Source organism: Novosphingobium sp. BL-52-GroH, assembly GCF_044813085.1.
GTDB lineage: Bacteria > Pseudomonadota > Alphaproteobacteria > Sphingomonadales > Sphingomonadaceae > Novosphingobium.
This window is the reverse complement of sequence record NZ_CP171149.1, coordinates 56,619-112,450: the sequence shown is the minus strand read 5'-3', so window position 1 is coordinate 112,450 and position 55,832 is coordinate 56,619. Positions and strand designations below refer to the sequence as shown.

The following is a 55,832-nucleotide window of genomic DNA, read 5'->3' as shown; positions in this document are numbered from 1 at the left end:
AGAAAATCAACCCATAGGCGTTCCACGCGCACACGAGCGTGCCGATGGCGGTCAGGCCGAAAATGGCCTTCCGGCGCCAGCCGGGAGGTTCCATCAGTAGGACCGCGACCGGCATCAGCAGGGGCAGTATCGCCTGAGCATAAAGCATGAACAGGAAGGCGACGTGACCCAGCGCAAGCTTGCCGATATGTCCGTCAACTCCGAGCCACACGAAACCTTCCACGAATTGGTGCAGCGCGAACAGCATGGGCACGGAAGCGAACAGCAGGGCGCGCGGCTCGCGAACATGGCGCAGCGTTGCCACGCCGATCGATCCGATCACCGCACTGGCGATAAAACTGGAAGTGGCCGAAAAGCACATGGGGTCAGTCCCCGAAGAGGGGTACAGACCCCTGGCAAGCGCTCCCTGCGCCATGCGCAGGCTGACGCGGTGATCGTTGCCAGCACTGTCGCATCGGGTATCCCAGGCATATCGACAGCGACAGAAATAGCTGTGCGGAGGCCGGCGGTTCGCTTCCGTTCACGCGGCTACTGCGGGAGCCGGCGCCGTCCCTGCATGAGGAGACTGCTCGGCCTGGCTGATATGAGCGATCGTCCGCACGAAGCTGTCCGGATTGAGCGAGATCGAATCGATGCCCTCGTTCACCAGGAATGCGGCGAAGTCGGGATAGTTGCTGGGCGCCTGCCCACAGATGCCGATCTTGATGCCGGCGGCATGGGCCTTGTGGATCGCTTCGGACACCATCCGCTTCACGGCCTCGTCCCGTTCGTCGAACAGCGTCGCGAGCAGGTCGGAATCGCGATCGACGCCGAGCACGAGCTGGGTGAGGTCGTTTGAACCAATCGAGAAGCCGTCGAAATGCTTGGCGAATTCCTCGGCCAGGATCACGTTGGAGGGGATTTCGCACATCATATAGACCTGCAGCCCGTTGTCGCCGCGCCGCAGGCCGTTCTGCGCCATCACTTCGAGCACGCGGTCGGCCTCCGCCGGAGTGCGACAGAAAGGCACCATGACGATCACATTGGTGAAGCCGAGCGTTTCCCGGACGCGCTTGAGCGCCCGGCATTCAAGCGCGAAGCCCTCGCGATAGCGCTCGTCATAGTAGCGCGAGGCGCCGCGAAAGCCGAGCATCGGATTTTCCTCTTCCGGCTCGAAGGCCCGACCACCGAGCAAATGCGAATATTCGTTGGTCTTGAAGTCGCTTAGCCGCACGATCGCGGGGTGCGGATGATAGGGCGCCGCGAGCTTGGCGATCCCGCGCGAGAGGAGATCGACGAAATAGTCCGCCGGGCTGGCGTGGCCGCGGGTGAGTTCGCCGATCAGGCGATTGTCTTCCGCGCTCACCCGCTCGGGATGGAGCAGCGCCATGGGGTGCGCCTTGATCAGCGCGTTGACGATGAACTCCATCCGGGCAAGACCGACACCCTTGGCCGGCAGGCGCCACCATTGGAAGGCGGCAGCGGGGTTGGCAATGTTGACCATCACGTCCGTCCGGGTTTTGGGAATGGCACCCAGGTCGATCTCTTCGCGGTCGAAGGCGAGAAGACCTTCATAGACGCTGCCGACGTCGCCCTCCGCGCAGCAGAGGGTGATTTCCTGCTCATGGCCAAGGACCGTTGTAGCGTTGCCAGTACCCACGACTGCAGGAACGCCCAGTTCGCGGCTGACGATCGCGGCGTGGCTAGTGGCGCCGCCATGATCGGTGATGATGCCGGCCGCGCGCTTCATGATCGGCACCCAATCCGGATCGGTCGTGCCGGTGACGAGGATCGCGCCATCGCGAAACTGGCCGATGTCGGCGGCGTTGCGGATCACGCAGGCCTGCCCCGAGGCGATCGCGCTGCCGATGGCGGCGCCGGTCACCAGCGGCGTGCCGCCTTTGGACTTGAGCTGATAGCGCAGGAAGGAGGAGCGGCTGAGTCCGGCCTGAACGGTTTCCGGCCGCGCCTGGACAAGGTAGAGCAGGCCGGTCTCGCCGTCCTTCGCCCATTCCATGTCCATCGGCCGCCCATAATGCGCCTCGACGATAACGGCCCACCGACCGAGCTCGAGGATGTCGTCATCGCCGAGCACAAAGGCTTCGCGGTCGGCGGGGCTGGTCTCGACGATCCGGGTCCGCTTGCTTCCACCCTCGGCATAGCGCATTTTCAGCGCCTTCTTGCCGAGGCTCTTCTCGATGATGGGGCGCGTGCCGGCCTTTTCGAGCAGCGGCTTGAAGACCAGATATTTGTCCGGATCGACGCTGCCCTGCACGACCGTTTCGCCCAGACCCCAGGCGGCGCTGATCACCGCAACATCAGGAAAGCCGCTCTCGGTGTCGATCGAAAACATCACGCCCGATCCGGCGAGGTCGGACCGCACCATCTGCTGCACGCCAATGGAGAGCGCGACGTCGAAATGATCGAAGCCCTTGGTCTGGCGGTAGCTGATCGCCCTGTCGGTAAAGAGCGAGGCAAAGCAGCGGCGGCAGGCGTCGAGCAGGGCGCGATGGCCCCGCACGTTGAGGAAGGTCTCCTGCTGACCGGCGAAGCTGGCGTCCGGCAGATCCTCCGCCGTCGCGCTGCTGCGGACCGCCACGGTCAGATTGGACGCGCCCGTCCTGATCTTGAGTTCGTCATAGGCCGCGCGGACAGCATCGGCGAAGGTGGGGGGGATCTCGCCGTCCAGCAACAGGGACCGGATTGAATGGCCGGTGTCCTGGAGCGTCGCCTTACCTTCTTCGTAGGCGGCAAGCTGCGCCCGGATCGCGGCTTCTACCCCGTTGGCCGCAATGAAGCTTCGATAGGCACCGGCGCTCGTGGCGAAGCCGTTGGGGACACGCACGCCCTTGGCCGAAAGCGTCCGCACCATTTCGCCAAGCGAGGCGTTCTTGCCGCCTACCGAGGCGACATCGCCGATTCCGATCTTGTCGAACCAAAGTATCGGGTTGTCGGTCATTGTCCTGTCCGTCGCCGCGAAATTGAGAGGCGAGAATGGTTTGCCCGCCGCCGCCTGTCTGTCGGGGATGATACGTAGTGACTACCTCTCCGAAGTCTGGCATTATTCCGGCTCGGGTGCTTGCGTTCGTCAGGGTGTGACGCAATGCGGATCACCGTCTTCAGTACCAAGGTCTATGATCGGGAGTTCCTTGAGGCCGGCAACGCGTCAGCCGGCCTCCCGCACGAACTCGTTTTCCTGGAACCGCGGCTCAGCGTCGAGACCGCCCCGCTAGCTGCCAATTCGGGCGCCATCTGCGCGTTCGTGAACGACTGCCCGGATCGACAAGTGCGGGAGCGTCTAGCGGCGCGCGGCATCAAGCTCATCGTGCTGCACAGCGCGGGATTCAACAATTTCGATCTTCCCGCCGCAGAGGCGCTGAAGTTCGCGGTCGCGAGAGTGCCGGCCTATTCGCCCCAGGCGATCGCGGAACATACGCTCGCCCTCACCCTGTCACTCGACCGCAAGATCGACAAAGCCTACGCCCGGGTGCGCGAGGGCAACTTCTCGCTCGAAGGGCTTTTGGGCTTCGATCTTAACGGGCAAACCGTCGGCATCGTCGGAACCAGCAAGATCGGAACGGCGGTCGCGTGCATCCTCCAAGGCTTTGGCAGCCATATTCTCGCCTGCGATCCCGCCTTGAACGCCGAGTTGTCGTGCTTGGCGGCGTCTATGTCGAGCTGGACGCGTCACTGGCAGTCTCAGACATCGTCACGCTGCACTGTCCGCTGATGCCGGAAACGCGGCATATATTGATCGCCGCGCCGTCACCCGGATTAAACGCGGAGTCAGGCTGAGCAACACGAGCCGGGGCGGGGTGATCGATACCCAGGCGATGATCGAAGGGCTCAAAACAGGTGCGATCGGCTATCTCGGGCTGCATGTCTATGACGAGGAGGAACGTCTTTTCTTCGAGAACCTGTCGCAGGACGTGATCCAGGAGGATGTCTTTGCCCGCCTTCTGACATTCCCCAACGTGCTCGTTACCGGTCACCAGGGCTTTTTCACAAGCGAGGCACTGACCGCGATTGCGGCGGCCACGAACGAGAATCTGTCCAGCTTCGTAGCGACGGTCGTCGCCACACACCAGATTGTTCCGGCCCGCGACTGAAAACGGGTCCGCCGCACGACACTTGCCGAACCGTGGCCACGCGCGATGCTCGATACGGTCATCTACGCATAGGCGCGCACCCGGAAAACCTTCATCCTGCGTTCAGCCAGCGCTCACCGTTCCAAGTCATTGATACTACTAGATGAAGTCGTGCGAATTTATCCGGCACGAGTTGATGGCCATCGGCGGTCCCGGACGTGATGCGGGCTTCTGGGAACAGGTTAAAAAAAGGAGAAACAGCATGGCAACCCAGCCCGAATTCCCGGCGCCCGACACCATCGAACCCCAGTCGCCACCGGAAACCCCGCCCGCCCCGGCTCCGACGGAAACGCCCTTTTCCGAACCGCCTGAGATCATTCCAGACGTTCCCGACCGGGACTATCCGGGCCGAGAGAACGATCGCGCGTAAGGACGTTTCGTGCCGATCGGATTCCGACCGCTTGTGAGGACATCGGGATAATCAGCCATTGGGCTTGTCTGACGGAAGACCGAACGCCGGGTTACGATCACCAGCGCTCGGAGATGCAGCCGAGGGGAACTCGCAAGCCGCAGGCTGCACCTATTCGATCGCGGCGCGCAGCACGTCGGCACGACTGATCAAGCCGACGACCCTGCCGTCTGTGATCACAGGGAACCGTTTGACAGCATGGTGTTCCATGAGTTCGATTGCTTGCTGGAGGGATGCATCGGATCCGATCGCCACCGGGTCGCGCGACATGATCTCCTCGACGGATCGGGATTCGAGCGCTTTCGCGCGCGCGTCGGCATCAGCGCCGACCAGCGCGCTCAGAGCCGCCTTCTCCTCCCGCCGGAAGCAATCCACTTCGGAAATGATGCCCTCGAGATGCCCATGCTGATCGACCACGGGAAGGGCGCTGATGCGGTGGTTGCTTATGGTTCGTATCGCCCCTGCGGCAACGAGGCGTCATGCGTGATCGTCGCCGCCGCAGGTTCATGATATCGCTTGCTTTCATTTTACCTCTCCGTCCGCTCTCACATCTGCCAAACCGACCGCGAAAGACGGTCCGGCGAGGCCGAGAAATTGCACCTCATGCCTGACCTGTGACCGCCTCGTGCGGGCCAGGCCCTGACGCGTTGATTGAAGCCTCCGCTGGCATTCCGCCCGCCCCGGCAAGAGCGTACAGCCGCTCTACCTCTTTCGGATGGCAAAGATCGGTGCCAGGCGTCAGGACGGCGGCTGCACCTGCCGCGATCCCATAGCGAAGGGCGTCCGTCGGATCCCGGCCGCACGCCAGCGCGAAGGTCATTGCCGCCAGGAAGCTGTCTCCCGCGCCGACCGTGCTCTTCGCTTCAACGGGTATGGCGGGCAGCCACAGGACGCCGGAACCCTGCGCGAGAAGGGCGCCTTCACGACCCATCGTCACCGCAACATATTTGGCCTGGTCCTTTTTGACGATGTCTGTCGCCGCCGTGGCGATCTCGCGCCGATCGGCAAGTGAACGGCCCACAAGCTGCTGCAACTCGCCAAGACTTGGCTTGACCAGCAATATGCCGCCACCTGCAAGGCCTTGCTGAAGCGCAGCACCCGAACTGTCGAGAATGAGCTCCATCCCGCGAAGCCGCGCCTTGGCCTGAAGGCGGCCGTAGAAATCGTCCGGGACGCCCGGCGGTAGCGATCCGCTGGCGACCAAATAATCACATTCGATGTCGTCGAGACGATCGAGCGATGCCTGCCATTCTCGTTGGGTCACGGCAGGACCGTGCGGCACGAACCGGAATTCCTTGCCCGTTTCACGCTCATAAACCGCCGTGCATATCCGGGTATTGCCCCCGATTGGGATGCGGGAGCGAACCATTTGGTGCAGATCGAGCAGGCTATCGAGCGTGGCGCCGGTGGCGCCGCCCGCTAGATAGTGCGCACGCGCGGTGCCGCCCAGCCGGGCGATGACCCGCGCCACGTTGATACCGCCGCCGCCCGGATCATAATGCTCCTGACGGGCCCGGATCTTGTGCGTGTGAAAGACGCGGTCCGCCTCATAGGACACGTCTATGGCCGGGTTCATGGTGAGGGTCGCAATTCTCTTCATGCCCGCAGGCTATCATTGCGGCTCAATGCGCCGGAATAAGTAAATATCCCGAGATTTGCTGCTATTTCACTCGCGCGACGACCGCGGCCTCCGTCCCGGTCCGTCGCCCCCGATCTGTGCAGCAGTCGAGGGGGTTTTAATGCGCAGGATAGTACCACACTCCCGCTTTTGGCAGGCTCAAAGGATTAGGACGACCTGGCCTGACGGGAGTACCCGTTGCCGCGATCGGCAAATGTCCCGGGACGTATCGCATTGGCGTTTCGTGATACGTGGCTTGGCTCGTGCCTTTTTCAAGCCGGACCCTGCGGCCGTCTCAAGGCTATCTACTTATCCCCGCAGCATGCGCCATGGCATGGCTCATCAGGCGGCTGACGCGGCCGTTGCCGTCGGGGAAGGGGTGGATTCAGTTGAAGCGGTGGTGCGAGGTCGCCATCGCCAGGATGCGCTTGCCGCGGCCCGGCCCCACCGCCGTCAGGCGCATGCCCCCCGGTGGATCGAAGGCGAAGCGGTAATGGAAGTCGGCCATGAAATCGGGCACCCGGTCAGACGAAGGCGGCAGATGCCGACCGACCTGGGCGTCCTGCCCGCGGCCGGTGCGCCATTCACCCGGCGTTATCACGAAGCGGTGGCCGGCCCCTTCGATCGTCAGCATGGCTTCCGACGCGTCGGCGTAGAAATCGCGGTGTAGTGCGCGGATGAAGGGGTCAGCCGGGTCGGGAAGGGTGTCTTCGTGCGAGGCCCTAGACCCCTCATTTCCGCGCAAATCCGAGGTCATAGCAGCCTGTTCCTCATACGACCCTCCTGCGAAGAATATTCTTCCGGTATCGGGACTTACGCTACCTCGAAGAGGTTATCGCCTTGCGGCTACGCGCCCCACGCTAGCTCAGTTTACACAACCAGCGCGGGATGGAGATGTCACCGTGCGAGACATAGCTCTTATCTACGAACGTCTCTCTTTGAAATCGCAGCGTGCGGTCAATCCCTTGCCCCACCAACCAAAGAGCCCATTTGAACTTGCTCGCCTCGAGGCTTCGGTTGAGCGCAAGCGAAGCAATGCGACGAAGCGCAAAATTCTGGAGATCGTCGGAACCTAGCCGTTTTTGTTCGATCTCCAGCCGCAGTCCTGGAAACACAGGCACCGTTTCGTACCAGCGATAATGCGCGAGATCGATGACCCGGGTGCGAAACTCGGCACTGAAGCTGCGATTGCTGGGTCTGCCGCGCTTCCAGGAAACCAGCGCCTCGGGACCATCGTTTCGCAATCGGCCGAGAAAACGATAAACCTGCCGGCGCGATACACCGAGCAACATTGCTGTGTTTTCTATCGGCCATTCGCCGCGCTCAAAGCGCCGCAGGGTATTGTATCTTGAAAGCTCGCCATGGCTCATAGCCACCACCGTCATAAGTGCATCTCCTGACTGGCAGGAGATCATGCCACCAGGATCGCGAGCCGTCCTGGCTAGTGACGTCTCTAAATTGCGGGCGGTGACATCTCTAAGTTGCGCTTACATGGATTAGAATTGATAATATATATTATGTTAAATAGGGCTGCGCTACGCCGTTCCTAGTTCTAACGGTACCTGCCCAACGCCAGTCTTACATCCGGCGCTATGGTGTATACAACCTTTCGTTGCGCGGCCCGATTGCAATGATGATCGACGCGGAAGCCTTGGTAGTAGCGGTGCACCAGACTCGCGCGAACGAGAACCGAAACTGCTCGGCTGACACCGTCCGACCCGAGCGCAAGATGCGTGCCGCGATCTCTTCATCCTGGCGTCGGACAAGGTCCGCAATGCTTTCCGAAGAATCAGTCTTGGCGGTACGTTTCGACCGGACGGCAGCCATCGCGATTGGCAAGGCGTGACCCTGTCAAAAAATGCATCCAGCTCGGGTGCGTTAAATCCGGCAAGATCGAAGCAACGTGGAACTTGAGATTTTGCATGAAGAAGCCGAATGCAAGCGCCCGCTGTGCGGACGTTGCAGTCTTACAAAAGCTGCCGCTTTCTGCGCGTAAACCTGTTTTTAGGCAACGAGATGCTCGCTTCGTTTCCGGTCGCGCGGATGGTGTAGCTCTTGGTCGACATGTTTGCTCCAAACACAAACGTTTTCTGTAAGTTGCGCGTCCGTTCCGCCGTTCTGGCCGCAAACATCAGGTCGGCGAGGCCCGTGATCTGGACCAGTCCGGCGATGGTGGCGTTGATCGTGATGCTGCCGGTCAAAGTAGCGCCGTGTTGGCCCTAGTTGCGGCGTTGGCCGAGACGGCGGGCAGTACCGCATAAGTCATATCCATTACTGCGGCGCCCCGACTTCGGTGTATCGCATTGAAAAAATTGTCTTGCAGTCCAACGAGACAGATCAGCATTACGCCCCACTTACTGATGAAGTAAGCTATAGGCCTAATATTGACAGACAACCCCTAATAATGAATTATTTGTTCATATAAAAATCGATCGATTGGGTGTCATACTGATACTAATTCGAAACCAATCCAGTTCTATTGCGGAACTTAGAGGCTGTTTGGAAAATCGTTGCCGGGGGTTGTCGCGAGGCTCTGCGTCTGATTCAGGCTCTGGATGTGGACCCAGCAGAGCCGAGGGCGAATGGCCCAAATTGCCAAGAAGACGAAGCGCTATCCCAGTGATCTGACCGATGAAGAATGGGATCGCCTGGCGCCCCTGATGCCCAAGCCGGGGCGCCGGGGCCGTCCACGCGAGGTGGATTTTCGCGAGGTGATCAACGCCGTGCGCTACCTTGTTCGTTCGGGCTGTGGCTGGCGGATGCGGCCGATCCATTTCGGGGCATGGCAGACAGTCTATGGCTGGTTCCGGGAACTGGCTCGCAGGTTCCTGTTCCAGACAATCCACGACATCGAACTGATGCTCGATCGCGAGCGCCAAGGGCGAGAGGCCAGTCCGAGCGCAGCAGTTCTTCGCCGATGGCGCCTATGACCGCCTCAAGCTCATGGACAAGGCAAGCTATCTGGATTTCGTCGTCGAGGTCATTCGACGCAGCGATCAGCAGCAGGGCTTCAAGGTGCTGCCCCGACGATGGGTCGTCGAGCGGACCTTTGGCTGGATGATCCGATGGCGCCGATTGGTCCGTGACTACGAGAAGCGCATCGACGTCTCGCAGGCCATGATCCTCGTCGCTATGGGCGGCAATCTCCTACGCCGAAACCCTCACCCCTGATTTTCCAAACAAACTCTTAAAGCGGCCCGAACGGCACCTGAAACGCGGTTGCCACGACATTGGATACACCTTAGCAACACCTGATGCCCCCACCCTCCACCAGCCCGGACACGCCCCCAAAGAAGTCCGCCCGGCGCAACACTCCCCGCCTGTCGCAGGACCGCCGGGTGGCCGACATCATCCTCGCCGCCCGCGCGGTCATTCGTGAAAAAGGCTACGAACAGGCCTCGATGGCCGAGATCGCCGAGCGCGCGGGCGTCGTCGAAGGGACGCTGTACCGCTATTTCGAGAACCGCCGCGCGCTACTGATCCGCGTCGCCGACGAATGGTTCTCGGAAAAGCTGGCCGAGGACACCGGAATTGCGGGGATCCGCGATACCCGCGATAAATTGAGGCACATCATATGGAGGGCCCTCCAGATCACCCGGAGCGAGCCCGCGCTCAGCCGCTTCGTGCTGACCGAGGTGCGGCCGACCGTCGATTACCGCGAATCCCGCTTCTATGCGCTGATCCGCCGCTTCACCTCCGAAGTGCGCACGCTTTGCCGCGAGGCGGTGGCCACGGGCGAGTTCCGCGCCGACGTACCCGATACGCTGATGCGCGACCTGGTGTTCGGCGGCATGGAGCACCAGACCTGGGCGTTCCTGCGCGGCGACGGCGATTTCGACACCGCTTCGGCCGCCGACGGCATCGCCGACGTGGTCTATCGCGGCATGAGCGTGCGACCCGCCACGCAGGATGCGCTGGACGCCGCCATCGAGCGCATCGAGGCGGAGGCCGATCGGCTGGCAGGCTTGCCCTCCGCCCGTTAGGCAGAGGGCAAGACCGCGTCAGATGCGGATGCGGAAGCCGGCAGTGAGATAGCGGCCGGTCACGTCGTAGGTCTGCTTCACCGTGGGATAGCTCAGGTCCGGCACCGCCGAGGCGTTGAGCAGCGGCGGCTTGACGTTGAAGGCGTTGAGCGCGTTGATGAAGAACTCGCCCTTCCTCTCCATGGTGTAGAACGTGAGCGTTACGTCGGTGTAGCCCTGGTTGGGGGCCTTGCCATGATCGGCATAGACGCTGGCGCCTTCGAAGGCGGGCATTTTGTAGCTGCCGGTGAAGCGCTCCTGCACGTTGAGGCTGAAGGCGTCGCTCGAATAGGTCGCCGAGATCGATCCGCGCAGCTTGGCGTTGTACAGATAGCCGGCATAGTGGCGCACCGGCTGGGTGGGCGACTGCTGCTGGTCGAGCGTGGGGACGTAGTTGGCGAAGCCGCGCACGTCGAACTTGCCGCCCAGCCCGTCGAAGCGATAGCCCACCTCGATGTCGAGCCCGCGCTGGTGGATGTCTGCCAGGTTGAGCGGCTGCGAGAGCACCAACGTCGGGAAGTTCGCGGCGCTCCGATCGCTGAACGGCAGCGGGCGCAGGACCAGCGCGCATTCCGGCCCGGTGCCGCCGCTCGCTTCGCACAGTTGCACGTTGGTGACGGCGGTAGAAGCGACGATGGCATCGGTGATCTTGATGTCGTAGGCATCGATCGAAAGGCCGAACCCGGGCAGCCAGCTCGGCTGGTAGACCAGGCCGACGATCTTGGTGAGGCCCCGCTCGGGCTCCAGCGCCGAGTTGGAGACCACGCTGGTCGTGGCGATGGCGGTGACGCCGGTGTGCGGATCGGCCAGCGTCGCGACCGAGTTCGACGGCCCCGCGAACAGCTCATAGAGGCTGGGCGCGCGGATATCGCGCGAGATCGTGCCGCGCAGGCGCAAGTCGGCGAAGGGCTTGTAGTTGAGCCCCAGCTTCCAGGTCTTCACCGAGCCGCTGGTCGAATAGTCGGTATAGCGGCCCGCCGCGTTCAGTTCGAGCAGGTCGGCGAACGGCAGGCGCGCCAGCAGCGGGGCGACGAACTCGACGTAGCCTTCCTTGACGCTGACGCTGCCCGAAGCGCTGGCCGCGTTGGTGAGCTGGAAACGGGTGATCGAGGCCGGGGCGCCCGGCAGCCCGGTGCGGTCGATCGCGATGGCCGGGTCGGCGTTGCTGGTCTGCTCGAGCGTCTGCTTGCGATATTCGCCACCGACCGAGATGCTCAACGGGCCGTAGGGCAGGTTGAACAGCGTGCCCGAAAGGTTGACGCTGCCCATGTCCATCAGGTTCTTGGTGCGGAAGCGCGAGACCCCGTAGACGTAGTCCACCGCCTCGCGGCTGGCCGAAGCCGGGCCGAACAGGTTGATCGGCACGCATCCAAGATAGAGCCCGGGATTGGTCAGAGTGACGCGGCACACGACGTTGCCGTTGCCGTCGAACACCGCGTCGGCGGCGGCGGCGAGCTTGGGCAGTTCGGTCTCGCGGCTGCGGGCGGTGAGCTGCGAGCCGCCGTGGACGTAGTTGACGTTCCAGCTCCAGCCGTCGCCGAACTTGCCTTCGACGCCGGCGATGAAGTTGATCGAACGGGTACGCTGGCGCGCGTCCTGCAGGTCGAGCGTGTTGCCGCCCAGTTCCTCGGCCACTTGCGGATTGCCGATGTAGGAATACTGGAACGATGGGGCCGTGCCCATCAGCGCGCGGGCCCCGGCCGGCAGGAAGGCGTTGTCCTGGAAGATCGTCAGGCCGGTGGACTGGCCCGCATAGTGGCCGTCGGGCAGGCGAAGCGGCCCCGCGTCGGATTGGTTGACGGCGGCTTGCGCGAACACGGTGATGTCCGGCGTCGCCTCGAAGCTGATGCGGCCAAAGCCCTGCATGGTGCGCAGCGGCGCGGTGATCGTCGTGTCGGTATCGATCAGCCCGCCATCGCCGCCGACCCCGCCGGCGCCGCCCGCGTTGAACGGGCGATAGGCGCCGCCGGGAAGGAAGACGTAGTTGTTGAGCCCGCCGCCGCCCGTGGTCCGCCCGCCGTTGGACGCGGTGTTGAAGCGGCAATCGGGGATGGTCCGGTAGGGGTTGGCCGCCGTGCCGGTGCCGGCGGTGCAGTGCTGCTGGCCACCGAGCGGACGGTCGTTGTTGGCGAGGCCGTTGATGTCGTAGCGTTCGACGCTGGCGATGATGCGCAGCCGATCATCCATCAGCGACACGCCGGCGGCGAGGCCGAGGCGGTACGACGCGGCGTCGCCATAAGTCGAGATGCCGCTTTGCGCGGTGACCTTGAGGCCTTCGAACTTCTTATCGAGCACGAAGTTGACGACGCCCACCACAGCGTCGGAGCCGTAAGCCGCCGAGGCGCCGCCGGTCACCACGTCGACGCGCTGGACCAGCATCTGCGGCAGCGTGTTGACGTCGACCGAGCCGTCGAAGCTGGTCGGCGGCACGCGCACGCCGTCGAGCATGATCAGCGTGCGGCGCGGGCTGAGGCCGCGCAGGTTGAGGAAGTTGCCGATGACCGGGGTGACGCTAAAGCGCGTCTCGGACTTGGTCGGACTGGTCGAATTGCTGAACTGCGGCAACTGGTTGAGGGCGTCGGGGATGTTCGACGGCGCCTTGGTCGACAGGTCGGTCGACGAGATGATCGTCACCGGGGTCGGGTTCTGGAAGCCGTTGGCCTGGACGCGCGAGCCGGTGACGATGATGTCGCGCACGGCGGCGTCGCTGGCCGCCTCGGCTGCAGGATCGACGGGCGCGGCGGGATCGGCAGTGGTCGCGGCGGGTGCCGGATCGACCGGCGCTTCGGCAGGGGTTGCCACGGGCGCCGCATCCTGGGCGAAGGCGGGCAAGGCCAGTACGATCGCGGCGGAGAGCAGCGACGCTCCCGAAAGCAACCGGACCAGGGTATCGGTAGACGCGAGTCTTCCAGCTTGGATCGTTTCCATCAGGTATCCTCCCTTGCGACCAGCTTGCGGGCCGCGAGTTCGGCGCGCCGTTTCGACGTCGCCGGTATCGAGCGGATCGCCGGGGCACCGCGCCCCGCCCTCCGTACGAGAAGGGAATGTACGCGAAATCGAATTATAGTCAAGCAGTTCACTGTTATTTGGATATTTGCGTCGCAATAGGGTGATTGCACCGAGGATGAGAATGCATCATCTATTTCGGAACGCGAGGGTTTTTCAGGATTTGCCGCTGCTCGGGGAACGGCCGCCACATACCGCGGGCGCGCTGCACCAAGCAGTGGGGGAAATCTCGATTGTTAAGACAGATAGCGCGAATGTGTCGGACGATTTCGCAGCGAGACGGATCGTCGCAGATTCGAATCTGGATCGCCGGCACAGATGAACTTATCTCATTTGTTCCCCGCTCTTTTGCGAAATTGGACGATAATAGGCTTGAACAAAATTTAGCAATGTAGTTTACTAGTTCTGTCATCGAGGCGGATAACCGCCGAACCATGGGAAGGAATCGCGTGGCTGAAGGCAAGATCGCCGGGGCTGGCGCCACGGCAGCAGTCTCCCCGAGCGGGCGCTCGCGATGACGGGCGCCCCATCCCCCCGGGGGCCGCTCGCCGGCCTGCGGGTGATCGAAATGGCCGCGATCGGCCCGGTGCCTTTCGCCGCCATGCTCCTTGCCGACATGGGCGCCGACGTCGTCAAGATCGACCGGCCAGTGCCGGTCGAAGGCTACGGCGTGATCAATCGCGGCCGCTCGCGCCTTGCCATCGACCTGAAGTCGGCGGCGGGCCAGGCCCAGGCCATCGACCTGATCGCTGGCGCCGACGTGCTGCTCGAAGGCTTCCGCCCGGGCGTGATGGAGCGCCTGGGGTTGGGGCCCGACGCCATGCTCCAACGCAACCCTTCGCTCGTCTACGGACGGATGACCGGCTGGGGGCAGGACGGCCCGCTCGCCCACGCCGCCGGCCACGACATCAACTACGTCGCCGTCTCGGGCGCGCTCGCGGCGATGGGCCCGGCACAGGGCCCCCCTGCCCTGCCGCTCAACCTGGTGGGCGACTATGGCGGCGGCGCGCTCTACCTCGCGCTGGGCGTGCTGGCGGCGGTGCTGTCCGCGCGCGAGACCGGCCGGGGCCAGGTGGTGGACGCCGCGATCGCCGACGGCGCGCTCTCGCTGATGTCTGTGTTCTACCACTTCCACCAGGCGGGCGAATGGACGCTCCAGCGCGAATCCAACAGCGTGGACGGCGGCGCCCCGTTCTACGGCGCCTTCGAATGCGCCGACGGCGCCTTCGTCACCGTCGCGCCGATGGAGCTGCAGTTCTGGGCGCTGTTCAAGCAGAAGCTGGGCCTGAGCGACGCCTTCGACCGGCGCGACGACCGCGCCTGTTGGCCGGCGATGGTGGACGAACTGCGCACTCTGTTCCTGACCCGGACGCGCGCGCAGTGGTGCGCGCTGCTCGAAGGCACCGACGTGTGCTTCGCGCCCGTGCTGACCATGGCCGAGGCGCCCGACCATCCGCTGTTCGCGCAGCGCGATGGCTTCGTCCCCTTCGAAGGCGCCATGGTCCCCGCCGCCGCGCCCCGCTTTTCCGCCACCCACACACGCGTCAGCGATCCCGAGCGCGACGAGGCGGCAGACGCGGTGATCGCCCGATGGTCCGCGCCGGCGTCCTCACGGCCCGCCGGCTAGCGCGCCCGATCCCCGACCTCATCGATACGGAAAGCCAAAAGCATGGACTGGACAGTCGACCGCCTCCCCTACGATGCCACCCACCGCGAGTTCCGCGAGACGGTGCGCCGCTTCTTCACTCGCGAGATGGCCGCCCACGGCGACCGCTTCGAGACCGAAGGCAAGACCGACCGCGCCTTCTGGGAACGCGGCGCCGAACTCGGCCTGCTGGGCGCGCAGGTGCCCGAGGAATGGGGCGGCCCCGGGCTCGACATGACTTACGCGCTGCTGGTGACCGAGGAGCTCGCCTATGCCGGCGCGCCCAACGGGTTCCAGACCCATTCGGACGTGTGCATCGACTACATCCTGCACTACGGCCCCGATGCCATGAAGGCCAAGTGGCTGCCGCGCACCGTCGACGGCAGCGCGATCTGCGCCATCGCGATGACCGAGCCCGGTGCCGGCTCCGACTTGCGCGCGGTGCGCACGATGGCGCGGCGCGAAGGCGACCACTTCGTCGTCAACGGCTCCAAGACCTACATCAGCAACGGCCAGAACGCCGACATCATGATCACCGCGGTCAGGACCAGCACCGAGACCCCGGCGCTCTCGCTGCTGCTGATCGAGGCCGACAGCCCGGGATTCCGGCGCGGGCGCAATCTCGACAAGATTGGCCAGCACAGCGCCGACACCTCCGAGATCTTCCTCGAGGACGTGCGGGTGCCGGTGGAGAACCTGATCGGCGTCGAAGGCCGGGGCCTCACAACACTAGTGCAGCAGCTGCCGCAGGAGCGGCTGTCGATCGCGCTCTCGTGCCAGGCGATGGCCCAGCGCGCCTTCGACGAGGCGGTGCGCTTCACCCGCGACCGCACCGCGTTCGGCAAGCAGGTGATCGATTTCCAGAACACCCGCTTCGCGCTCGCTGCGATCAAGACCAAGCTGCAGGTCGGCTGGTCGCACATCGACTGGGCCATCGCGCGCCACGTCAAGGGCGAGCTCACCGCCGACGAGGCGGCCGCTGCCAAGCTGTGGCATGCCGAGATGCTGTGGGAGGTTGTCGACCAGGCGCTGCAGCTCCACGGCGGCGCGGGCTACATGAACGAATACCCCATCGCCCGCCTGTGGCGCGACGCGCGGGTGATGCGGATCTACGGCGGCACCGCCGAGATCATGAAGGAACTGATCGGTCGCTCGCTCTGAGCGCGGGCGCTCCTGTGACAACGTGGGGATGAGGCGATGTGGACGTTTCCTGAGACCAAGACGCTGGGCGACACCGCGCGCTTCCATGCGCGGCACAACCCGGACGCACCGGCCATCGCCTTTCGCGGGCAGGTGGTGTCCTACCGGACGCTCGATGCGTGCACCAACCGCATCGCCGCCGAGCTGATCCGCCGCCGGCTCCCGCCCTCCAGCCGGATCGGCTACCTCGGCCGCAACGCGCCCGAACTTGCCTACCTGCTTTACGGCACCGCCAAGAGCGGGCATGCCTTCATGCCACTCAACTGGCGCCTGGCCGCCCGCGAGATCGGCATGCTGGTGACCGACAGCGAGACGCCGCTGCTTTTCGTCGACCGCGACTTCGCCGGGCTGGTCGACCTCGCGCTGGCGCAGGTGCTGAGCCCGCCGACGGTGGTGATCTTCGATCCCGGCGCCCCGGTCCCCTTCCCCGGCTTCGGCACGGTCGAGGACGAGACCGCCGACCCTGCCCCCTACATCGCCCCCGACGCGACCGTGCTGCAGGTCTACACCTCGGGCACCACCGGCTTGCCCAAGGGGGTCGAGCACAGCCACGAGGCGTTCAACTTCATCCGTCTGATCGAACACCTCGAACCCGAGATCGACTGGGGGCTGGGCGACACCTTCCTGATGGCGATGCCCAGCTTCCACCTCGCGGGCATCGGCTGGATGATCCAGAGCTTCTACACCGGCATGTGCGTGTCGATGCTGCCGATGTTCGAGGCCGGCGCCGTGCTCGAGGCGATCCGCGACACCCGGCCCAGCATCGTCATGATGGTGCCGACGATGATCCAGATGGTGCTCGACCATCCCGACGCCGAGGCGACCGATTTCTCGTGCATCCGCCTGTTGGCCTATGCCGGCTCGCCGATGCCGCTGCCGACGATCAAGCGCGCGCTGCAGCGTACCGGCTGCCGCTTCCTCAACTGCTACGGCGCCACCGAAACGCTGAGCACGGCGATCTGGCTACGCCCCTCGCAGCACGATCTCGACGACGAGGAACGGCTGAAATCGGTGGGTACGCCCGCGCTGCTGACCGACGTTCGGCTGCTCGATGCCGAAGGGCGCGACGTGGCGGTGGGCGAAGTCGGCGAGATCGTGCTGCGCATGCCCTCGGTGTTCAAGGGCTACTGGCGCCAGCCCGAGCAGACCGCCGCGGTGCGCCGCAATGGCTGGTACTGGACGGGCGACGGCGGCTACCGCGATGCCGACGGCTACGTCTACCTCAAGGACCGCCTCAAGGACATGATCATCTCGGGCGGCGAAAACATCTACCCCAGCGAGATCGAGCAGGCCCTGTTGGAGCACCCCCAGGTTGCCGACGTCTCCGTGATCGGCGTGCCCGATGCCAAGTGGGGCGAGGCAGTCAAGGCGCTGGTCATCCTGCGCGAGGCGGTGAGCGAAGCCGACCTTAGCCTCTTCTGCCGGGAAAGGATCGCGGCCTACAAGGTGCCCAAGTCATTCGACTTCGTCGAAGACTTCCCGAGGACCCCGAGCGGCAAGGTCCAGAAGAACCTGCTGCGCGCACGCTATCTGTGACCCATTCGTCCCCGAGACTTGCTCGGGGAGGAAGTTCCGTCAGTATGCGGGCTCGATCACGGCGCGGCAATCACCGAAGCCGATCGGCACGAAGCCATCGGCGCGGGCCGTGGCGGTGAAGAGGACTTCGTCGCTGTCTTCTAGGAACCTGCGCGTCTCGCCGCCGGGCAGCGCGATGGCCGTACTGCCTCCGTCCGACAGTTCCATCAGGATACCGTAAACATCGGGCGAAGGCCCCGAGATGGTGCCGGTGCAAGTGCCCATGCATTCACATGATCGAGGAAGATGCCGATGGCTTGGCCGATCTGGCCATGCGCACTCGGGCTCGTCATCCGCCGCCAGCCTGCTGGGAATGCAGGGCAAGGGCCTGGGCACGATCGGCACGGCGCTGCCCAAGCTGATGACTGGCCTCAAGATCAAGCCGCTGTCCGAAGCCGAAACCACCAAGCCGGTCGAGGTCGCACTCTGACGCGGCGCTGATGGGACGAGGGCCGGTCCCGCCCCTGGCTCGGGATCGGCCCTTAACGCGCCTTGAGCGCCAGGCGGGCGGCACGCTCTGCGGTCGCCTCGACAAGCACGGCAGTGATGCCTTCGGGCAACTCTGGCACAGCGATCCCTCCCCCGATCGCCGCCTCCACCGTACGCGCGAGCGCCGCCGCTCGGCGGCGCACGAACGGAGCGGTCAACCCGGCATCCTGCGCGAAGCGGGCGAAGCTCTCGGCGTCGATGTCCTCCAGTCGCGATGCCCCGCCGAACCGCATCGCCAGGCGCGGGGACAGTTCCTCCCACGCGCGCGTCGCGACGAGGTCGTAGAGGGGCGCCAGCACCACCTCGCCGCTGGCTCGCCGCAGCAGGCTAAAGTTCTTGGCGTGAGCATCGGCATTGCCGACGATGACATTGAACAGCGCGGCATCGGCCAGCTTGAGCACCTCGCGCGCAGGCCGCGTGGCGGCGCGGCGCAAAAGCGCGAAGCTGTCGCGGAAAGTCGGCCCGCCCTCGGCCGCGTACTTGCGGCGGGGTTTGCGAGATCGGGAACCGGCGGCGGCTCACCTTGCGGCAAAAACGCTAGAGCGCCAGCGACATCGCCGCCGAGCGCCGCGAGCAGCCGGAAGGGGTTGTCCGGCGAGACCCCGAGCCCCCGGGCGATTGCGGTCCGCTCGGCCTCCTCTGGCAGCAGGCCCCCGAACACCGCCTTGCACAGCGCATCGCCGTACGGCTCTACCTGCTTGGGCAACGCTTGCGAAAGCGGCGGCGCGGCCACACTGAGGTGCACAACGGCGAATATTCCCGATCGGGTCTATCCGCCCTTGGATGGCTAGAACAGTTTAGATGTTTAGCGAACGGGACAATTTCCTGAAGTGTCGCCGTGGCGTTGTTGCGAATATTGGATAAATCCGTGGCGTTGATCCGGCGCCCCCCTTACATTGCCATCGCATCCCGAACCATTCGGAAGCGAACTGCTCGGCAGACGATCGGCGGATCGCCAACCATTTACGTCGCATTCTAAATGCCCGGAAAGATGGCGCAGCGATCTTACGGGTCTCGGGCCGGGTTTCTGAAAGGGACCGGACCGAGCCTGTAGAGGTCATGCTGACCGATGAGGATCAAGGCGCAGAAGACGCTATCATTCGCCCCTGCCAAGGCGATTAAGAACAAGTTGAACGCCTGAGAAAGCCTCCTGCGGGGCCAGGCTGCTTTGAACCATGGACCCGGATCAACTTGCCACTGCAGTCGCGCCGATAACGAGGCTGATACAGGCGCGGACGGCACAGCCTGTCGACCGTCTTCGAAAAGGTCGTTTGGGAAGCGTATCTCAGGCGGCGTCATGGAAGATGATCCCCAATGTGTGCCGGCGGCCAGAGCGCACCTCGCTGACGCCGTGCCGCAGCTTCACACGGTAGTCGCCTCGGGTGCCGCGATGGGGCCGGGTGTTGACGGCGAACACCACCGCGTCTCCCTTCGTCAGAGGTACGACAGTGGCCCGCGATTGCATTCGCGGCCTCTGCTCGGTGAGCACGAACTCGCCGCCTTCAAACGCGTCGTGCGGCTGCGAAAGCAGCACCGCTGCCTGCAGTGGGAATACGTGGTCACCATAGAGGTCCTGATGAAGGCAGTTATAGTCGCCTGGACCATATTCCAGCAGCAGCGGCGTGGGACGGCTTTGTCCGGCGGCGTGGCAGCGCTCGAGAAATACCGCGTGCGTTGCCGGAAAACGCACATCCACGCCCATGCGCTCGTGCCATGCGTTCGCGATCGGGGCGAGCCGGGGATAAAGCTCTGTCCGGAGCGCCTGGACGAGATCAGGCAGTGGATAGGAGAAGTAGCGATATTCGCCCTTCCCAAAACCGTGCCGGGCCATGACGACGTGGCTGCGGAACGCTGGGCTATCTCCATACAGACCGGCCAACGCGTCACATTCGTCCCAGGGCAGCAACTTGGGCAGCACGGCCCAGCCCTGCCGGTCGACTTCGTCGCCGACCATCGCCCAGTCGAACCCCGCGATACCAGCCCCGGTCACGCCGCCTGCTCCATGGCGAGCAGCTTGCGCTTCCGGTACACGCCCCAGCGATAGCCGGAAATCGAGCCATCGGCCTTCAGCATGCGGTGGCAGTGGAACACGATTGCGAGGCGATTGGCGGCACATGCCGCGCCGACCTCCTGCGCCGTGATGCCTGATTTGATCGCCTTGGCAACGGCGCCATAGCTACGCGGCTCGCCAATTCGGATAACACCTAGCGCGGTCCACACCGCGCGTTCGTCTGCATTGCCGCGCATGTCGAGATCAAATCCGGGTTCACCCACCGGATCGGCGATGTGGCGCGCGACCACATCGAGCATTGCGACGATCGAGGGCTCGTCCTCGACAAGATCGGTCTCTGGGAGCGCATCGGTGAGCTTCCGGGTCAACTCGTGCCGGTCGGCGCCAAGCAGGATCGCGACCACCCCGTGTCGGCTGACGGCGATCGCTAAAAGGCCGGTAGCAGTGGGCCGAAATCCGTAATGGATGGTTTCGGCCACAAGTGCCTGCTGATCATTGCTCATATGTCTTACTCCATCAATCATGGAGAGAAGATAGAGGATGTCTTGGCCATCGACGCTCCGGCTCTTGCTCTCAAATCGAAAGAAAGGCCATCGCGTGCGGATTAGCCGCCCGCATGCTCGCGATCGAGGATCGCGCGTTTGCGCTCGACGCCCCAGGCATAGCCGGACAACGCGCCGTCGTTGCGGATGACCCGGTGGCAGGGGATCGCCATCGCCAGCTTGTTGGCGGCGCAGGCGCCCGCGACTGCACGCATTGCGCTCGGCGCGCCGATGCGGGTCGCAACGTCTGCGTAGGACAAGGTCTGGCCGAGCGGGATTTCGCGCAGCGCTTGCCATACGCGCTGCTGGAACGCGGTGCCGCGAATGTCGAGCGGCAGGTCGAGGCCGACTTGCGGCGCCTCGACGAAGCCGACGACCTTGGCGATCACAGCCTCATAGTCGGCATCGGCGCCAATCAGCGTCGCTTTGGGGAAGCGGTCCTGAAGTTCGCGTGCCAAGGTGTCGGGATCGTCACCAAGAAGGATCGCAGCCACGCCTTTGGCGCTCGATGCGACAAGGATCGCGCCGAGCGTCGTCTCGCCGATCGCGAAGCGGAGTTCCTCCTTCGCGCCGCCGCCCCGAAATTTCGAAGGCGTCATGCCGAGCATGGCGTTGGCGTTTTCGTAGAAGCGCCCGCTGGAGTTGAAGCCGGCATCGTAGATCGCCTCGGTCACGCTGTTTTCGACTGCCAGCGCCTCCCGGACGCGCTTCGTGCGATGCGCGGCCGCATAGGCTCTGGGCGTAAGGCCCGTATGCGCAGTGAAGATCCGGTGGAAATAGCTGGGGCTGATAGACAACGCTTCGGCGAGATCCGTCAACGACGGCGCGGCCTCGCTCTCCTCGATCATGCGGCAGGCGCGGGTGACCATTTCGGCATTTACGACCTCTGCTGCCGGCCCGTCCGGCTTGCAGCGCTTGCAGGGCCGGAAGCCAGTGCGCTGCGCTCTTTCCAACGTGTCATGGATGGTGACGTTCTTGGGATTGCAACCGCGAGACGCACACGACGGTCGGCAATAGATGCCGGTCGTGTTGACCGTGTACCAAAATTCGCCGTCCGCGGTCTTGTCGCGCGCGACGATGCGCGGCCAGCGCGGGTCCGTGAGGATCGCTTCCGCATGTTTGTCCTGGCTGTTCATGTTCTTGTCCTCTTCAGCTTCGGGACAGAGCTATTTCGGTGCAAGACAATCGGCACTCCGACTCTTGCTCTCTAATCGAAAAAGAAGCCTCGCAGCAGGCTGCCGGCGATCTCTTGCGCGGCTGGGCCAAGCTCCTGGTCGGTGAGCTCGCCAGCGGTCCAGAAAGAGAGCGCGCCGCGAAAAGCGAGTGCAAGCTGCATTGGCAGAGTGCGTAGCGCCTCCTTTCCGCGAAGCGTAGCTAGGCCTGACCCGTCACCAAGCGCGCGCGCCCATAGGGCTGAAGACTGCGATATGACGTTGCCAGCCGGCGCGCTCGCTGTCCCGACCCAGCCCATGACCGCGCGATTGACGACGGACTCCTCAAGCATGACGGTGACCGCGATGTCGATTGCGAGGGCTATGCGTCCGGCTGCGTCATGCAGTGGCGGTGCTTCCTCGAAGCGTGCGGCCATCGCGTTGATCCGGCGCGCTGACAGAGCATTCATGATGCCCCCCTTGCTGCCGAACTGATTGAACGGTGTCGCGAAGCTCACGCCTGCTTCTGAAGCGAGATCACGCATCGAAAATTCGGCCTTTCCGCCGCGTAGCAGGCGCTCGGCTGCGTCGAGCACGCGCTGGCGCACGGGCTCGCCCCGACGGTTGGTAAACTCGATCTCGGCCTTGTCACTGCTCATCAGACTACATATATCATGATATACTTAAAATGACACGGAGGAGTTTGGCTGTGTCTGGGATTACCGAAAAGACCTTTCTTATCACCGGCGTCAGCTCCGGCCTCGGACGGGCATTTGCGGAAGCCGCAGTGCAGGCTGGACACCGTGTCATCGGAACGGTGCGACGCGAGATGGACGCCGCGTCCTTCGCAGCGCTGGCGCCGGACCGCGCGACCCCATTGGTCTTGGACGTGACCGACTATGCGGCCATCGCGGATGCCGTTGCCCACTCGGAGCGCGGCGTCGGTCCCATCGACGTGCTGGTGAATAATGCGGGCTACGGCCATGAAGGCGTGCTGGAAGAATCGTCGATGAACGACCTCCAGCGACAGTTTGCCGCGAACGTCTTCGGTCCGGTGGCAATGATTCAGGCCGTACTCCCCGGCATGCGCGAGCGCCGCCGTGGGCACATCATCAACGTAACGTCGATGGGTGGATTCATCACTATGCCCGGCATCGCCTTCTACTGCGGTAGCAAGTTCGCACTGGAGGGTATCTCGGAAGCGCTGGGCAAGGAAGTAGCGGCGTTCGGCATCAAGGTCACGGCCCTGGCTCCAGGCCAGTTTCGCACCGATTGGGCGGGGCGCTCGATGGATCGGACGCCGCGCAGCATCGCCGACTATGATGCGGTCATGGACCCCATCCGGGCTGCTCGGCAGGCCAAGAACGGTAACCAGCCGAACGATCCAGCGAAGGCGGCGCAGGCACTGCTGTCAATCATCGAAGCCGACCAACCGCCGGTTCGACTGTTTCTAGGCGCGGATGCGCTGGGTTTGGTCAATCACAAGTTCGAAGCCATGCGTGCGGAGATCACCCGGTGGGAGGCCCTTACTTGCTCAACGGGATTTGAAACGGCTCACGACCAAAGCTGAGTTGTCACGTTGGCGGCAGGTCTTGGTAGAAGCCGACGTCCGCTATCACTTCGTGAGCAACCGAAGTTGGTCGGCAAATGCCTCGGTCTCAACCGCCCCGAAGTTCCAGGATTTCGAGCGTTTGCGTACGAAATCCTGGCATGGAGGAACCCGCGGGCCCTATCCACCGATCTATGGGTAAAGGGGCTTTAGTGTGGATCGTGGGGGCTGAGGCAGACGTGTCAGCTTGTCCATAATCAGCAGGATAACAGGTACTCCGGGGGTGATTGAGCAGTGTCGCATCCCTGATCCGGCACCCAATGGGCGAATGTCGGCGGCGCGCGGGGCAGACGCCAGCGAGCGAAGGTCTCGACGAAGGTCATGTGGCCGCCGCAGCACGGACATGGCGGGCGGTGATTATGCGGCTCGTCGGGTTCGGGCGCCTCGACCGGCAGGGCGACGCCCAGCAGCCTGCGAGCCAGCGCCATGGCTCCCTTGTGCGTCGAACTGGCGAGCAGGCCGTATTGACGGATGCGATGGAAGCCGCGCGGCAGGACGTGGATCAGGAAGCGGCGGATGACCTCGTCGGTCGCCAGCGTCATGACCTGTTGGCGTTCATCGCCATCGCGGCGATAATCCTTGTAGCGGAATGTCACGGCGGCCTCGTCGAAGCCGACGAGCCGCCGGTTCGAGATGGCAACGCGGTGCGTGTAGCGCGAGGCGGGCCCGCCGCTGCGGAAGATATCGGCGACATCGAGCGAGACGCGCACGGGCTCAGCCGGGAGGTGCTCTGCCTTCCATCAAGGCCACGATCTGGTCGAGCGGGCTGGCCACCGCGCGCATGGTCTTGCTCGAAACCTTGGTGTAGATGGCGGTGGTGTCGATGTTCGTATGGCCCAGCAGCACCTGGATGACGCGGATATCGACACCCTGCTCAAGCAGGTAAGTGGCAAACGAATGCCGCAATGTGTGAACGGCGCGGAGCGGTGCCTTCCGCCTCTACTCCTCAAACTGTGTTTCATCACCATGCTGCGACGCTATTGTTTCGCAAGCGTGTGCCTGTGCGCCCGCTCGTTTACCGCCGCTCCGGCCCGTCGACCACACGCTCTCGCTCGGTCCGATGCAGGCGCGCCGTTTCACCGCTCGCGCCGTCAAGGCAATCAGGGCGGCTAGGCCAAGGGCGGTCGTGTCGACCAGCACGAGGCCGTGGGTGTCGAACCGGCCCATCCCACCAACAACACTGGCGAGAGGAATCATCAGCATCGATAAAGCGGCCATAGCTTGGCGGAAGCGATCGTTACCGAAATACCTGCGACGCAGCCCAGCGGGACGCCTGCCGTCAGGGCCCCCAGTATCTTCGTCGAGCGGGTCTGCTCGACCGCGCCGGCCTTGCGCGCCTTCTTGCGGCGGGACTCCACCCATAACAGGTTGCCCGTGTAGAACAGGAAGGCGCCGGTCAGCCCCAGCACGAAGTAGGACCAGCGGATCGCGTTGCCGCCGAAGTTGCCGAAGTGCAGCGCGAAGAAACTGGTCACCGTGGCCGACCAGCCATCCTGCATGCCGGGCATGTAATCGGTCGAGGTGATCTCTCCCGTCCGCGGGTCGACCCCGGCCATGCCGTAAGTGGGCGCGCGCAGGCCGAAGCGGGCATCGCTGCCCTGAACGCGCAGCGAGGGCAGCCCGCCGCGGGCCTGTCCATAGACCAGCACTTGGGGGGTGAAGCCGGGGGCCTGCTGCTTTATCCGCTTCACCAGTTCGATCGGGGCAAGCGCGGCAACGGGTGGTACCGCCGCCGTGTTCGGCCTCTTCTCCGCGCGACGAAGTCCAGCTCATGCGCGCGGGTTTCGCCGCATCGACGCCAAGGTGGACTTCGTAGCCTTTGGCAGCCTCGGGATGGGCGGCCAGCACCTTGGCGATAAGTTCGGGGGTGCGTTCCAGCGAGGGCGGCGGCGCGAGGGCGGACGGTGGCGATGCCCTGCGTTGCAGCGGCGCTTCGAACATCGTGACGGCGCCTGCATAGGCCACGAACAAGGCAAGGCCGGAGACGATGCCGACCCAGCCGTGGATTTCCTTGTACATCTTCACAAGACCGGTCCGCAGTTTCATGGCTGCGGTGCTCCTGCCAGCAGGACCATCGCCCAGACCACGAGGTTCGTAGCCGCCAGCCAGAGCCAGACGTGCGCAATCGATCGGAACAGGAAGCAGAAGCTGAGCGTCGATGCCCAGACCGGCGACATCAGCGGGCGGACGGCGCAGGGGAACGTCGAGGTATTCAATGAGCCTGCACACGCCGAATCCAGCGCGCCCACACCGGGCAGTTTGCAGCTCTGACCGACGAGGAGCCCGGCAAGATCGAGGCAATTCACGCCGAAACCTCCGGAGACGCGCCGTGAGTGTCGATCAGAAGCGGCTTGCAACCGAGATCATCGCGACACTGGGCAATATCAAGTGGTTTGCAGACCTGATACGTCGCTGTGCTGACATCCCTGAGAATCTGATACGGCGCTTCCTTACCGAGCGCAATCCGGCAACGGGCGGCAAGCTGTCAAAGCGAAGCGCTGCTGCCATGGCGCCGAAAGTGTGGGCAAACAACGGCCGAGGTCGCAATGATCGCGGCCGCCAGCTTGGCAGCCGTTCATTTCACCGCGACATGCGCCGGTGATGGGGTGAACTGCCGAAATCTCACGAACCCGACCGGACTTCCGCTCGTTTGCTCGAAGAAGGAGACCGCCATGAACGACACCGTCCAGATGATCCACGAAGACGCCTTGCCCGGCCATGAAAGTACGCTGGACCCCAAGCCGGAATGGCAACCTCGTTATCCCGGCTCCGGCCGGCTGGAGGGCAAGGTCGCGATCGTTACCGGAGCGGATAGTGGCATCGGTCGCGCCGTTGCCGCGCTCTATGCCCGGGAAGGTGCCGACATCGCGATTGTCTACCTGCTGGAAGATGACGACGCGCAAAAAACGCGCAGCATCGTCGAAGCCGAAGGGCGCCGGGCTATCACCATTCGGGCCGACGTCGGCGTCAAGGACGCCTGCGACCTGATAGTCGAAGAAACCCTGACGGCATTCGGCCGTATCGACGTCCTCGTCAACAATGCCGGTGAGCAACACCCCGACAAGGACATCACCGACATTTCGGAAGACCAGCTGCGCCGGACCTTCCAGACCAACATATTCGGCATGTTCTTCCTGACACAGGCCGTCCGCCCGCATTTGTCCAAAGGCGCCGCGATCGTCAATTGCACCAGCGTGACGATGTACCAGGGCAGCAAGGAACTGCTCGACTACAGCTCGACCAAGGGCGCGATCACGGCATTTACCCGTTCGCTTTCGGAGAACCTGATCGAGCACGGAATCCGGGTGAACGCCGTTGCGCCGGGACCGATCTGGACGCCGCTCAACCCCTGCGGCGGGGCGAGCCCGGAAAAGCTCGAACATTTCGGCGAGAGCACGCCGATGGGCCGTCCTGGGCAGCCCAACGAGGTCGCACCCGCCTTCCTGTTCCTCGCCTGCGAGGACGCCAGCTACATGAGCGGTCAAGTCCTGCATCCCAATGGCGGCATCATCGTCAACGGTTGATGCCAGGTAGGGTATGACCGTCGCTGCGACCTAGTTTACCGTCATGCCCGGAGGCCATTTTGAACCCATGGTGAAGGAGAATGTGATGCCCGCACAATCGAAAGCGCAGCAGAAGGCGGCCGGAGCCGCCTTGTCCGCAAAACGCGGCGAAACGCCCAAGTCGAAACTGAAGGGTGCATCGAAAGACATGGTGGAGTCCATGAGCGAGAAGCAGCTTGAAAACCTTGCTTCCACCGAGCGCAAGGCGCTGCCCGAGCACAAAGACTGATTTTCGCCGGCACGATGACAAGCCCGGTCAATGCGAGGAACCTCGCCGCCGGTCTGAGGGTTTGCGAGGTGTATCCCCCTTTGCCGGGCCCACCATCATTTTTCTTTTCCGGCTGCTTTGCCGCGCAGGCGCAGTCGACCGAGAGAGGCCGGACGGTGCTGCGCGTAGCCCTATGCAGCACGAATAAGCCTGCCACGAAATCGAAGGGGCGGGTGTTTCGCCAAGCGAGGGCGCATCGTTCCCCAACCTCGACTTTGCCGCCTTCGCGCGTGCCTGCGGGGCGCGGGGGTTCACGGCACGAAAGCCGCATGAGTTACCTGCCGCCGTGGACGGTTGGTTGGCAGAGCCCGGCCCCGCCATTCTGCATGCCTTCGTCAATCCGGACGAGATCCCCGCCATGCCGCATATCGATCCGGCACAAGCGCTTCGCTTCGGCATATCGAAGGTCAAGCAGGCCTTCGGCGCGCTGACCCGGCGGGCGTAAGACGGCGGGACTATGGGCGAGCAACCTTGCCGACTGCCGACCGTTGGTTTGACCAACAGACCCAGCGGAGAACCTCACCCCGATGATCGTCGTCCACCATCTGGAAAACTCGCGTTCGCAGCGTGTGCTGTGGCTGCTGGAAGAACTGGCGATGCCCTACGAGGTCAAGCGCTACGAACGCGATGCGGCGACCATGCTGGCCCCGCCGGAACTGCGCAGAATTCACCCGCTCGGCAAGTCGCCGGTTATCGTCGATCGCGACCCCTTCGGCACCGAGCGGATCATCGCCGAGACCGGCGCCATCGCCGAATACCTCACAGGCAAGGCCGACGGACTTCTCGGCAAACCCTATGGCGATGATGCGGCGCTGCGCTATCGCCACTTCCTGCACTATGCCGAAGGCTCGCTCATGCCGCCGCTGCTCATCAATCTGGTGTTGGGCCGTATTCCGTTGATCGGCAAGACCGCGCAGAAGAAGCTGCAGCCGATGATCGATGTGCACCTCGACTTCGTCGAACACGAATTGTCGTTCCGCCCGTGGTTCGCAGGCGACACGTTCACCGCAGCGGATATCATGATGAGCTTTCCGCTCGAAGCGGCCCGCGATCGTGGCGGGCTGGAAGTCGGAAGGCCCGCGACGATCGCGTGGCTCGACAAGATTCACGCGAGGCCGGCCTATCAGGCCGCCCTCGCGAGAGGCGGTCCGTATCGCTTTGCCTGAGTTGGGCAACGCCCCGACGCGCAAGGCATTATCCCACTTGCACGTCACCATGGAGGGGATCAGGTATGAACACGCGACTGACCATCAGCCATCATCCCTCCTTCGGAGACTAGCGCGATGAGCATCGTCATCAACGGGCTACCAGCCGTCCTTCCCGCCGATCCGCGCGTATCCCTACTGGATTTCCTGCGCGATCACCTCACCCTCCACGGCACCAAGAAGGGTTGCGATCAGGGCGCTTGCGGGGCCTGCACGGTGCTTGCCGATGGTGAGCGTATCCTATCGTGCCTGGCGCTTGCGGTTCAGTACGAAGGCCGCTCGATCGTGACCATAGAAGGCATCGGCACGGCCACAGACCTGCATCCGCTGCAGCAGGCCTTCGTCGAGCACGACGGCTTGCAGTGCGGCTATTGCACGCCGGGGCAGATCTGCTCCGCCATCGGCATGGCGGACGAAATACAGCGCGGCATCCCCAGCCATGTTTCCGCCGACCTCTCGGCATCGACGATCGACCTCACGCGTGAAGAATTGCGTGAAAGGATGAGCGGCAACCTGTGTCGCTGCGGGGCGCACAACGGTATCATCGAGGCCATCACCGCGACGCTTGCGCCTGTGCCGGAAGCCGCGGAATGACCCCGCTTCGTTATGCGCGTGCCAACGACGCGGGTGACGCCGTGGTTCAGGCCACTGCCGGAGCACGCTATCTGGGGGGCGGCACCAACCTTGTCGATCTGATGCGCGAGACGATCGAGCGCCCCAAGGCGCTCGTGGACGTATCGGGGCTTTCCATCGGCATCGAGGAAACCCGCAGCGGCAGCCTGATGATCGGCGCGGGCACGCGCAACACCGCGATTGCCGGCCATCCGCTAATTCGCGAGCGCTATCCTGTCCTCGCCCGTGCCATCCTTGCAGGTGCCAGCGCCCAGATCAGGAACATGGCCACGACAGGCGGAAATCTGCTGCAGCGAACGCGCTGCGCCTATTTCTACGACCAGAGCGGTTCACGCTGCAACAAGCGCCAGCCCGGCCAGGGCTGCGATGCCCGCGAAGGCTTCAATCGCAATCACGCCATCCTCGGCGCTTCCGATGCCTGTGTTGCCGTACACCCCTCGGACATGGCAGTGGCGCTGGTTGCACTCGACGCTATCGTCCATACACGCAGTTGCGAAGGTGAGCGGCAAATTGCCCTGACGGATCTGCATCAGTTGCCAGGCGATCGTCCCGATATCGAAACGATACTGAGGCACGGTGAACTGATCACAGCCATCGAACTGCCGCCAGCCCCGCTTCGCTCGACCTACCGCAAGGTGCGCGATCGTTCGAGCTATGCCTTCGCGCTCGTATCGGTGGCGGGCGTGATTGCGCTCGACAAGGGCGAGATACGCGATGTTCGCCTCGCACTTGGCGGCGTCGCCCACCGTCCGTGGCGAGCCCGCCGGGCCGAGGCAATTTTGGCGGGCGGGTCCGCAGGCCGCCTCGCATTCGAAGCTGCCGCCGACGCCGAACTGAGCGAAGCAATTGCTCTCAGCGGCAACGGCTTCAAGATCGAACTTGCCCGCCGCACCATCGTCGCAGTGCTTGAGGAATTGACGGGAGACGGCGCATGAGCATCGCCAAGGACGCCAAGGCCCTCGTCCAGGGCGCCGCACAGGGGCTGATGGCCAAGGCGGTCGCTCTGGCGCCGGACAACTGGGTGCCGGGCGGCGTTCCCGATCCTCTGATCGAGCGCCAGCATGGCCATGTCGGACGCGCTGTGTCCCGCATAGACGGTCCGCTCAAAGTCTCAGGAACCGCCCGCTTCGCTGCTGAATTTCCGATGGAGGGAATGGTCTACGCCGCGATCGTCTTCAGCACGATCGCGAAGGGTCGCATCGCCAACCTCGATACTGCCGAAGCGAATGCCGCCGAGGGCGTCGTTGCCGTGATGACGCACCTGAACGCCCCGCGCCTGTCGCCGCCGCCAGCGTTCATGTCGAACCCCAAGGCGGCCGGTGGTGACAGCCTGCCGGTGATGCAGGACGAGACCATTTACTGGAACGGCCAGCCGGTCGCCGTCGTACTGGCCGAGACCCAGGAGCATGCCAACCACGCTGCCTCTCTTGTCGAAGTCGCGTACGAGGCCGAGCCTGCGGTCACTTCATTCGAACAGGCGCGGGTCGATGCGCGCCCCGCGGTGTTCATGGGACAGCCGCTGCACGACGAGAAAGGCAAGGCGCAAGCCGCTCTCGAAGGAGCGGCGGTGCGCGTCGGCGCCACATATCGCACGCCCCGGCACAACCACAACGCCATCGAACTTCATGCGGTTACGGTGGCCTGGCAAGGCGACGTCCTGCGCGTCCACGACGCATCCCAGCTCGTCAGCCACACCGCCTGGTCGCTCGGACAGATGTTCGGCATCCCGGAAGAGAAGGTGGTCGTGACCTCGCCCTACGTCGGCGGCGGTTTCGGCGGGAAGTGCATGTGGCAGCACCATGTTCTGGCCGCTGCCGCCGCGCAGTTGTGCGGGAGGCCCGTCCGCCTCGTCCTCTCGCGCGAGGGGGTCTATCGGCTGGTCGGCGGACGTTCGCTGACCGAGCAGCACGTCAGTCTCGGCGCCGATGCGGATGGAAAGCTCAGGGCGTTGATCCATCGGGGCATTACCGCGAAAACGCCGTCGAACGTGATGCCCGAGCCCTTCATACTGGCCGCCAAGAGCGCCTACGCCGCCGATACCATCGAACTCGATGTACATGCGGTCGAACTCGATATGCTGGCAAACACCTTCATGCGGGCGCCGGGGGAGTCGGTGGGCACGTTCGCGCTGGAATCGGCCATGGACGAACTGGCCGAGACGCTGGCGGTCGATCCGATGGAACTACGCATCCGCAACGAGCCCGAAGTCGATCCGCTAAGCGGCCTGTCGTTCTCTTCGCGCCGCATCGTCGATGCCTGGCGCGCAGGCGCCAGGGCTTTTGGCTGGGACCGGCGCAATCCAAAGCCCGGCAGCACGCGGGATGGCGAATGGCTCGTCGGCATGGGCTGCGCCAAAGGCACCTACCCTTATTACCGAATGCCGGGAGGCGCGGCGCGACTGACCCTGATGCCGGACGGTGCCAGCGTGGGCATCGCCGCGCACGAAATGGGTATGGGCACTGCCACGGCGCAAGTTCAGGTCACCGCAGAGCGATTGGGCCTTCCCCTCGAAGCGGTCGATTTCCATTACGGCGATTCCACTCTGCCCGGCACCGTCCTGGCTGGCGGATCGCAGCAGACCGCCGCCATCGGTGCAGCGGTGATCGCGGCGCACCGCCTGCTCATCAAGCAACTGCTGGAGATCGTCGGCAACGATTCGCCGCTCGCGGGCCTCAAGCCCGACGATGTGGCATGCCGCGATGCCGGCCTTTGCAAGGTCGACGAGCCCACGCGGCACGAGACATACGCCTCGATTCTTGCACGCGCCGGACGCGGCAGCGTCGAAGTGATCGGCGAAGGGCCGCCGCCCCTCGAACTGATGCACTGGTCGATGCACAGCCACGCGGCCATGTTCTGCGAAGTGCGGGTCAACGCGGTTACCGGCGAACCGCGCGTCAGCCGCTTTCTCGGTTCTTTCGATTGTGGCCGCATCCTCAACCCCAAGACTGCGGCAAGTCAGTTTCGCGGCGGCATCATCATGGGGCTTGGCCTTGCCCTGATGGAGGAAACACAGTTCGACGAACGCAAGGGCCGTGTCATGAATCCGAGCCTGTCCGAATATCACATCCCGGTGCATATGGACGTGCCGGAGATCGACGTGATTTGGACCGACATTCCCGACCCGCACGCGCCGATGGGCGCACGCGGCATCGGTGAGATCGGCATTACTGGAACAGCGGCGGCCGTGGCGAACGCCATCTACAACGCCACCGGCAAACGCATCCGTGACCTGCCGATCACGCTCGACAAACTGCTTTAACCGGGCCAGCAACCCTTTGTGTCCTTCGTCAGAACATTTGGCGCGGATCGCAGCGTAAACTAGCGGATAGCGGGCCTCATCCGGGGGTAGATTTTAGGCGTCGGCGGCTTCATGCGCGGCGTCGCGTGCGACGTTATCCGCACTTTGCCCGTGCCGGATCAACCAGAGGACAAGAGGCCGGAATGCGCGGCTACCCATCTTCCTCGCGATGCACGGGGTCACGCTGCGTCCCCGCCTGCACATGGTTTTCCCGAAAAAACGCATCGTCCTGCGCCGCCTTGCCGTGCTGCGTTCGCGCGCCGCCCGCGTCGTTGCCTGCGGTGGAACCCGCGCCGGGGTTCACGCGCTCGTTTTCGAGCGATCGTACGCCCGCAGCAGTTTCACCGGAAGCCTTCGGCGGGTCCGTTTCGTCCTTCTTCCACCGATCCGCCTGCTCGGCCGGCTGTCCGGTCACGTTACGCTGATCTTTAGGTTCATATTCGCCGCCGCCTGACATCGTCGCTCTCCTTGTGATGCTGTTGCAAAGCCACCAACGATCATCTCCGTTTCGTAGAAAACGCCCGCTCGGGCCGGGATGGTGGCAATTCGCGTCGAGATGTTACCGATTGCTCGCCCCCGCCGCCGGTAGTCGAGGTTAACATGGATCAAGCCGTTTTCGCGGGAGCCGACCGGACCATTTGCGCATTTTGCATAAATGACCCGTTCCATTGCATTCGTCGGTGCCGGCCCGACCACAATCTATACGCTGCACGCCTTGCTGCGACAGGAGCCACCGCCATTCGAACTCACCCTGTTTGAAAAGCAGGCGAGCGTTGGACGGGGCACCCCCTATCGGCCCGGCTGGAACGATCCGGCAATGCTGTCCAACATCGCCAGCGTGGAGATCCCGCCGCTTGAGGAGACACTGGTCGACTGGCTCGACCGGCAGAGCGACGATCGGCTTGCGGAATTGCACATCAGTCGCGAGCAGATCGATGATCGCGCATTCTACCCACGCGTGCTGCTCGGCGATTACTTCTACGATCAGCTTCATGCGATGCTCGATCGGGCCACGCGCGCCGGTGTGATGGTGAACGTGCGTACTCGGTGCGAAGTCGTCGATGCGATAAGCGCGGACGATGGAATGACTCTAGTCGTCCGGCCCGAGCGGGAAGATGTTTTCAAGACTCGCTTCGACCATGTCGTGCTCGCGACGGGTCATCAATGGCCTGATCAGCCGGAAGTACGGCCGGGCTACTTCGTCAGCCCCTGGCCTGCTTCCGAAATCGAGAAAATTCCTGCCTGCCGAATCGGCATTCGCGGTTCGTCGCTGACCGCGATCGATGCTGCGGTGGCGCTCGCGGTCAGCCACGGCGAGTTCGTCGACGATGGCGAGGATGGACTGGTCTACGCGCCTTGTGCGGATACCCACGACTTCCATATGACCATGCTGTCGCGCAAGGGGCTTCTCCCGGAAGCGGACTTCTATTTCCCTATCCCTTACGAACCGCTTGCCATCTGCAACGACGAAGCCATCGAAGGCCTGATCGCCGGGCAGAACGACGACCTTCTCGATCAGGCTTTCGCGCTGTTCAAGCAGGAACTGGCCGCAGCCGATGGCGCCTATGCGCAACAGGTAGGGCTCGATCGACTCAATATGGAGGAGTTCTGCGACGGCTATTTCGCCGAGCGCATGGCGGCTGCTCCGTTTGCATGGGCTGAACGGAACCTGGCGGAAGCCAAGGCAGATTACGAGGCACGCCGCACCGTGGCTTGGCGCTACGCGATTTTGCGCATGCACGAAGTCATCCAGAACCTCATACCGCATCTCGACGATGCGGATTTCCAGCGCTTCTCTCGCTTCTTCAAACCTGTGTTCGTTGACGATTACGCTACGGTTCCGCACGAATCGATCAAGCGGATGCTGGCGCTTCACAAAGCTGGAAAGCTCGACGTCATGAAGGTGGGCGAGAACTACAGGATCGACAGCCACCGGGCCGAGAGCGGCGCCGTCCTGCACCTCGACGGTGAGTTGGTCCATTTCCCGGTTTTCATCGAGGCTACCGGCCAGCGTGCCTTGGCCGCCAAGGACTTCCCTTTTGCGTCGCTGCGCGATCAGGGCATCGTGCGCGACGTGGCTGCCGACCAGGAGCGCGGTCCTGCGCGGGGCATCGTCTTGGATGACCAGTTCCATCCCATATCGCCAGACATCCCGGACGACCAGCTTTTCTGTCTGAGCCTGCCTTTCATCATGGGTCGACATCCCTTCATCCAGGGCATCACCAGCTCCTGCGAGATGGGCCGGGTCGTCGGCGCGGAATTGGCCGCCGCGGTTGTCCGGGAAAGCGCGGCAGTGGGCGAACCGGCCAGCCATGCAAGGGGCATGGCTTTGTCATGAAGTTGTTCGCAATCTACATCGGCGGCGAATTTCCGGGCGCCAACATCGAAGTCCACGACGTGCGGTTCGTCGTCGCCAATGCGATCGAAGATACTTACGCAACATTGCGCCGCGACTGGTGGGGCGTGCCCCGAAGTCTGCACATCGATTGCTGGGCCCAGATCACCCATGCCGATGGCCATGACGTGTCGCTGCGCGCCGAGCCTTTCACCGGGCCGGAAAAACTCTATTTCGTCAATCTTGGTGGCTACGAGCCCGGAGAGTTTGCGGAACGTCACCGCAACGTTTTCGTCGTGGCCGAAAGCGAGGGCAAGGCCAAGTCCCGCGCGATGAAGTCGGTCAGGCACTGGGTCGATCCGCACAGGGACGACCTGTACGAAGCTGAGCAAGCTTTCTGCCTGACCGACCAACCCGTCGGCGAGCGACTTTTCGTGCATTTGACACCGGCTTCTTCTGGTATCGAACCCAGCTTCACCTGCCAATACATACCCATCCGGAAAAACAGTTGAGCTATCCGATCGTGCAGCGGAAACCCGATGAGTCACGCACGAGGCCCGTGACTGTGCTCCATGGCTGACAGGCCGCGAACCGCGTGGAACCATCCGGTCACGCCCGACGGCCGCTACTTCGTGGTCCGTGGAAGGCTGTGGCGGATGTCGGATCCCCGCCTTCCCGAAGACCGTAGAGCACAACTGGTGACAGAACTGATGACGGCCCGCCGCGCGATCGCGGCGGCGCGGCGATCAAAAGACAAGATCGCCGAAGACGAGGCGCACACCGCCGTCGATCGGGCCAAGCACGCTCTGGGAGAAAGGGGAGAGGTCTGGTGGGATGACGGAGCGCCGGACCTCAATCGCCATATGGCGAGGACTACACCTTATGCAGCCTGGTACGCCTCCCGAACGGCATGACTTTGCCAGTGCAAAATCAATCTGAATCAATGCGATTTCAACCCTTCTCCTCATCCCACCCATGTCTGCATGCGTCGAGTGGCAGCAAGGATCACATCAACGGATGCAGTCTGCAATATACGCGAGGACCGGACACTGACCAACATAGCCGAATGGCTCGCGCCGATCGCAACGATGATTGCGGCCATGATGACCGCCGTCAACTTGGGCGCTCGTGTGACGGGGTGGGGCTTCGTGGTCTTTACGATCGGCTCGGTTGCCTGGACGACCGTCGGGCTCGGCTCGGGACAGGTAAGCCTGATTGCGGCCAACGGGTTTCTGACGTTCGTCAATCTGGTCGGCATATGGCGCTGGCTGGGAAGACAACGCGCGTATGAGGACGGCGGACGATCTGCCAAGGTGGCCAGTCGCAGGGCGTCTTCTCCCACATTGTTCACCGCCACCGGGATTGCGGGCATGCCCGTGCTCGACGGCGACAGCAAACCCCTCGGGAAAACCGTCGAAGCGCTTATCGAATGCAGGTCCGGAGCGGTGAGCTATGTCGTCGTGGCGACCACGGTGGCAGCCGGGATCGCCGAACAGCTGCGGCCGGTTCCGCGCGACGCCATCGTGTTCGAGTGCGACCAGTTGGTGCTGCTGATGCCTCGTGATGCGTTCGAGGCTATCGCGCCGATAACTCCGGATAGCTGGCCGACTTCTATTTAGCTGGGCCACGTGGTGCGGGAAACTCGCTGTCCTCTGTCAGCGTTGGATACCTAAATTATCACAGGAAGCCTTGCCATGACCCACCCCGTCCGTTTTGCCCCTTCGGTCGAGCAAATAAAGCCGGATGAGGCAGAAACCATTCGAGCCCTCGAAGAGCAATTCAATTTGATCCAGGAGACGACAGCCGACGACTACAAATCGGGCGTACGCGCCGTGCATGCCAAGGCGCATGGCATCGCCATCGGCCGTCTGACGGTCAGCGCCGGGCTTCCCCCGGAACTCGCCCAGGGAATTTTTTCGCATCCTACCAGCTTCGATGCCGTCATCCGCATTTCCACCAATGCAGGCGATGTACTGGATGATGCCATTGCCCTTCCGCGCGGGCTGGCGCTCAAGGTCATGGATGTCCCCGGCGATCGCTTGCCTGGATCGGAAGGCGAGACCTCGCAGGATTTCATCATGGTCAACGGGCCGGTCTTCACCGCTCCCGATGCCGGTTGCCGGGTGTTCATTTCGATAGCGACCCAACTATCTGGATTTTAGGCGAAGCAGAGGTCCTTTCACTTTATAGGCCAGCGTCTCGAGGATGATGCCGTTGTTGTTCGCGGTGAAAGTGCCAATACGGCCGCCCGCCTCCAGTACGCCTTCATAGACGCCGCGTTCGGGGTCGAATTCCCGGGAGATGGCCGCGAACAGACGGTCGGTATAAGCCGTCGGCCAGAGCACCCAGAGACCTATCGCCGCCTTGAGTGTCACGGCGCTACTATTCGGGAAAGGATCGCCGCCGGCACTGACGGTCGCCCATGGCTTGCCGTCGGCGAAGACTGTGTCGTAGACAAAATGCGGAACCGCCGCGAGCTGGTGTTCGGTGCGAGCGGTCAAGATTCCCGTCCGCTCGGCACGTTTCTCCTGCGCCAGATAGATGTGCCAGGCCTGCGCCGCAGCCCAGCCTTCGGTGAATTCAAAGGCATCGCTCGTCGCGTCGTCGGCGCGATCCCATCCGAACTCCACGCCATCGAGCATGGCGCTCTCCGTCACGATGTGGTTGCTGCCGCCGATGTTCGTCGCATCGCGCTTGTCATGCGCGATCGCGACGTCCTCGATCATGGTCACGGCGTAGGGCGCGGGCGCCTCGGCGATGGCCGCCGGATGCCCCCACAGCGCGAAGCCCTTGGCAGCATACTCCTCGTAACCCAGCCGCCCTTCCTGCTGATAGATCACGTCGCCATTCACCAGCTTGGTGCCGAACATCGCGCCTTCGCGAACCAGCCCGCCGACCCGCCAGTAGCTGACCAGATCCTCGACCGCGCGGCGCTGTTCCGGATAGAGCCGGTGCACGATCTTCAGCCACACCAGCGCGCGTCCGACATCCAGTGCCGAGCAGCCGATCTCGCGCGGGACGTTCCCGTAATCGGTGCGCTCCAGCGTCATAGTGTTGAACGCCTTGTTCGGACACATCTGCCTGAACAGGGTAATCTTGCGCAAGGACGCCAGCATCGCGCCGAGCCTGCGATCAGCCTCCTCGATATCGATCAGCCCCAACTGCTCGGCAGAAACCACCGCACCGATGCCCGCAGCCGTGTCCCAGAGGGTTGACGATGGATAGCGGGCCACCGCATCGACCAGCCCGGTTTCCGGCCGGGTGTTGGCCTTGAAGTACGCCCAGGCCGCCGATGCCAGCGCCTGCTCGTCCGGAGTCAGCGGACCACTGCGGCCGGGGTGCGCCGCGCTATCGGTCGATGGTATCGCCCAGACCGCCCCGGTCACGATCGGCGACGCCTTCGCATCCGGCAAGTGGGGCCCGGAACGGCGCAACGGAGCGGGCGCCGGAGCCGGCTTTGCCGTCGGGAGGGCAACCGGCGTGGTCGCTCGCGCCGGCGCCGAACCGGCTACCGGCCGCGCTAGCGAGGATGGGCGCAGGATGGCGCCCTGCAGCTTGTAGAGCAGCGTCTCGAGGATAATGCCGTTGTTGTTGGCGGTGAAAGTCTCGATCCGCCCGCCGCCGTTCTCCAGCAGGCCCTCGTAGAAGCCGCGCTCGGGGTCGAAGGCGCCGCGAACATGCTCGAAGAGGCGGTCGGTGTAGGGCGTGTTCCAGAGGACCCAGAGGCCCAGCGCCCCTTTCAGCGCCACCGATGCGAATTCCGGATGCGCTTCCCCGGTATCGGTGATCGTCGCCCAGGGCACGCCATCGCTGAAGACGGTATCGTAGACGAAGTATGGCGCCCCCGCGAGCTGATGCTCGGTGCGCGCGGTGAGGATTCCGGTCTTCTCGAACCGGGCCTGCTGCGCAAGGTATACCCGCTCGGCGGCGCGGGCGATCCAGCCGCTGCTGAACTCGAACGGTCCGGTCCTGGTATCGCCCGGCTCGTCCCAGCCGAATTCGATCCCGTCGAGCGCATAGCTTTCGGTGACGACGTAGTTATGCGCGCCGAACATATGCGGATCCCGCGCGTCGTAGGGAATCCGGATGCCGTAGATGGATAGAAGCCCATAAGGCTCCGCCGCCGCGGCCTTGCCGGTGTCGTATCCCCAGAGCCGGAACGCCTTGGCCCCGTATTCTTCGTAGCCGAGGCGACCTTCCTGCAGGTACTGCACCTGCCCGTCGGGTCCAAGCGCGGTGCCGTAAAGTTCGCCCTGCCGGACAAGCGCCGGCACGTTCCAGTGCTTCACCGCCGCCTGCACGAGAGGCTGCAACGCCGGATAGCGCTGTTCGATGACGCGCATCCACACGAGGAGACGCCCCACGTCGAGAGCGGAACAGCCGATCTCTCCCGGTTCGCCGCTGTAGGTCACCCGCTGCGCGGTGGCGCTGTTGTACGCCTTGTTCGGACACAGGTTGCGAAACAACTCGATCTTACCCAGCGTCTCGAGCATCTGGCTCAGTCGGTCAGCAGCGTCGTCCTGATCGATGAGTCCGATCTCGCGGGCGGATACGATCGCACCGATGGAACTCGCGATGTCCCACAGGGTAGTGGACGGGAACCGGTCGACCGAGTTGACCAGGCCCGTCTGCGCCTGGGTATTGTTCTCGAAATAGCGCCAGGCGATGCGCGCCATCTCCATTTCCCGCGCGGTCAGCGGGCCGTACCGTCCGGGGTGCGTGGCCTGCTTGTCTGCCGAAAGGATGGAGTACGGGCCGGCGACGATAGGGTCGCTCTCTGTCGATGCGGCCAATATCGTCTGTGCTGGGAGCAGCAGAGCCGCTGCCAGCAGCAGCCAGCGGGGCGGCAGCCAACGGGTTAGCAGGCTCTTCACCTTTGATCTCCATGGCTCTTGTCTAGAGCCTGCAGAATCACGGCAGCCTCCCCGCTGCCGAGCCGCACCGACTGGGCATCACGCACCCCGAGGCGTGCGGCGACACTGCGCATTTCGGGCGTACGCTGCGACGGCGGCAAGTTCGCCCAGGCCCACGTCGCGGCGCGGGTCTCCGCCGACGTCGGAGCGCTGCCGGTCCCCTTTGCGCTGGTGGCGACGCGCCCGGGTTTGGTCGCTTCGATGCTCATGATGAGCGCGCTGGCACTGATCAGCCCGAACACGATGATGAGGTGACTTCTTGCCCGGGCAAGGTTTGCGGCGAACGACATCATTCGGTCTCCCAGTCAGGCTTCCAGAAAGCGGCACGGATCATGATGCCCATGGCGAGGATGTTGTTTAGGCCCCAGAAGCCGTTGGCGATGAGGCCACCAAGGCTGTAGTCGGGATCTCCAAGGGCCAGCCGCACGGCGGCAAAGGCAAACGCTCCGAGCGTCAGCCCTACGAGCACGATCTGCGGCATGACGAGACGGGCGAAGTTACCCGCCTGCCGTTCCTTCGGCGTGACCGGAAACTTGATCTGCCGTCCCCGCACGACCGCCCATATCGCCCGCAGGGAAAGCGGGAATGAGGCCAGGTAGGTCACCTTGCCCTTGTAGCCCGAAACGCCCCAGGTTCCGACCATGAAGGCCAACTCGTTGCAGACCAGGAACGGCAGGGCATGGGCGAAGAAGTCGCTGGTGTAGGCGCTTACTGGCGGAACACCGAGGAAGAGGTAGATAAGCGGCGCGGCAAGGAACATCATGTTCCATAGCGCGCCGAGGTACGACCAGAACGTCGTCGCGTACATCAGCCTCTGCGGCAAGGTCAGGCCCGGTCGCGTAACCGGATTGTCGTTGAAGAAGATGTCGAGGCTGCCGCCCGCGTACTTAAACCGCTGGATGGTCCAGGTAAGCAGGTCCTGGGGCGACAGCATCTTCGATTCCACGGCCGGATGCAGCACCGATTTCCACCGCCGCTCGCGATCCCGATGCAGGACTATCGATGTGTAGATGTCCTCCGATACGTGGAACTTGTAAGGGGTAAGTTCCTGCGCCTGCGCCGCCTGCCAACGGGCGAGCGCCTGCGAGGCGGGATCGGCCCGGCTGCCTAGGAAGCGGTCGATCAGGGATCGCTTTTCTGGCGATGTACGCCCGACCACTTCCGCATAGGCGCGCAAGGCCACGAACATCACCGCCTCTCGCCGGTGCAGCGACGCGGCGCCGCAGCAAAACGCTGCATTGGCTCGGTTGCGACGACGCTGGATGATATCGTAGAACATCCTGGGGTCGTTGACGAAGGGGTCCTCGCCGATCCGGATCTCTCCGAACACTCGCTCGATCGCGCCAGCCGCAAGGCGTCCTGCGGCCCCTGCGCTTCGCCCCCATACTTTCGTAAGGGTATGCCCCTCCGGAACGTCGTAGAACCACTGCGGGGTCTGGACGAAGGCGACGTCAGGATCTCTGAAGTAGCCCAGCGTATTTTCCAGCAATGACGGAAAAGGGCGCGTATCGGCATCGCAGATGACGATGAAATCGCCGCTCGTCTGCTCCATGGCGTTGCGCAGGTTACCCGCCTTGAAGCCCACGTTATCGGCACGGGTGATGTAGTTTACCCCCTCCTCCTGCGCGACGGCGCGCATACTTCCGCGGCGACCGTCGTCGAGGACGTGGATCGTCAGGTCCAGTCGATGCGGATAGCGGATCGCTTTGGCGTCCCGGATGGACAGGCGAACAAGTTCTTCGTCCTCGTCGTAGGTCGCAATGAATACATCGACCGAAACCGGGCGGTCGCCTCCTTCTCCATCCGTACAATCCGCTATGGAAGCAGGAGGCGGCTTTTGCTCGTAATCGCAAGTGGACCACAGGTTATACGTGAAAAGGGCAAGACCAACGTAGGCGAACGTCTCGGCAGTAACTAGGGGAACGGCAAACCATAATGCATCATAATTGAGTGAACTACTCCACCTCCACCATAGATACCAAGCGCCGAGAGAAAGGTTAATGATGGCTAAATATTGCCATATACCTTCCGTTAATGATGAGCAGGGGAGAGGTTCTGGAGGCTTTCGGTGCTCGAATCGTTCGAAATAGAACGCCATTGCCTCTCTCTCTTGCGACCAAAGCGATGTATTATTTGATGAAGCCTGTTTCGGTTCCGCGCAAGATGCAATAGGGTGAAGTCATGCAAGCTTCCCGGTTGCTGCAACCTCGGTCCTGGGTCTCTGGATCCGTGCTCGTTTCGAGCTGCATCTTCGCACCGTTCGCCTGCGCGCAGGACACTGAGGCCGGGGCCGACGATGTCCTGGCGGGGGCGGAAAGCTCATTTGCCCTGCCGCTGCGAGAGCTCTATTTGCGGCGGTATGACAGCGAGGCACGCGAACTGCTGGAAGGCCTGACGGTGACGCCGGGCCTCTACGTTCCCCTCAGTTCACGCGCGGCGGGCAATCAGGACAACGGCGTCGTCGCATCGACAAGCCCGGCACTGCGCCTGAACCTGCAATATCGGCCGCTCGGCCACTGGTTCGCGAACCTCACCATGCACAAGTATCTCGACAAGTCCGCACGCAAGCCCTGGGACCCTGATTTCACGTACAGCTTCGGATACGACGACTGGCACCCCTATACCTTCAGCCTGATCTACTCGAACTATGCCAACAACCGCTTCGATCCGGCCGAAGGCGACCCGGTCACGCGACTGTCTCAGGGAACGGTGTCGGCAGGCTACAAGGCACCAATGCCCAGAGTCCTTGCCCGCCAGCTGCTCATCGATTCCGACTTGTCGATCGACTGCCGGGCGAACCTCAACGCCACCCCGCGCTTCGTCCGCAATGATGGCAGTCCCGGCAAGTGGAAGCGCAGCGCGTCGCTTGGATGCCGCTATCCTTTCACCCGGCGCATCTACCTGGACTTCACCGCCTATGCCTGGGAGCACGGACAGCAGCCGTGGGATCCGGACTTCACTTATGGGTTCGGCTTCTTCGATTACCGATCCAATCGCGTCTCGGTTCAGTATGCGAACTATTCGGGCAATCGCTTTCCCTGGCGACGCGCGGGCAAGGATACCGGGCGCTTCAGGAACGGCGGCCTGATGATATCGTGGAGTCACGAATTTTGACCATGCCTTCCGCCACCCGCCGCGACGGCATCCGGATGCTGGCTGGCCTGGGCCTGATGGGGCTTTCCGGCTGCGGCGTCGTGGCGCGCGCCATCCGCGAGGAGACGACGGGCCTCGCATCGCCCGGGCCGACCGACAAGGATCGCGCGAAGGTCGCCTGGCAGTATTTCCGGTCCGCGCGCAATGGCGCCACTGGCCTCGTCGAAACCAGCGCGGGCGGTGGTTTCAGCACGACCGCGACAATCGGCGACCAACTGGCGGCCGCGATCTGCGCCTTGCGCCTAGGTGCCATCGACCGGCGCGAATTCGACGCCGCGATCAGCCCCCTGCTGGTTTTTCTCCATGCGGCGCCGCTGGCGCGCGGCCAGTTGCCCGGCCGCTTCTACGCCTGCAACAGTGGGCAGTTGATGGACCCGCCCGCCACCGACCGCGATCCCGGCTGGTCGGGTGTGCAACTGGGTAGGCTGCTGCTCTGGATCAGGACGCTGGCGCTGTCCTACCCGCAATACGCGCATTCCGTGGCCGGCATCGTCGAGCGCTGGCAGATCTGCGCCGCGATCGACGGACAAGGGCAGGTCCTGCAGGGGCCGCCGGGTTCCGCGACGCTCGCCACGGTGCGAGACGTCGCGACGGGCTACGGCGTCTATGCCGCTCAGGGCTACCGCGCCTGGGGCCTTGCGGCGGCAGACAACCTGCCGAAGATCGCAGACTACAGCGTCACGGTGGAAGGCGTGGATTTCCCCATCGCCGGTGCCGGAAGCGCGATCCCACCGCTGCATGTCGTGCCTTATGCGCTGCTTGGCATGGAGATGGGCTGGCATGGCCCGGACGGAGCCGCGCTCCACGCCCAGAAATCGATGGCGGACAGGCTCTTCGCCGCGCAGGAGCGCAGGCGGGCCCGCACCCGCATCGTCACCGCCCGTTCCGATTTCCGGCGCAATTCCGCGCCCTATGCCCTGACCGGCACCGTCGTCGGCGGCGGCACCCCGTGGGCCACGCTGGCCGAGGACGGCTCCTCCCAACCTGCGCTCGCGCTCATCTCCACCAAGGCGGCGTTCGCGATGTGGGCCATGGGCGCGCCGTCGGCTAAGGCAGCGATGTCGGCAACGTCTACCCTCTTCGACAGCGATACCGGCTGGCTGGAAGGCCGCTACGAAGCCTCCGCAGGGTATGAATGGACCCGTACCGCATCGACCAATGCGATCGTCCTGGAAGCCCTGCTGCATCGCGAGCTTGGCCGAATCCTGCCCGCAGACCTCAAGCGCCCGATCGGCGGCGACGTAGCGGGTCCCCTGCACTGCGTGGCGCCACAATGACGGTCAATCACTTCACCATCGCCCGCAAAAGCGCCGACGAGGCCGAACGGCTGAAAATCGTGGCCGCCTATCCGATAGAGCGCATCAGCAACGACCCGGTGCTGACGACCCTCGTTTCGGAGACGGCCGCGATGTTTCAGGTGCCGATGACCCTGATTTCCATCGTGACCGAGGAACAGCAGTGCTTTCCTGCATCCGTCGGGCTCGCTGTCTCATCAACGGCTCGCAGCATATCTTTCTGCGGCCACGCTATTCTGGCCGAGGGCACGATGGTTGTTCCAGACGCCCAGTTGGACCTCCGATTTGCAGGCAATCCGCTCGTGGTCGGAACACCCTACGTGCGATTCTATGCGGGCGCGCGCCTCCTTTCGCCCGAGAACGTGGCGATCGGTACGCTATGCGTGATTGATACCATCCCCAGGCCCCTGGAGACCTTCGACCTTCAGGGCCTCGAAGAGCAGGCGCAGGCGGTCATGTACCGTTTGGGGAAACTGCGGGAGCAATGGTCGTGACCCCGACCGGCCACCCGACGTCGGACAACGCCGGCCATCGGCTGCTCCTGGTGATGGCCGCGATCGGCCTGATCGGGCTGATAGCGGCGGTCTGGATCGCCGGATCGGCGCTCACCGGCGCATGGTGGCGTGAGGAGCAATCGCGCAGCGCGGTTGCGGCCACTTACGAGCGCATCGACAAGCTCGACCACTTCGTCTCCAGCCTGCGGGACATCGAGATCGGGCAACGGGGCTACCTGTTGACCGGAGACCCGGCCTACCTTGCCCCCTTCGAGACCGCCCGCGAGACGCTGTCGGCCGAACTGGAAGATCTGCAGCGGTTGGACTGGTCCGTCAGCGATCGCGTCATGGCGCGGCTGGCCGCCCTGGCGCGCCGCAAGGTGGCGCTGACGACGCGATCAATCCACTCGCGGCAAGGCGATGGAAGTAGCCTGGGCAAGACCTTGATGGACGCGATCCGCGTGCAGTCCATCGCCGTCGAGCGGGAGGAACGAGCCGCCCTTGCAGAAAGGCTGGAGTCCGAGCGCACCGCCGCTGCGAACAGTCGCTATACCGTCCTTGCGGCATTGCTTGCCGGGCTGGCGATCACGCTGGCGGCGGGCGGCCTGCTCCTCTGGCATGTCGGAGCCCGGCGCAGGACCTCGGCGGTGGCCCGCGCTAACGCAGCTCTCCTGCGCGAGACGCTCGACAATGTCGGCCACGGCGTGGCGCTAATGGATCGTGATGGCCGCCTGCTGGCGTGGAACGCGCAACTGGGCACGCTGCTGGGTGCTTCGATCGAAGACGGCAGCACCATCCGCTCTACCCTCGCCTCGCTGCCCGGGATGCCCGAAGAGCCGGAGGAAACGCTTGCCGCGTATGAGCGCGCGCCCATCTCGCTCGTCCGCGATCTGGGGCTGGACGGTCTTTGCCTGGAAATCCGCGGCCGGCCGGGAGCGAACGGCACATATACGCTGACTTATACCGACATCACCGAGCGCAGGGCGCAGGAGAAGATGAAGAACGACTTCGTCTCCACGGTCAGCCATGAACTGCGCACGCCGCTCACCTCGATCCGGGGGGCGACCGGGCTGCTCATGGGGCCCCTTCGGGAAAGCTTGCCGCCTAGAGCGCTCGAACTCGTCAAGCTGGCCGATCGCAATGCCCAGCGCCTGCTCACGCTCGTCAACGACATCCTCGATGCGGACAAGGTCGAGTCGGGAAAACTGGAATTTAACTTCGCCTCGGTGGACCTCAACGAAGTGGCGCACGATGCCACCGAGATAAACCGATCCTATGCAGCCGAACGAGGCATCATCCTCGCCCTCGGTCGAGAGGAAGGCGCGGTGATTGTCGAGGCGGATGCACACCGGCTGCAACAGGTCATGGCCAACCTCATCTCCAACGCCGCGAAGTTTTCCCCCGAGGGCGGCATCGTGACCATCACCGTTGAGGCCTTAGCGCAGGAGGCGGTAATCACCGTTCAGGACCACGGCGCCGGCGTTCCCGCCGAATTCCGCGAGCGGATATTCGGCAAGTTCGCCCAGGCGGTCGGCGGCAACCAACGCCAGACCGGGGGCAGCGGCCTTGGCCTCAACATCTCGCGCGCGATCGTCGAACGGCACGGCGGCAAGATCGGATTCACCAGCGTCCCCGGAGATACCCGTTTCCGCTTTGCCTTGCCGCTCGCTAACGCCGCCGCGAAAGCGGCCTGAACCGTTTCACCCGCCCGTCGGGCGATAGCACTTGGTCAGGACCAGACGGTTGCCGCCACCGGAACTGGCGTAGCTTACCGTATCGACGCAGGCTTGAATGATCCCCGCCCCCCGTCCGCGAGAAGAGAGCGGTTCCGGCATCGCTCCGTCTTCGAAGAAGACTTCGGGCACCGCCCGCCCGCAGTCCGTCAGGATCGCGGTCACACAGCCGTTTGCGGCCGTCAACGAGAACCCGATCTTCCCGTGTCCCGCAACGTCAAAGCCGTGATCGATGACATTGTTGGCCGCTTCCACCACGGCCAGCTCAAGGTCGAAGATGCTCGCGGTGTCGACTCCCGCCGCTTCGCAGCGCAGTCGCAGATGCTCCGCGAGAATCCGTACTCCCGCAAAATCGGCCTGCACGACTATGGCATCGCCCTCAGGCGAGGACTGCACGTGCCTGTCCCTCGTCGTCGCACAGGCGGAACAGGGTATCCAGGCGGGTCATGTGGAACAACCTCCGCACACCATCGTTCGCACCGGTTACGGCAACGCGCCCGCCAGGCCCCATCATCTTGAGCAGCGACACGAATACACCAATCCCGGTACTGTCGATGAACTGCACCTTGTCCAGATCGAGAAGCACCCGGTCGGGCTTCCCCGAAAGCAGCGCGGCGACCTGCTCGCGAAAGCCCGGCGCCGCCATGGCATCCAGCCTGACGTGATCGACAGCGATCTCAAGAATACCCGCGCTATTACCCATCACCGTCGTCGCCCTTCTCGTGCTCGAATGCCAGAAGCGAAATGTCGTCCTCAAACCCCGCGCCCAGGCGCCTGGAGGTCAGCCCTCGCTCGATGTCCTGAACAGCCTGCGCCAATGGCATGGGGCGGGTTCTTGCCATCAATGCGGACAACCGGTCCAGACCGAATTCCTCCCCCGCCTCGTCGGTGCTTTCGGTCACGCCGTCGGAGTAGAGCATCAGCCGTGCGCCCCGCGGAAACGCGAACCGGGCGGGTGCGAATTCGGTTCCGGAGAACCAGCCTGCCGGCATCGAGCGTCCGTCCTCCAGCATGTTCACCTCTCCGTCGATCAACAGGATCGGAGAAGGATGCCCGGCGCAGCATATCCAACCTTCCTCGCGCTCGGGAGACAGCAACCCGCACGCGATCGTCGCGTAGCTGTCGTCCTCGCGTGCGGCGATCTCCTCGTTGACAGTCGCCAGCGCGTTGCCCAGCGCCACGGGCGTGGCCGGCCGCATCTGCTTTAGGCGATGGTGCAGATGGAAAGAATCGAGCGCGGCGGGAACGCCGTGTCCGCGAACGTCGATCACGAAGAACAGCACCGATCCGTCCGGCAGCAGGGAAGCGCCAATCGAATCGCCCCCCAGCACCGCCGCCGGCCTGTACATCCGCGACAGCGCGAGGGCGCCGATGCGCCCCTCGGGTGGCAGCAGCCGCTCGTGCAGGGCGGTCGCCGCCGCCAGATCCGCGCGTATTCTGTCGAGAGCCTCGCGCGTGCGCCCGTGCGCCGTGGACAGCAGGTTGTTGCGACGCTCCAGGCGGCGGTGGAGAAGGCGGTTGCGCAGCGCGCTTGCAACGGCGATCTCCAGCGCGATGGGCTGGACCGGCTTTTCCAGGAAATCGTCCACGCCCGCTTCCAGCGCGGCACGCATTGTCTGCTCGTCCCCGCGCGCGGTCATCATGACGATGTGCAGATACCCCTCGCCCGCACGCGCAGCACGCGCGCGTCGCACGACTTCCATCCCGTCGACGCCGGGCATCTGCCAATCGGTGACGAGCAGGTCGACCTCCGCGCTTTCCAGCGCCGAGAGCCCACGTTCACCCCCATCCGCCGACGCGACCTCGCAGCCCAGCATCTCTAACTGGATCGCTACGACCTCAAGCAGGAGCGGGTCGTCATCGACGACCAGCACCCGAAGCGGGGTTCTCGCGGGAACCACCAGCGAATTGGAAAACGCGCCCATTCCGCAAAAATACTTAAAAACATCCTACCGGAAGGTAAACATTTACCAACTGCTCCTAGGCTCGCTCCAAAGTCACAGGAAAGGTCACGCCTTGTCACAACCTGACACGACGCAGCGGGAGGTTTGTCGACACCTTGTCGCCGGTCTGGCCGCCTTCGTCGTTCCAGTGATTCTCGTGGCACTGGGCCTGGTTCTGCTCGCACAAGTCCGGGGCGCAAATGCACTGCGCCGGGAAGAGGCCTCCACGCAGGAACAGCGCACCCTGCTGGCATCGGTGCTGGCAGACCATCAGGATATCGAGACCGGCTCTCGCGGTTACGTAATCGCCGGCAAGGAGAGCTTCCTGAAGCCGTTGCGCAACGGAACGGCGCAATTGGCGAAGACCGCGCCCGTCCTTCGGCAATCCTACGCGGACGATCCGGAAGATCTGGCGATGATCGAGGACCTGCTCAACCTCTCGCGTGAGAAGCAGGCGTTCGCGCAGGAAACCGTGGCCTTGCGCCATGCGGGTTTCAAGGACCGTGCCGAAGCGCAGATCACCGAGGGACGCGGCAAGCGCCTGATGGACGGAATCCGAAAGGACATCGCGGAACTGCTCGCCCGCGAGAACGCCCGGCTACGCCAGGTCGTCGCCGAGTACGATCGCGCCACCGCCCTCCTCCGCACGGTGAGCTTCGGGCTGCTCGTGGTGCTCCTTCTCTTGCTCGGCGGCGCGTGGCTGGCCTTGCGGCGCACGATCGCCAGCCGGGACCGTGCCCTCACCGACCTGCGCGACGCCTCCCAGCGGCGTCAGGCCATTCTCGAAGGCGCGATGGACGGGATCGTCACCATCAATCCCAGCGGCAGCATCGAAGGCGGTAACCCCGCGTTCGAGCGCATGTTCGGCTATTCGCTGGCCGAACTCGACCGAAGGGACGTGGGCATGTTGCTCGCCACGCGCCCGCCATTAGGGGAAGTCGCGGGCCTGCTGCGCGCCATGGAACTGCCCGAACACGGACCAGGCGCCTCTCACGAAATCGAAGTCCTGCGCAAGGACGGAACGGCGTTCCCAGCCGAGGTCGCTCTGTCTGCAGTGCGGCTCACGGAGGGGTTGCGCTATGTCGCGGTCATCCGTGACGTGACCGAACGCAAACGCATCGAACGGCTCAAGACGGAGTTCGTCTCCACCGTCAGCCACGAACTGCGCACGCCGCTTACGTCCATCGCAGGTTCGCTGGGGCTGCTTTCCGCGCAGTCTGGCAATGGGCTTGACGCACGCGCTACCCGGTTGGTTGAGATCGCGCGGGGCAATGCCGACCGCCTCGTCCGCCTGATCAACGATATCCTCGACATCGAGAAGATGGAATCGGACCGCATGCCGTTCAACAACCAGGAACTGGACCTTTGCACGCAGCTATTCGCGGCGCGCGATGCGATAGACGGCTATGCGCGCGAATTCGGGGTCAGCGTGGAATTCGAACCGCCATCCGGGCCTGTCCTTGTCAATGCGGACAGGGACAGGCTGGCGCAAGTGTTCGACAACCTCCTGTCCAATGCCGTGAAGTTCTCGCCCCGCGAAGGCACCGTGACCATCGAACTGGAACCCGGCACCGAACGGCACGCGATCCGCATCATGGACCAAGGCCCGGGCATACCGGCGGAATTCCAGAGCCGCATCTTCGGAAAGTTCGCTCAGGCTGACTCATCGGACTCCCGCCAGAAGGGCGGCACCGGCCTTGGCCTCAGCATCGTTCGCGAGATCATCCGGCGACTTGGGGGAGATGTCGATTTCACGACGACACCGGGAGAAGGCACGACGTTTCGCCTTCTGCTGCCAGCCATGCGGCCCTTGAGCGCGGACTCCGACATCCCGGCAACGGCCGTCTTGCTAGTCTGCGGAAACGGCGCGGCATCTACGTTTACGGCGGCGCTTCGCAAGGCGGGCTACGAAGTTCGGCTGGCTCGGTCGGTGGCGGAACTGGAGCCGCTTCTGGAAAGCAATCTGTTCGCCGCAATAGTGGTCGACATGGGACTGCCTGATGGTGAGAGAATTGCCATGATCCGCACCATCCGCGAATCTCCGGTCAACGAAAGTACCCCGCTGCTCGCGCTAGGTGGACGCCCCGGAGCCAGCGAACTCGACGGCGATGCCGCGCTCGTTCTCGACTGGCTGCACAAGCCAGGCGAGGTCTCCCGGCTCGTCGACCGCATCGACGCGGCCGCATTCGGCCATATTGGCAAGTTGCCGCGCGTGCTCCATGTCGAGGACGATCCCGACGTCGTCGCTCTTCTCGCCGCAGCACTCGAAGGTCGCGCGAAAGTGGTAGCGGCGCCCGGAGTCGCTGCGGCCCGCGCGGAACTGAGGCGCCAGAGCTTCGATCTTGCGGTGCTCGACCTGACACTGGCCGACGGAAGCGGCATAGCGCTGCTTCCCGAACTTCGCGCCACTGGCAGCGAGCCGCTGCCAGTGGTCATTTTCTCCGCGCAGGATGCCGATCCGTCAACCGCGAGCCTGGTCGATGCATACCTTACCAAGTCCCGCACGCCGATCTCGAGCCTCGTCGCGATCGTCGGATCGTTGGCCGGCGCACGTCCAAGTCAGGAGCCTTCACGATGACCCTGCAAGTCCTATACGTCGACGATGAGCCCGACCTTAGGGAAGTAGCCGCCATGTCGCTGGAACTCGATCCCGAACTGGAAGTACGATGCTGCGGCTCCGGCGCTGAAGCTCTGGATGTACTCGAGACTTGGCAACCGGATCTGGTCCTGCTGGACATGATGATGCCGGGCATGGACGGCCCGACGACGCACGCAAAGATCGTCGAACGTTTCGGCGCCGCTCTTCCAGTCGTTTATTTCACCGCTCGGGCCGAAGCTTCGGAGCGGGCCCGCCTCATCACGCTTGGCGCGCGGGGCGTCATCGCCAAGCCATTCGATCCCATGTCACTGGCAGCGCAAGTGCGGAGTTTTGCTGGCAATGACTGAGGCACCGGACCCCTTCGCACCACTTCGCGCTCGTTTCATGAACCGCTTGGCCGAAGATCGTATCGCACTCTCGACGTGGGACGGAAGCTCGGCAGACACCATCATTCCGGTGGTCCATCGCCTTGCCGGTCTTGCCGGCACTCTTGGTTATTCGGAAATTTCTACAGTCGCGAAGGCGTTTGAAGCCGCTTTACTCGGCGGTGGAAGCAACGGCCATGAGGCGAGAACGATGCGGGATTCCTTGCTAGAGCGGGTCGATATATGCCTTGAGAAGGGGCCCACAGGCTCGGGCATTGTTGTCCTTCACCCCCCCAAAATATAGGCCCCCTACGTTGGACAGAGTCTCTCGGACCCATATCCGCAGCGGACATGCGCAATCTGAGGTGGTCCCCGCTTTCTTGGACAGATTGGCGGCTGAGTTAAGCTAATCCCCGTTGTCGTACATGCCACCGGTATGATCTGATTGCCCCATCGCCGATGATGCCGGCCGCCCCCAGAATGGCATTTCGACAGCGCGGCTGCATCCGGTCGCATCAAATATGGATGGCATGGCCCAGGATTTTCAGGGAAGCTTCGTGAAAGGCTTCCCCCAATGTCGGATGGGCGTGGATGATTCCGGTGATATCGTCCACCACGGCGCCCATTTCGATGGCGGTCGTGAATGCGGCCGACAGTTCCGAGATATGGGCGCCCACCGCCTGAATTCCGACGATTTGCCGGTCGCTCGCGCGCGCGACGACACGCACGAAGCCGCCTTCGTCGCCCGCTTCCATCGACAGGGCGCGACCGTTTGCCGCGAAGGGGAAAATCCCCGCGACCGTATCGGGCGCATCGGGACCAAGGCCGACACTGACGATTTCCGGCTCGGTAAAGCAGACCGCCGGGATCGCCACCGGGTCGAAGCGGCGGCGCTTTCCCGCGATGATCTCCGCCACCATTTCGCCCTGCGCCGACGCCTTGTGGGCCAACATCGGTTCTCCCACCAGATCGCCGATCGCCCAGACATTTGTCGTGGACGTCGCGCACCGCTCATCGACCTTCACGAACCGTCCTTCCATCGCCAGCGCCATTTCCGCCAGCCCCCAGCCCTCGGTCAGCGGCTTGCGGCCCACGGTAACGAGGATGTGATCGGCGGGCAGGACGATCTGTTCATGGTCGGCTGTTTCGACCGCCAGACCATCCCCGCGTTCGCCCAGCGCCTTGGCGCCCAGCAGTAGCGCTACGCCATGCTTGTCGAGCCAGCGACGCACAGGCTCCACCAACTTGCCGTCATAGAGCGGCAGGATGCGATCGGCGGCCTCTACGACCGTCACCTCGACGCCGAATTTGGCGAAGGCAATGCCGAGTTCCAGCCCGATATAGCCTGCGCCGACAACGACCAGCTTCTTCGGCAGCTCCGGCAACGAAAGCGCCTCGGTCGAGCTGATGACCTTTCCGCCGAAGGGCAGGAACGGCAGTTCGACCGGCATCGATCCGGTCGCCAAAATCACATGATCGGCCTGGATGACGACGGCCCCGTCGACGGTCTCCACCGTGCAGGTCTTGGCGTCCGAAAATTGCCCCCACCCTTCGATCACCTTGACCTTGGCGCGCTTGAGCAAGGCGCCTACGCCCCCGTTCAGCCTGTCGACGATCTTCTCCTTCCAGGCGATCGTCCCGCCCATATCCAGAAGCGGCGCGGACGCCAGCGAGATACCGAAGCACGGTGCGCTGGCGGCACTGGACATGGTCGCGAACGTGCTCGCCGCATGGATCATCGCCTTGGACGGGATGCACCCGCGGATGAGGCAGGTGCCGCCAAGCCGGCTCGCCTCGACCAGAATAGTGTCCAGCCCCAACTGGCCGCATCGGATCGCAGCGACATAGCCACCGGGGCCTCCTCCGACGACAAGAACCCTGGGCCTGAGAATATCGGTCATCGATCAATCCATGAAAAGGAGAGCGGGGTGTTCCAGCACCCGGCGATAGGCCTGCACGAAAAGCGCCGCGTCATAGCCATCCACGATCCGGTGATCGAAGGAGGAGGACAGGTTCATCATCTTGCGCACGGTAACGAATGCCCCTTGGACGATGGGCCTCTCCACCAGCTTGTTCGGGCCGACGATCGCAACTTCGGGATGGTTGATGATCGGCGTCGTCGCGATGCCGCCCAGCGGGCCAAGCGAGGTGATCGTGATCGTCGATCCCGAAAGCTCGTCCCGTGTCGCTTTGCCGTCCCGAGCGGCGCTGCTCAGGCGGACCAGTTCCGACGCGATGTCGTAGACGTCACACGTCTCGGCATGGCGGATGACTGGCACCACCAGGCCTGCAGGCGTCTGCGTGGCGATGCCGACATGAACGCCGGCATATTCATGCAGCACGCCTTCGTCATCGTCGAAGCGCGCATTGATCTGCGGGAAATCGGGCAGGACTTTCACCAGCGCCCTGATGAAGAAGGGCAGCAGAGTGAGCTTGGGCTGCCCGTCCTTGCGATGTGCGTTGAGGTCGACGCGCAGCGCCTCCAACTCGGTCAGGTCGCATTCCTCCACATAGGCGATATGGGGAACGCGGCGCTTGGTCTCCTGCATCTTCTCCGCGATCTTGCGGCGCATTCCGATGATGCGGGTATCGTTCACCCGCTCGCGCACCGCGTAGCGCGCATCGCCGCCGGTGGCGTTCGCACCGCCGCTGGCGATGTAAGTATCGAGATCCTGCGGTGTGATACGCCCACCGGGGCCGGTGCCGGGTACGAATTGGAGGGGAATACCCAGGTCATAGGCGCGCCGCCGCGTGGCGGGCGCGGCAAGCGGCGCCCCCCCCGCCGCGCGCGTCGTGAAGGCCGCCTTTTCAGGGCGGGACACGCGAGCCGGTTGCGGCTCAGGCGCGGCGACCGGCGGCGGCGCGATCACGACTGGAGGGGGAACGGACTCCGGCGCACGTGCCAGGTCGACAGGATCCGCGCCGACGTTGCCAACCCCCTCGACTTCCAGTTCGACGATCACCGAACCTACGGCCCGCATATCGCCAACCGCGCCATGGATGACGAGCACCTTGCCATCGACAGGCGATGTCATGTCGACCGTCGCCTTGTCAGTCATCACATCGACGAGGCTTTGGTCCTCCTTGATGACGTCGCCGGGCTTGACGTGCCAGACGACGATCTCCGCTTCGGCGACTCCCTCGCCAACATCGGGCAGCCGGAAATGAAAGAGGCCCATGGTCAATACTCCATGGCGCGCTTGAGCGCGGCCGACAGCCGGCCAGGACCGGGGAAATAGTCCCATTCGAAGGCATGCGGATAGGGCGTGTCCCAGCCCGCCACCCGGCCGATCGGGGCCTTGAGATGATCGAAGCAGCGTTCCTGCACCAGCGCGGACAGTTCCCCGCCAAAGCCGCCGAAGCGGGAAGCCTCGTGGAAGATGACGCAGCGACCCGTCTTGCGCACCGAAGCCACGATGGCGTCGATGTCGAGCGGCACGATGGAGCGCAGGTCGATCAGTTCCGCGTCGACACCCGCCTCCTCTATCCCTGCAAGGGCGACATGAACCATGGTGCCGTAGGCGAGCACAGTGACATCCGCACCTTCCCGCACGGTGGCGGCCTTGCCCATCGGCACGGTGTAGTGGCCATCGGGAACGTCTGCCATCGGATGATCCGACCAGGTCTTGAGCGACTGATCGTGGCGTCCGTCGAAGGGGCCGTTGTAAAGCCGTTTAGGCTCCAGGACGATGACGGGATCGTCCTCCTCGATAGCCGCTATCAGCAGGCCCTTGGCGTCATAAGGGTTGGATGGGATGACGGTCTTGAGACCGGTAATATGCGCGAAGATCGCCTCCGGGCTCTGGCTGTGCGTCTGCCCGCCGAAGATGCCGCCGCCATAAGGCGACCGCACGGTAATGGGCGCCCAGAACTCGCCGTTGGAGCGATAGCGCAGGCGCGCGGCCTCGCTCACCAACTGATCGAACGCCGGCAGAATATAGTCGGCGAACTGGATTTCCGCCACCGGGCGCAGGCCATAGGCCCCCATGCCGATCGCGGTCGCGATGATGCCGCCTTCGGAAATCGGGGCATCGAAACACCGGGTCAGGCCATGTTTTTCCTGCAGCTTGTCCGTCACGCGAAACACGCCGCCGAAATAGCCGACATCCTCGCCGAAGATCAGCACGTCGGGGTCCTGAGCCAGTTTGACATCGAGCGCGCTATTGAGCGCCTGGACCATGTTCATCGTCGGCACGGTTCAGACCCCCAGCTCGCGGCGTTGCTCGATCACGCGCCAATCGGGCTCCTTGAACACGCCCTCGAACATCTCCCGCACACTGGGCTTGGATTTCCCCAGTGTACCCACTGCTTCGGCCTGCTTGACCGCGGCCTTGACCGCCTCGTCCAGCTCGGCGGTCAGCGCATCGTGCCGCCCCTGATCCCACTCCCCCAGCAGGACCAGATGCTGCTTCAGCCGCTCGACCGGATCGCCCAGCGGCCAGTGTTCCGCTTCTTCCACCGGCCGGTACTTCGTGGGGTCGTCGCTGGTTGAATGGCCGGCGGCGCGATAGGTGAAGAACTCGATCAGCGTCGCACCATGATTGGTCCGCGCGCGGTCCGCGGCCCATTGGGTCGCCGCCCAGACCGCCAGGAAATCATTGCCGTCCACACGCAGGCCGGGAAGGCCGTAA

At 63.8% G+C, this 55,832-nt stretch carries 54 protein-coding genes and 5 pseudogenes (2 of these 59 cut by a window edge); 29 read left to right on the top strand and 30 right to left on the bottom strand.

Translation table 11 applies throughout. The features are described 5' to 3' along the window. Window positions 1–361, bottom strand: partial view of a DUF6629 family protein gene (locus tag ACFFDA_RS00590; RefSeq protein ID WP_404477647.1) — the 5' portion only. The gene continues 344 nt to the left of window position 1, outside the view; only the first 361 of its 705 coding nucleotides appear in the window; it begins with the start codon at window positions 359–361; its stop codon lies off the left edge, out of view. Between the two features lie 159 nt (window positions 362–520). Continuing rightward, on the bottom strand, window positions 521–2,938 hold the full coding sequence (gene ppsA / locus ACFFDA_RS00585) for a phosphoenolpyruvate synthase (RefSeq protein WP_404477646.1): 2,418 nt from the start codon (window positions 2,936–2,938) through the stop codon (window positions 521–523). Between the two features lie 144 nt (window positions 2,939–3,082). On the opposite strand from ppsA, the pseudogene ACFFDA_RS00580 reads away from it, so the two are divergent. Beyond that, window positions 3,083–4,088 (top strand): annotated as a pseudogene (locus ACFFDA_RS00580) (2-hydroxyacid dehydrogenase). Window positions 4,089–4,230: 142 nt separating this feature from the next. Further along, on the top strand, window positions 4,231–4,497 hold the full coding sequence (locus tag ACFFDA_RS00575) for a hypothetical protein (protein WP_404477645.1): 267 nt from the start codon (window positions 4,231–4,233) through the stop codon (window positions 4,495–4,497). Between the two features lie 150 nt (window positions 4,498–4,647). Here ACFFDA_RS00575 and ACFFDA_RS00570 read toward each other — a convergent pair whose 3' ends face one another. From ACFFDA_RS00570 to ACFFDA_RS00545, 6 genes are all read right to left on the bottom strand, one after another. Beyond that, window positions 4,648–4,983, bottom strand: coding sequence for a CBS domain-containing protein (locus tag ACFFDA_RS00570; RefSeq protein WP_404478317.1), 336 nt, complete (start codon window positions 4,981–4,983; stop codon window positions 4,648–4,650). Between the two features lie 154 nt (window positions 4,984–5,137). Further along, window positions 5,138–6,136 (bottom strand): 1-phosphofructokinase family hexose kinase, encoded by a 999-nt coding sequence (locus ACFFDA_RS00565; RefSeq protein WP_404477644.1) that lies wholly within the window; start codon window positions 6,134–6,136, stop codon window positions 5,138–5,140. Between the two features lie 319 nt (window positions 6,137–6,455). Further along, window positions 6,456–6,539: a Fic family protein gene (locus tag ACFFDA_RS00560; protein WP_404478316.1), complete on the bottom strand. Its 84-nt coding sequence runs from the start codon at window positions 6,537–6,539 to the stop codon at window positions 6,456–6,458. Then, complete coding sequence (locus ACFFDA_RS00555; protein WP_404477643.1) at window positions 6,540–6,911, bottom strand: hypothetical protein; 372 nt, start codon at window positions 6,909–6,911, stop codon at window positions 6,540–6,542. A gap of 103 nt (window positions 6,912–7,014) precedes the next feature. After that, window positions 7,015–7,539, bottom strand: coding sequence for a helix-turn-helix domain-containing protein (locus ACFFDA_RS00550; protein ID WP_404477642.1), 525 nt, complete (start codon window positions 7,537–7,539; stop codon window positions 7,015–7,017). A 582-nt stretch (window positions 7,540–8,121) separates the two neighbouring features. Beyond that, a complete protein-coding gene (locus ACFFDA_RS00545) occupies window positions 8,122–8,355 on the bottom strand; it encodes a hypothetical protein (RefSeq protein WP_404477641.1) in 234 nt (77 codons plus the stop codon). A gap of 354 nt (window positions 8,356–8,709) precedes the next feature. Here ACFFDA_RS00545 and ACFFDA_RS00540 point away from each other — a divergent pair. Together ACFFDA_RS00540 and ACFFDA_RS00535 are read left to right on the top strand one after the other, a co-directional pair. Further along, window positions 8,710–9,325, top strand: a pseudogene (locus tag ACFFDA_RS00540) (transposase). 83 nt (window positions 9,326–9,408) lie between these two features. Beyond that, window positions 9,409–10,137 (top strand): TetR/AcrR family transcriptional regulator, encoded by a 729-nt coding sequence (locus tag ACFFDA_RS00535; protein WP_404477640.1) that lies wholly within the window; start codon window positions 9,409–9,411, stop codon window positions 10,135–10,137. Window positions 10,138–10,155: 18 nt separating this feature from the next. On the opposite strand, the gene ACFFDA_RS00530 is transcribed toward ACFFDA_RS00535, so the two are convergent. Continuing rightward, window positions 10,156–13,104, bottom strand: coding sequence for a TonB-dependent receptor plug domain-containing protein (locus tag ACFFDA_RS00530; RefSeq protein WP_404477639.1), 2,949 nt, complete (start codon window positions 13,102–13,104; stop codon window positions 10,156–10,158). A gap of 592 nt (window positions 13,105–13,696) precedes the next feature. Here ACFFDA_RS00530 and ACFFDA_RS00525 point away from each other — a divergent pair. The 3 genes from ACFFDA_RS00525 to ACFFDA_RS00515 are packed head-to-tail and all read left to right on the top strand — an operon-like array spanning window position 13,697 to window position 17,563. Next, window positions 13,697–14,809, top strand: coding sequence for a CaiB/BaiF CoA transferase family protein (locus ACFFDA_RS00525; RefSeq protein ID WP_404477638.1), 1,113 nt, complete (start codon window positions 13,697–13,699; stop codon window positions 14,807–14,809). A 42-nt stretch (window positions 14,810–14,851) separates the two neighbouring features. Next, the gene (locus tag ACFFDA_RS00520; RefSeq protein ID WP_404477637.1) at window positions 14,852–15,988 is read left to right on the top strand and encodes an acyl-CoA dehydrogenase family protein; all 1,137 of its coding nucleotides are present in this window, start codon (window positions 14,852–14,854) and stop codon (window positions 15,986–15,988) included. Window positions 15,989–16,024: 36 nt separating this feature from the next. Further along, window positions 16,025–17,563, top strand: coding sequence for an AMP-binding protein (locus ACFFDA_RS00515; RefSeq protein ID WP_404477636.1), 1,539 nt, complete (start codon window positions 16,025–16,027; stop codon window positions 17,561–17,563). 39 nt (window positions 17,564–17,602) lie between these two features. Here the strand turns inward: ACFFDA_RS00515 and ACFFDA_RS00510 are convergent, their stop codons facing one another. The 7 genes and pseudogenes from ACFFDA_RS00510 to ACFFDA_RS00480 all read right to left on the bottom strand — a co-directional run bounded on the left by ACFFDA_RS00510 (window position 17,603) and on the right by ACFFDA_RS00480 (window position 22,454). Next, window positions 17,603–17,827 carry a hypothetical protein gene (locus ACFFDA_RS00510; RefSeq protein ID WP_404477635.1) on the bottom strand — a complete coding sequence of 75 codons (225 nt, stop codon included), beginning with the start codon at window positions 17,825–17,827 and terminating at the stop codon, window positions 17,603–17,605. Between the two features lie 257 nt (window positions 17,828–18,084). Next, a complete protein-coding gene (locus tag ACFFDA_RS00505) occupies window positions 18,085–18,525 on the bottom strand; it encodes a HipA domain-containing protein (protein WP_404477634.1) in 441 nt (146 codons plus the stop codon). Window positions 18,526–18,683: 158 nt separating this feature from the next. Then, window positions 18,684–18,824: pseudogene (locus ACFFDA_RS00500) on the bottom strand (HipA N-terminal domain-containing protein); the annotation flags it as partial. A gap of 552 nt (window positions 18,825–19,376) precedes the next feature. Continuing rightward, a complete protein-coding gene (locus ACFFDA_RS00495; RefSeq protein ID WP_404478315.1) occupies window positions 19,377–20,045 on the bottom strand; it encodes a 2OG-Fe(II) oxygenase in 669 nt (222 codons plus the stop codon). A 32-nt stretch (window positions 20,046–20,077) separates the two neighbouring features. Next, a complete protein-coding gene (locus ACFFDA_RS00490) occupies window positions 20,078–20,605 on the bottom strand; it encodes a methylated-DNA--[protein]-cysteine S-methyltransferase (RefSeq protein ID WP_404477633.1) in 528 nt (175 codons plus the stop codon). Window positions 20,606–20,706: 101 nt separating this feature from the next. Beyond that, a complete protein-coding gene (gene ada, locus ACFFDA_RS00485) occupies window positions 20,707–21,780 on the bottom strand; it encodes a bifunctional DNA-binding transcriptional regulator/O6-methylguanine-DNA methyltransferase Ada (RefSeq protein ID WP_404477632.1) in 1,074 nt (357 codons plus the stop codon). 71 nt (window positions 21,781–21,851) lie between these two features. Beyond that, window positions 21,852–22,454: a TetR/AcrR family transcriptional regulator gene (locus ACFFDA_RS00480; protein WP_404477631.1), complete on the bottom strand. Its 603-nt coding sequence runs from the start codon at window positions 22,452–22,454 to the stop codon at window positions 21,852–21,854. 50 nt (window positions 22,455–22,504) lie between these two features. On the opposite strand from ACFFDA_RS00480, the gene ACFFDA_RS00475 reads away from it, so the two are divergent. Continuing rightward, window positions 22,505–23,365: an oxidoreductase gene (locus tag ACFFDA_RS00475; RefSeq protein WP_404477630.1), complete on the top strand. Its 861-nt coding sequence runs from the start codon at window positions 22,505–22,507 to the stop codon at window positions 23,363–23,365. A gap of 236 nt (window positions 23,366–23,601) precedes the next feature. Here ACFFDA_RS00475 and ACFFDA_RS00470 read toward each other — a convergent pair. From ACFFDA_RS00470 to ACFFDA_RS00460, 3 genes and pseudogenes are all read right to left on the bottom strand, one after another. Then, window positions 23,602–24,063: pseudogene (locus ACFFDA_RS00470) on the bottom strand (transposase); the annotation flags it as partial. A 55-nt stretch (window positions 24,064–24,118) separates the two neighbouring features. Next, window positions 24,119–24,316 (bottom strand): annotated as a pseudogene (locus ACFFDA_RS00465) (tyrosine-type recombinase/integrase); the annotation flags it as partial. A gap of 284 nt (window positions 24,317–24,600) precedes the next feature. Beyond that, a complete protein-coding gene (locus tag ACFFDA_RS00460) occupies window positions 24,601–25,095 on the bottom strand; it encodes a PepSY domain-containing protein (RefSeq protein ID WP_404477629.1) in 495 nt (164 codons plus the stop codon). 43 nt (window positions 25,096–25,138) lie between these two features. On the opposite strand from ACFFDA_RS00460, the gene ACFFDA_RS00455 reads away from it, so the two are divergent. The 9 genes from ACFFDA_RS00455 to ACFFDA_RS00415 all read left to right on the top strand — a co-directional run bounded on the left by ACFFDA_RS00455 (window position 25,139) and on the right by ACFFDA_RS00415 (window position 32,332). Then, window positions 25,139–25,675: a hypothetical protein gene (locus ACFFDA_RS00455; protein WP_404477628.1), complete on the top strand. Its 537-nt coding sequence runs from the start codon at window positions 25,139–25,141 to the stop codon at window positions 25,673–25,675. Between the two features lie 58 nt (window positions 25,676–25,733). Beyond that, a complete protein-coding gene (locus ACFFDA_RS00450; protein ID WP_404477627.1) occupies window positions 25,734–26,006 on the top strand; it encodes a hypothetical protein in 273 nt (90 codons plus the stop codon). Window positions 26,007–26,076: 70 nt separating this feature from the next. Further along, window positions 26,077–26,928 (top strand): SDR family oxidoreductase, encoded by an 852-nt coding sequence (locus tag ACFFDA_RS00445; protein WP_404477626.1) that lies wholly within the window; start codon window positions 26,077–26,079, stop codon window positions 26,926–26,928. An 85-nt stretch (window positions 26,929–27,013) separates the two neighbouring features. Next, window positions 27,014–27,196: a DUF3008 family protein gene (locus tag ACFFDA_RS00440; RefSeq protein WP_404477625.1), complete on the top strand. Its 183-nt coding sequence runs from the start codon at window positions 27,014–27,016 to the stop codon at window positions 27,194–27,196. A 199-nt stretch (window positions 27,197–27,395) separates the two neighbouring features. Continuing rightward, entirely contained in the window at window positions 27,396–27,680 is a 285-nt protein-coding gene (locus tag ACFFDA_RS00435; protein WP_404478314.1) for a thiamine pyrophosphate-dependent enzyme, read from the top strand. An 82-nt stretch (window positions 27,681–27,762) separates the two neighbouring features. Continuing rightward, the gene (locus ACFFDA_RS00430) at window positions 27,763–28,401 is read left to right on the top strand and encodes a glutathione S-transferase family protein (RefSeq protein ID WP_404477624.1); all 639 of its coding nucleotides are present in this window, start codon (window positions 27,763–27,765) and stop codon (window positions 28,399–28,401) included. Window positions 28,402–28,518: 117 nt separating this feature from the next. Beyond that, a complete protein-coding gene (locus tag ACFFDA_RS00425; protein ID WP_404477623.1) occupies window positions 28,519–29,034 on the top strand; it encodes a 2Fe-2S iron-sulfur cluster-binding protein in 516 nt (171 codons plus the stop codon). Then, entirely contained in the window at window positions 29,031–30,008 is a 978-nt protein-coding gene (locus ACFFDA_RS00420; RefSeq protein ID WP_404478313.1) for an FAD binding domain-containing protein, read from the top strand. The genes ACFFDA_RS00425 and ACFFDA_RS00420 overlap by 4 nt, the downstream gene beginning before the upstream one ends. Further along, window positions 30,005–32,332: a xanthine dehydrogenase family protein molybdopterin-binding subunit gene (locus ACFFDA_RS00415; protein WP_404477622.1), complete on the top strand. Its 2,328-nt coding sequence runs from the start codon at window positions 30,005–30,007 to the stop codon at window positions 32,330–32,332. The genes ACFFDA_RS00420 and ACFFDA_RS00415 overlap by 4 nt, the downstream gene beginning before the upstream one ends. Before the next feature lie 190 nt (window positions 32,333–32,522). On the opposite strand, the gene ACFFDA_RS00410 is transcribed toward ACFFDA_RS00415, so the two are convergent. Further along, window positions 32,523–32,828 (bottom strand): hypothetical protein, encoded by a 306-nt coding sequence (locus ACFFDA_RS00410; protein ID WP_404477621.1) that lies wholly within the window; start codon window positions 32,826–32,828, stop codon window positions 32,523–32,525. A 198-nt stretch (window positions 32,829–33,026) separates the two neighbouring features. On the opposite strand from ACFFDA_RS00410, the gene ACFFDA_RS00405 reads away from it, so the two are divergent. The 5 genes from ACFFDA_RS00405 to ACFFDA_RS00385 all read left to right on the top strand — a co-directional run bounded on the left by ACFFDA_RS00405 (window position 33,027) and on the right by ACFFDA_RS00385 (window position 36,868). After that, window positions 33,027–34,709, top strand: a complete 1,683-nt coding sequence (locus ACFFDA_RS00405; protein WP_404477620.1) for an FAD/NAD(P)-binding protein — start codon at window positions 33,027–33,029, stop codon at window positions 34,707–34,709. Further along, a complete protein-coding gene (locus tag ACFFDA_RS00400) occupies window positions 34,706–35,218 on the top strand; it encodes a DUF1543 domain-containing protein (protein ID WP_404477619.1) in 513 nt (170 codons plus the stop codon). Before ACFFDA_RS00405 ends, ACFFDA_RS00400 begins: the two co-directional genes overlap by 4 nt. Before the next feature lie 186 nt (window positions 35,219–35,404). Further along, window positions 35,405–35,620, top strand: a complete 216-nt coding sequence (locus ACFFDA_RS00395; protein ID WP_404477618.1) for a hypothetical protein — start codon at window positions 35,405–35,407, stop codon at window positions 35,618–35,620. 78 nt (window positions 35,621–35,698) lie between these two features. Beyond that, window positions 35,699–36,325, top strand: coding sequence for a PRC-barrel domain containing protein (locus ACFFDA_RS00390; RefSeq protein ID WP_404477617.1), 627 nt, complete (start codon window positions 35,699–35,701; stop codon window positions 36,323–36,325). Between the two features lie 75 nt (window positions 36,326–36,400). After that, window positions 36,401–36,868 carry a hypothetical protein gene (locus ACFFDA_RS00385; RefSeq protein WP_404477616.1) on the top strand — a complete coding sequence of 156 codons (468 nt, stop codon included), beginning with the start codon at window positions 36,401–36,403 and terminating at the stop codon, window positions 36,866–36,868. Here ACFFDA_RS00385 and ACFFDA_RS00380 read toward each other — a convergent pair. From ACFFDA_RS00380 to ACFFDA_RS00370, 3 genes are all read right to left on the bottom strand, one after another. Further along, window positions 36,854–39,382, bottom strand: a complete 2,529-nt coding sequence (locus tag ACFFDA_RS00380; protein WP_404477615.1) for a DUF3131 domain-containing protein — start codon at window positions 39,380–39,382, stop codon at window positions 36,854–36,856. The genes ACFFDA_RS00385 and ACFFDA_RS00380 overlap by 15 nt on opposite strands. Before the next feature lie 194 nt (window positions 39,383–39,576). Next, entirely contained in the window at window positions 39,577–39,912 is a 336-nt protein-coding gene (locus tag ACFFDA_RS00375; protein WP_404477614.1) for a hypothetical protein, read from the bottom strand. Then, window positions 39,909–41,717, bottom strand: a complete 1,809-nt coding sequence (locus ACFFDA_RS00370; RefSeq protein WP_404477613.1) for a glycosyltransferase — start codon at window positions 41,715–41,717, stop codon at window positions 39,909–39,911. The genes ACFFDA_RS00375 and ACFFDA_RS00370 overlap by 4 nt, the downstream gene beginning before the upstream one ends. A gap of 131 nt (window positions 41,718–41,848) precedes the next feature. Here ACFFDA_RS00370 and ACFFDA_RS00365 point away from each other — a divergent pair, with 131 nt between their 5' ends. Genes ACFFDA_RS00365 through ACFFDA_RS00350 form a run of 4 tightly spaced genes read left to right on the top strand, consistent with a single transcriptional unit; the run spans window position 41,849 to window position 46,255 of the window. Further along, window positions 41,849–42,733, top strand: coding sequence for a hypothetical protein (locus ACFFDA_RS00365; protein ID WP_404477612.1), 885 nt, complete (start codon window positions 41,849–41,851; stop codon window positions 42,731–42,733). Between the two features lie 2 nt (window positions 42,734–42,735). Continuing rightward, window positions 42,736–44,049 (top strand): DUF3131 domain-containing protein, encoded by a 1,314-nt coding sequence (locus tag ACFFDA_RS00360; protein ID WP_404478312.1) that lies wholly within the window; start codon window positions 42,736–42,738, stop codon window positions 44,047–44,049. Continuing rightward, window positions 44,046–44,561, top strand: coding sequence for a GAF domain-containing protein (locus ACFFDA_RS00355; RefSeq protein WP_404477611.1), 516 nt, complete (start codon window positions 44,046–44,048; stop codon window positions 44,559–44,561). The genes ACFFDA_RS00360 and ACFFDA_RS00355 overlap by 4 nt, the downstream gene beginning before the upstream one ends. Then, window positions 44,552–46,255, top strand: coding sequence for an ATP-binding protein (locus tag ACFFDA_RS00350; RefSeq protein ID WP_404477610.1), 1,704 nt, complete (start codon window positions 44,552–44,554; stop codon window positions 46,253–46,255). The genes ACFFDA_RS00355 and ACFFDA_RS00350 overlap by 10 nt, the downstream gene beginning before the upstream one ends. Window positions 46,256–46,261: 6 nt before the next feature. On the opposite strand, the gene ACFFDA_RS00345 is transcribed toward ACFFDA_RS00350, so the two are convergent. From ACFFDA_RS00345 to ACFFDA_RS00335, 3 genes are read right to left on the bottom strand one after another with little or no spacing between them, the layout of a single operon-like run. After that, window positions 46,262–46,657 carry an ATP-binding protein gene (locus ACFFDA_RS00345; protein ID WP_404477609.1) on the bottom strand — a complete coding sequence of 132 codons (396 nt, stop codon included), beginning with the start codon at window positions 46,655–46,657 and terminating at the stop codon, window positions 46,262–46,264. A gap of 16 nt (window positions 46,658–46,673) precedes the next feature. After that, the gene (locus ACFFDA_RS00340; RefSeq protein WP_404477608.1) at window positions 46,674–46,997 is read right to left on the bottom strand and encodes an STAS domain-containing protein; all 324 of its coding nucleotides are present in this window, start codon (window positions 46,995–46,997) and stop codon (window positions 46,674–46,676) included. Further along, window positions 46,990–48,219, bottom strand: coding sequence for a PP2C family protein-serine/threonine phosphatase (locus ACFFDA_RS00335; RefSeq protein WP_404477607.1), 1,230 nt, complete (start codon window positions 48,217–48,219; stop codon window positions 46,990–46,992). The genes ACFFDA_RS00340 and ACFFDA_RS00335 overlap by 8 nt, the downstream gene beginning before the upstream one ends. On the opposite strand from ACFFDA_RS00335, the gene ACFFDA_RS00330 reads away from it, so the two are divergent. The 3 genes from ACFFDA_RS00330 to ACFFDA_RS00320 are packed head-to-tail and all read left to right on the top strand — an operon-like array spanning window position 48,203 to window position 51,505. Continuing rightward, a complete protein-coding gene (locus ACFFDA_RS00330; RefSeq protein ID WP_404477606.1) occupies window positions 48,203–50,815 on the top strand; it encodes an ATP-binding protein in 2,613 nt (870 codons plus the stop codon). The genes ACFFDA_RS00335 and ACFFDA_RS00330 overlap by 17 nt on opposite strands. Continuing rightward, a complete protein-coding gene (locus ACFFDA_RS00325) occupies window positions 50,812–51,183 on the top strand; it encodes a response regulator (protein WP_404477605.1) in 372 nt (123 codons plus the stop codon). The genes ACFFDA_RS00330 and ACFFDA_RS00325 overlap by 4 nt, the downstream gene beginning before the upstream one ends. Beyond that, on the top strand, window positions 51,176–51,505 hold the full coding sequence (locus ACFFDA_RS00320) for an Hpt domain-containing protein (RefSeq protein ID WP_404477604.1): 330 nt from the start codon (window positions 51,176–51,178) through the stop codon (window positions 51,503–51,505). Before ACFFDA_RS00325 ends, ACFFDA_RS00320 begins: the two co-directional genes overlap by 8 nt. A gap of 211 nt (window positions 51,506–51,716) precedes the next feature. Here ACFFDA_RS00320 and lpdA read toward each other — a convergent pair whose 3' ends face one another. The 4 genes in view from lpdA to ACFFDA_RS00300 are tightly spaced (at most 12 nt apart) and all read right to left on the bottom strand, a layout consistent with a single transcriptional unit that may run on beyond the window. Then, window positions 51,717–53,102, bottom strand: a complete 1,386-nt coding sequence (lpdA, locus tag ACFFDA_RS00315) for a dihydrolipoyl dehydrogenase (protein WP_404477602.1) — start codon at window positions 53,100–53,102, stop codon at window positions 51,717–51,719. Between the two features lie 3 nt (window positions 53,103–53,105). Then, window positions 53,106–54,380 carry a dihydrolipoamide acetyltransferase family protein gene (locus ACFFDA_RS00310; protein WP_404477601.1) on the bottom strand — a complete coding sequence of 425 codons (1,275 nt, stop codon included), beginning with the start codon at window positions 54,378–54,380 and terminating at the stop codon, window positions 53,106–53,108. Between the two features lie 2 nt (window positions 54,381–54,382). Further along, window positions 54,383–55,387, bottom strand: a complete 1,005-nt coding sequence (locus ACFFDA_RS00305; protein WP_404478311.1) for an alpha-ketoacid dehydrogenase subunit beta — start codon at window positions 55,385–55,387, stop codon at window positions 54,383–54,385. Window positions 55,388–55,399: 12 nt separating this feature from the next. Then, window positions 55,400–55,832, bottom strand: the final stretch of a protein-coding gene (locus ACFFDA_RS00300) for a thiamine pyrophosphate-dependent enzyme (protein ID WP_404478310.1). Its footprint extends 794 nt past the window's final position; 433 of the gene's 1,227 nt are visible here — the last part of the coding sequence; its start codon lies beyond the right edge, outside the window; the stop codon is at window positions 55,400–55,402.

Excerpts from the sequence above, each read along its gene's own strand:
- ppsA (WP_404477646.1), bottom strand. The coding sequence starts at position 2,938 with ATGACCGACAACCCGATACTTTGGTTCGACAAGATCGGAATCGGCGAT.
- ACFFDA_RS00575 (WP_404477645.1), top strand. The coding sequence starts at position 4,231 with ATGAAGTCGTGCGAATTTATCCGGCACGAGTTGATGGCCATCGGCGGT.
- ACFFDA_RS00565 (WP_404477644.1), bottom strand. The coding sequence starts at position 6,136 with ATGAAGAGAATTGCGACCCTCACCATGAACCCGGCCATAGACGTGTCC.
- ACFFDA_RS00555 (WP_404477643.1), bottom strand. The coding sequence starts at position 6,911 with ATGACCTCGGATTTGCGCGGAAATGAGGGGTCTAGGGCCTCGCACGAA.
- ACFFDA_RS00550 (WP_404477642.1), bottom strand. The coding sequence starts at position 7,539 with ATGACGGTGGTGGCTATGAGCCATGGCGAGCTTTCAAGATACAATACC.
- ACFFDA_RS00535 (WP_404477640.1), top strand. The coding sequence starts at position 9,409 with ATGCCCCCACCCTCCACCAGCCCGGACACGCCCCCAAAGAAGTCCGCC.
- ACFFDA_RS00530 (WP_404477639.1), bottom strand. The coding sequence starts at position 13,104 with ATGGAAACGATCCAAGCTGGAAGACTCGCGTCTACCGATACCCTGGTC.
- ACFFDA_RS00525 (WP_404477638.1), top strand. The coding sequence starts at position 13,697 with ATGACGGGCGCCCCATCCCCCCGGGGGCCGCTCGCCGGCCTGCGGGTG.
- ACFFDA_RS00520 (WP_404477637.1), top strand. The coding sequence starts at position 14,852 with ATGGACTGGACAGTCGACCGCCTCCCCTACGATGCCACCCACCGCGAG.
- ACFFDA_RS00515 (WP_404477636.1), top strand. The coding sequence starts at position 16,025 with ATGTGGACGTTTCCTGAGACCAAGACGCTGGGCGACACCGCGCGCTTC.
- ACFFDA_RS00510 (WP_404477635.1), bottom strand. The coding sequence starts at position 17,827 with ATGGGCACTTGCACCGGCACCATCTCGGGGCCTTCGCCCGATGTTTAC.
- ACFFDA_RS00495 (WP_404478315.1), bottom strand. The coding sequence starts at position 20,045 with ATGGTCGGCGACGAAGTCGACCGGCAGGGCTGGGCCGTGCTGCCCAAG.
- ACFFDA_RS00490 (WP_404477633.1), bottom strand. The coding sequence starts at position 20,605 with ATGAGCAATGATCAGCAGGCACTTGTGGCCGAAACCATCCATTACGGA.
- ada (WP_404477632.1), bottom strand. The coding sequence starts at position 21,780 with ATGAACAGCCAGGACAAACATGCGGAAGCGATCCTCACGGACCCGCGC.
- ACFFDA_RS00480 (WP_404477631.1), bottom strand. The coding sequence starts at position 22,454 with ATGAGCAGTGACAAGGCCGAGATCGAGTTTACCAACCGTCGGGGCGAG.
- ACFFDA_RS00445 (WP_404477626.1), top strand. The coding sequence starts at position 26,077 with ATGAACGACACCGTCCAGATGATCCACGAAGACGCCTTGCCCGGCCAT.
- ACFFDA_RS00440 (WP_404477625.1), top strand. The coding sequence starts at position 27,014 with ATGCCCGCACAATCGAAAGCGCAGCAGAAGGCGGCCGGAGCCGCCTTG.
- ACFFDA_RS00430 (WP_404477624.1), top strand. The coding sequence starts at position 27,763 with ATGATCGTCGTCCACCATCTGGAAAACTCGCGTTCGCAGCGTGTGCTG.
- ACFFDA_RS00425 (WP_404477623.1), top strand. The coding sequence starts at position 28,519 with ATGAGCATCGTCATCAACGGGCTACCAGCCGTCCTTCCCGCCGATCCG.
- ACFFDA_RS00420 (WP_404478313.1), top strand. The coding sequence starts at position 29,031 with ATGACCCCGCTTCGTTATGCGCGTGCCAACGACGCGGGTGACGCCGTG.
- ACFFDA_RS00415 (WP_404477622.1), top strand. The coding sequence starts at position 30,005 with ATGAGCATCGCCAAGGACGCCAAGGCCCTCGTCCAGGGCGCCGCACAG.
- ACFFDA_RS00410 (WP_404477621.1), bottom strand. The coding sequence starts at position 32,828 with ATGTCAGGCGGCGGCGAATATGAACCTAAAGATCAGCGTAACGTGACC.
- ACFFDA_RS00405 (WP_404477620.1), top strand. The coding sequence starts at position 33,027 with ATGACCCGTTCCATTGCATTCGTCGGTGCCGGCCCGACCACAATCTAT.
- ACFFDA_RS00400 (WP_404477619.1), top strand. The coding sequence starts at position 34,706 with ATGAAGTTGTTCGCAATCTACATCGGCGGCGAATTTCCGGGCGCCAAC.
- ACFFDA_RS00385 (WP_404477616.1), top strand. The coding sequence starts at position 36,401 with ATGACCCACCCCGTCCGTTTTGCCCCTTCGGTCGAGCAAATAAAGCCG.
- ACFFDA_RS00380 (WP_404477615.1), bottom strand. The coding sequence starts at position 39,382 with ATGGCGCGCATCGCCTGGCGCTATTTCGAGAACAATACCCAGGCGCAG.
- ACFFDA_RS00375 (WP_404477614.1), bottom strand. The coding sequence starts at position 39,912 with ATGATGTCGTTCGCCGCAAACCTTGCCCGGGCAAGAAGTCACCTCATC.
- ACFFDA_RS00370 (WP_404477613.1), bottom strand. The coding sequence starts at position 41,717 with ATGGCGTTCTATTTCGAACGATTCGAGCACCGAAAGCCTCCAGAACCT.
- ACFFDA_RS00360 (WP_404478312.1), top strand. The coding sequence starts at position 42,736 with ATGCCTTCCGCCACCCGCCGCGACGGCATCCGGATGCTGGCTGGCCTG.
- ACFFDA_RS00355 (WP_404477611.1), top strand. The coding sequence starts at position 44,046 with ATGACGGTCAATCACTTCACCATCGCCCGCAAAAGCGCCGACGAGGCC.
- ACFFDA_RS00350 (WP_404477610.1), top strand. The coding sequence starts at position 44,552 with ATGGTCGTGACCCCGACCGGCCACCCGACGTCGGACAACGCCGGCCAT.
- ACFFDA_RS00340 (WP_404477608.1), bottom strand. The coding sequence starts at position 46,997 with ATGGGTAATAGCGCGGGTATTCTTGAGATCGCTGTCGATCACGTCAGG.
- ACFFDA_RS00335 (WP_404477607.1), bottom strand. The coding sequence starts at position 48,219 with ATGGGCGCGTTTTCCAATTCGCTGGTGGTTCCCGCGAGAACCCCGCTT.
- ACFFDA_RS00325 (WP_404477605.1), top strand. The coding sequence starts at position 50,812 with ATGACCCTGCAAGTCCTATACGTCGACGATGAGCCCGACCTTAGGGAA.
- ACFFDA_RS00320 (WP_404477604.1), top strand. The coding sequence starts at position 51,176 with ATGACTGAGGCACCGGACCCCTTCGCACCACTTCGCGCTCGTTTCATG.
- lpdA (WP_404477602.1), bottom strand. The coding sequence starts at position 53,102 with ATGACCGATATTCTCAGGCCCAGGGTTCTTGTCGTCGGAGGAGGCCCC.
- ACFFDA_RS00310 (WP_404477601.1), bottom strand. The coding sequence starts at position 54,380 with ATGGGCCTCTTTCATTTCCGGCTGCCCGATGTTGGCGAGGGAGTCGCC.
- ACFFDA_RS00305 (WP_404478311.1), bottom strand. The coding sequence starts at position 55,387 with ATGAACATGGTCCAGGCGCTCAATAGCGCGCTCGATGTCAAACTGGCT.